The organism is Caulobacter endophyticus, from assembly GCF_003116815.1.
GTDB classification, from domain to species: domain Bacteria; phylum Pseudomonadota; class Alphaproteobacteria; order Caulobacterales; family Caulobacteraceae; genus Caulobacter; species Caulobacter endophyticus.
This window is the reverse complement of record NZ_QDKQ01000007.1, coordinates 1-50127: the sequence shown is the minus strand read 5'-3', so window position 1 is coordinate 50127 and position 50127 is coordinate 1. Positions and strand designations below refer to the sequence as shown.

At 68.9% G+C, this 50127-nt stretch carries 46 protein-coding genes and 1 tRNA gene; 24 read left to right on the top strand and 23 right to left on the bottom strand.

Annotated elements, in window-relative coordinates; all coding sequences use genetic code 11:
- The first annotated feature begins 33 nt into the window (after positions 1-33).
- The 5 genes from DDF67_RS00720 (at position 34) to DDF67_RS00700 (ending at position 4181) form a co-directional block, all read left to right on the top strand.
- A tRNA-Met gene (locus DDF67_RS00720) sits at positions 34-110 on the top strand.
- A gap of 159 nt (positions 111-269) precedes the next feature.
- Positions 270-1583: an L-fucose:H+ symporter permease gene (gene fucP, locus DDF67_RS00715; RefSeq protein ID WP_109099063.1), complete on the top strand. Its 1314-nt coding sequence runs from the start codon at positions 270-272 to the stop codon at positions 1581-1583.
- Between the two features lie 2 nt (positions 1584-1585).
- Complete coding sequence (locus DDF67_RS00710) at positions 1586-2599, top strand: zinc-binding alcohol dehydrogenase family protein (protein ID WP_199229107.1); 1014 nt, start codon at positions 1586-1588, stop codon at positions 2597-2599.
- The gene (locus DDF67_RS00705; protein WP_109099062.1) at positions 2593-3396 is read left to right on the top strand and encodes an amidohydrolase family protein; all 804 of its coding nucleotides are present in this window, start codon (positions 2593-2595) and stop codon (positions 3394-3396) included. Before DDF67_RS00710 ends, DDF67_RS00705 begins: the two co-directional genes overlap by 7 nt.
- A gap of 5 nt (positions 3397-3401) precedes the next feature.
- Positions 3402-4181 (top strand): IclR family transcriptional regulator, encoded by a 780-nt coding sequence (locus tag DDF67_RS00700; protein WP_109099061.1) that lies wholly within the window; start codon positions 3402-3404, stop codon positions 4179-4181.
- Here DDF67_RS00700 and DDF67_RS00695 read toward each other — a convergent pair.
- The 8 genes from DDF67_RS00695 to DDF67_RS00660 all read right to left on the bottom strand — a co-directional run bounded on the left by DDF67_RS00695 (position 4178) and on the right by DDF67_RS00660 (position 14016).
- Entirely contained in the window at positions 4178-5359 is a 1182-nt protein-coding gene (locus DDF67_RS00695; protein ID WP_109099060.1) for a glycoside hydrolase family protein, read from the bottom strand. The two genes, DDF67_RS00700 and DDF67_RS00695, sit on opposite strands and share 4 nt — an antisense overlap.
- A gap of 38 nt (positions 5360-5397) precedes the next feature.
- Positions 5398-7743 carry a glycoside hydrolase family 95 protein gene (locus DDF67_RS00690; RefSeq protein WP_109099059.1) on the bottom strand — a complete coding sequence of 782 codons (2346 nt, stop codon included), beginning with the start codon at positions 7741-7743 and terminating at the stop codon, positions 5398-5400.
- A 64-nt stretch (positions 7744-7807) separates the two neighbouring features.
- A complete protein-coding gene (locus tag DDF67_RS00685) occupies positions 7808-8152 on the bottom strand; it encodes an L-rhamnose mutarotase (protein ID WP_109099058.1) in 345 nt (114 codons plus the stop codon).
- Position 8153: 1 nt separating this feature from the next.
- Entirely contained in the window at positions 8154-8882 is a 729-nt protein-coding gene (locus DDF67_RS00680) for an SDR family oxidoreductase (protein WP_109099057.1), read from the bottom strand.
- A 12-nt stretch (positions 8883-8894) separates the two neighbouring features.
- Positions 8895-10103 (bottom strand): UxaA family hydrolase, encoded by a 1209-nt coding sequence (locus DDF67_RS00675; protein ID WP_109099056.1) that lies wholly within the window; start codon positions 10101-10103, stop codon positions 8895-8897.
- Positions 10100-10393, bottom strand: coding sequence for a UxaA family hydrolase (locus DDF67_RS00670; RefSeq protein ID WP_109099055.1), 294 nt, complete (start codon positions 10391-10393; stop codon positions 10100-10102). Before DDF67_RS00670 ends, DDF67_RS00675 begins: the two co-directional genes overlap by 4 nt.
- A complete protein-coding gene (locus DDF67_RS00665) occupies positions 10390-11409 on the bottom strand; it encodes an aldo/keto reductase (RefSeq protein WP_199229106.1) in 1020 nt (339 codons plus the stop codon). The genes DDF67_RS00670 and DDF67_RS00665 overlap by 4 nt, the downstream gene beginning before the upstream one ends.
- Before the next feature lie 162 nt (positions 11410-11571).
- Positions 11572-14016: a TonB-dependent receptor gene (locus DDF67_RS00660; RefSeq protein WP_199229105.1), complete on the bottom strand. Its 2445-nt coding sequence runs from the start codon at positions 14014-14016 to the stop codon at positions 11572-11574.
- Positions 14017-14241: 225 nt separating this feature from the next.
- Between DDF67_RS00660 and DDF67_RS00655 the strand changes: the two genes are divergently transcribed.
- Positions 14242-16014 (top strand): arylsulfatase, encoded by a 1773-nt coding sequence (locus DDF67_RS00655; RefSeq protein ID WP_109099053.1) that lies wholly within the window; start codon positions 14242-14244, stop codon positions 16012-16014.
- Positions 16014-16976: an SUMF1/EgtB/PvdO family nonheme iron enzyme gene (locus DDF67_RS00650; RefSeq protein ID WP_109099052.1), complete on the top strand. Its 963-nt coding sequence runs from the start codon at positions 16014-16016 to the stop codon at positions 16974-16976. The genes DDF67_RS00655 and DDF67_RS00650 overlap by 1 nt, the downstream gene beginning before the upstream one ends.
- On the opposite strand, the gene DDF67_RS00645 is transcribed toward DDF67_RS00650, so the two are convergent.
- Positions 16927-17958, bottom strand: a complete 1032-nt coding sequence (locus DDF67_RS00645) for a glycoside hydrolase family 43 protein (protein WP_109099051.1) — start codon at positions 17956-17958, stop codon at positions 16927-16929. The genes DDF67_RS00650 and DDF67_RS00645 overlap by 50 nt on opposite strands.
- A 211-nt stretch (positions 17959-18169) precedes the next feature.
- On the opposite strand from DDF67_RS00645, the gene DDF67_RS00640 reads away from it, so the two are divergent.
- Positions 18170-20137, top strand: a complete 1968-nt coding sequence (locus DDF67_RS00640) for an acetyl/propionyl/methylcrotonyl-CoA carboxylase subunit alpha (RefSeq protein ID WP_109099050.1) — start codon at positions 18170-18172, stop codon at positions 20135-20137.
- A gap of 49 nt (positions 20138-20186) precedes the next feature.
- On the opposite strand, the gene DDF67_RS00635 is transcribed toward DDF67_RS00640, so the two are convergent.
- Entirely contained in the window at positions 20187-21488 is a 1302-nt protein-coding gene (locus DDF67_RS00635) for a cation:proton antiporter (RefSeq protein ID WP_109099049.1), read from the bottom strand.
- Between the two features lie 166 nt (positions 21489-21654).
- Between DDF67_RS00635 and DDF67_RS00630 the strand changes: the two genes are divergently transcribed.
- On the top strand, positions 21655-22053 hold the full coding sequence (locus DDF67_RS00630) for a DUF1489 family protein (protein WP_109099048.1): 399 nt from the start codon (positions 21655-21657) through the stop codon (positions 22051-22053).
- A 163-nt stretch (positions 22054-22216) separates the two neighbouring features.
- On the opposite strand, the gene panC is transcribed toward DDF67_RS00630, so the two are convergent.
- Positions 22217-23065, bottom strand: coding sequence for a pantoate--beta-alanine ligase (gene panC / locus DDF67_RS00625; protein ID WP_109099047.1), 849 nt, complete (start codon positions 23063-23065; stop codon positions 22217-22219).
- A gap of 203 nt (positions 23066-23268) precedes the next feature.
- Between panC and mipZ the strand changes: the two genes are divergently transcribed.
- Both mipZ and DDF67_RS00615 read left to right on the top strand, forming a co-directional pair.
- Positions 23269-24105 carry a division plane-positioning ATPase MipZ gene (gene mipZ, locus DDF67_RS00620; protein ID WP_101719620.1) on the top strand — a complete coding sequence of 279 codons (837 nt, stop codon included), beginning with the start codon at positions 23269-23271 and terminating at the stop codon, positions 24103-24105.
- Positions 24106-24132: 27 nt separating this feature from the next.
- Positions 24133-24564: a J domain-containing protein gene (locus tag DDF67_RS00615; protein ID WP_109099046.1), complete on the top strand. Its 432-nt coding sequence runs from the start codon at positions 24133-24135 to the stop codon at positions 24562-24564.
- Positions 24565-24656: 92 nt separating this feature from the next.
- Here DDF67_RS00615 and DDF67_RS00610 read toward each other — a convergent pair whose 3' ends face one another.
- A complete protein-coding gene (locus tag DDF67_RS00610; RefSeq protein ID WP_109099045.1) occupies positions 24657-25979 on the bottom strand; it encodes a D-alanyl-D-alanine carboxypeptidase family protein in 1323 nt (440 codons plus the stop codon).
- A gap of 335 nt (positions 25980-26314) precedes the next feature.
- Here DDF67_RS00610 and DDF67_RS00605 point away from each other — a divergent pair, with 335 nt between their 5' ends.
- The 4 genes from DDF67_RS00605 (at position 26315) to DDF67_RS00590 (ending at position 29276) form a co-directional block, all read left to right on the top strand.
- Positions 26315-26749: a phasin family protein gene (locus DDF67_RS00605; RefSeq protein ID WP_109099044.1), complete on the top strand. Its 435-nt coding sequence runs from the start codon at positions 26315-26317 to the stop codon at positions 26747-26749.
- A 138-nt stretch (positions 26750-26887) separates the two neighbouring features.
- Positions 26888-27346 (top strand): RidA family protein, encoded by a 459-nt coding sequence (locus DDF67_RS00600; protein WP_109099043.1) that lies wholly within the window; start codon positions 26888-26890, stop codon positions 27344-27346.
- Positions 27346-28119 (top strand): glycerophosphodiester phosphodiesterase, encoded by a 774-nt coding sequence (locus DDF67_RS00595; RefSeq protein ID WP_109099042.1) that lies wholly within the window; start codon positions 27346-27348, stop codon positions 28117-28119. The genes DDF67_RS00600 and DDF67_RS00595 overlap by 1 nt, the downstream gene beginning before the upstream one ends.
- Positions 28116-29276 (top strand): GNAT family N-acetyltransferase, encoded by a 1161-nt coding sequence (locus DDF67_RS00590; protein ID WP_109099041.1) that lies wholly within the window; start codon positions 28116-28118, stop codon positions 29274-29276. The genes DDF67_RS00595 and DDF67_RS00590 overlap by 4 nt, the downstream gene beginning before the upstream one ends.
- A gap of 6 nt (positions 29277-29282) precedes the next feature.
- On the opposite strand, the gene DDF67_RS00585 is transcribed toward DDF67_RS00590, so the two are convergent.
- Positions 29283-29765 (bottom strand): pyridoxamine 5'-phosphate oxidase family protein, encoded by a 483-nt coding sequence (locus tag DDF67_RS00585; protein ID WP_109099040.1) that lies wholly within the window; start codon positions 29763-29765, stop codon positions 29283-29285.
- A 52-nt stretch (positions 29766-29817) separates the two neighbouring features.
- Positions 29818-30408 carry a DUF4287 domain-containing protein gene (locus DDF67_RS00580; protein WP_109099039.1) on the bottom strand — a complete coding sequence of 197 codons (591 nt, stop codon included), beginning with the start codon at positions 30406-30408 and terminating at the stop codon, positions 29818-29820.
- 54 nt (positions 30409-30462) lie between these two features.
- Here DDF67_RS00580 and DDF67_RS00575 point away from each other — a divergent pair, with 54 nt between their 5' ends.
- Together DDF67_RS00575 and DDF67_RS00570 are read left to right on the top strand one after the other, a co-directional pair.
- A complete protein-coding gene (locus DDF67_RS00575) occupies positions 30463-30894 on the top strand; it encodes an HIT family protein (protein ID WP_109099065.1) in 432 nt (143 codons plus the stop codon).
- Between the two features lie 156 nt (positions 30895-31050).
- Positions 31051-31488 carry a BLUF domain-containing protein gene (locus DDF67_RS00570; protein WP_109099038.1) on the top strand — a complete coding sequence of 146 codons (438 nt, stop codon included), beginning with the start codon at positions 31051-31053 and terminating at the stop codon, positions 31486-31488.
- Positions 31489-31546: 58 nt separating this feature from the next.
- On the opposite strand, the gene clpA is transcribed toward DDF67_RS00570, so the two are convergent.
- The 5 genes from clpA to DDF67_RS00540 form a co-directional block, all read right to left on the bottom strand.
- Positions 31547-33868 carry an ATP-dependent Clp protease ATP-binding subunit ClpA gene (gene clpA / locus DDF67_RS00565; protein ID WP_109099037.1) on the bottom strand — a complete coding sequence of 774 codons (2322 nt, stop codon included), beginning with the start codon at positions 33866-33868 and terminating at the stop codon, positions 31547-31549.
- Between the two features lie 11 nt (positions 33869-33879).
- A complete protein-coding gene (gene clpS, locus DDF67_RS00560; protein ID WP_058347605.1) occupies positions 33880-34206 on the bottom strand; it encodes an ATP-dependent Clp protease adapter ClpS in 327 nt (108 codons plus the stop codon).
- A 395-nt stretch (positions 34207-34601) separates the two neighbouring features.
- Positions 34602-35393 carry a TrmH family RNA methyltransferase gene (locus tag DDF67_RS00550; RefSeq protein ID WP_109099035.1) on the bottom strand — a complete coding sequence of 264 codons (792 nt, stop codon included), beginning with the start codon at positions 35391-35393 and terminating at the stop codon, positions 34602-34604.
- Positions 35394-35396: 3 nt separating this feature from the next.
- Complete coding sequence (locus DDF67_RS00545; protein WP_109099034.1) at positions 35397-36308, bottom strand: class I SAM-dependent methyltransferase; 912 nt, start codon at positions 36306-36308, stop codon at positions 35397-35399.
- 17 nt (positions 36309-36325) lie between these two features.
- Positions 36326-37738 carry a glycosyltransferase gene (locus tag DDF67_RS00540; RefSeq protein ID WP_109099033.1) on the bottom strand — a complete coding sequence of 471 codons (1413 nt, stop codon included), beginning with the start codon at positions 37736-37738 and terminating at the stop codon, positions 36326-36328.
- Positions 37739-37916: 178 nt separating this feature from the next.
- On the opposite strand from DDF67_RS00540, the gene DDF67_RS00535 reads away from it, so the two are divergent.
- From DDF67_RS00535 to DDF67_RS00525, 3 genes are all read left to right on the top strand, one after another.
- Positions 37917-38555 (top strand): TetR/AcrR family transcriptional regulator, encoded by a 639-nt coding sequence (locus DDF67_RS00535; protein WP_109099032.1) that lies wholly within the window; start codon positions 37917-37919, stop codon positions 38553-38555.
- A 145-nt stretch (positions 38556-38700) separates the two neighbouring features.
- Positions 38701-39984 (top strand): alginate export family protein, encoded by a 1284-nt coding sequence (locus DDF67_RS00530; RefSeq protein ID WP_109099031.1) that lies wholly within the window; start codon positions 38701-38703, stop codon positions 39982-39984.
- Positions 39985-40228: 244 nt separating this feature from the next.
- Complete coding sequence (locus DDF67_RS00525) at positions 40229-41509, top strand: alginate export family protein (protein ID WP_109099030.1); 1281 nt, start codon at positions 40229-40231, stop codon at positions 41507-41509.
- Here DDF67_RS00525 and DDF67_RS00520 read toward each other — a convergent pair.
- The 3 genes from DDF67_RS00520 to DDF67_RS00510 all read right to left on the bottom strand — a co-directional run bounded on the left by DDF67_RS00520 (position 41506) and on the right by DDF67_RS00510 (position 44200).
- Positions 41506-42147, bottom strand: a complete 642-nt coding sequence (locus tag DDF67_RS00520) for a GntR family transcriptional regulator (protein ID WP_109099029.1) — start codon at positions 42145-42147, stop codon at positions 41506-41508. The two genes, DDF67_RS00525 and DDF67_RS00520, sit on opposite strands and share 4 nt — an antisense overlap.
- 92 nt (positions 42148-42239) lie before the next feature.
- Positions 42240-43238, bottom strand: a complete 999-nt coding sequence (locus tag DDF67_RS00515) for a 4-hydroxyproline epimerase (protein ID WP_109099028.1) — start codon at positions 43236-43238, stop codon at positions 42240-42242.
- Between the two features lie 44 nt (positions 43239-43282).
- Positions 43283-44200, bottom strand: coding sequence for a dihydrodipicolinate synthase family protein (locus DDF67_RS00510; RefSeq protein ID WP_199229104.1), 918 nt, complete (start codon positions 44198-44200; stop codon positions 43283-43285).
- 62 nt (positions 44201-44262) lie between these two features.
- Between DDF67_RS00510 and DDF67_RS00505 the strand changes: the two genes are divergently transcribed.
- A complete protein-coding gene (locus tag DDF67_RS00505) occupies positions 44263-45531 on the top strand; it encodes an NAD(P)/FAD-dependent oxidoreductase (protein WP_109099027.1) in 1269 nt (422 codons plus the stop codon).
- Positions 45528-46736 (top strand): M24 family metallopeptidase, encoded by a 1209-nt coding sequence (locus DDF67_RS00500; RefSeq protein ID WP_109099026.1) that lies wholly within the window; start codon positions 45528-45530, stop codon positions 46734-46736. Before DDF67_RS00505 ends, DDF67_RS00500 begins: the two co-directional genes overlap by 4 nt.
- A 36-nt stretch (positions 46737-46772) precedes the next feature.
- Here DDF67_RS00500 and DDF67_RS00495 read toward each other — a convergent pair whose 3' ends face one another.
- Complete coding sequence (locus tag DDF67_RS00495; protein ID WP_109099025.1) at positions 46773-48083, bottom strand: S41 family peptidase; 1311 nt, start codon at positions 48081-48083, stop codon at positions 46773-46775.
- Between the two features lie 210 nt (positions 48084-48293).
- On the opposite strand from DDF67_RS00495, the gene lepB reads away from it, so the two are divergent.
- Together lepB and rnc are read left to right on the top strand one after the other, a co-directional pair.
- On the top strand, positions 48294-49151 hold the full coding sequence (lepB, locus tag DDF67_RS00490) for a signal peptidase I (RefSeq protein ID WP_109099024.1): 858 nt from the start codon (positions 48294-48296) through the stop codon (positions 49149-49151).
- A gap of 4 nt (positions 49152-49155) precedes the next feature.
- Complete coding sequence (gene rnc, locus DDF67_RS00485) at positions 49156-49860, top strand: ribonuclease III (RefSeq protein ID WP_109099023.1); 705 nt, start codon at positions 49156-49158, stop codon at positions 49858-49860.
- The last annotated feature ends 267 nt before the right edge of the window (positions 49861-50127 follow it).

Sequence of the window (50127 nt, the reverse complement as noted above, 5' to 3'; positions counted from 1 at the left end):
GTCCAGAACCCTACCCACGATCAATACCCCTGCCGCGGGGTGGAGCAGCCCGGTAGCTCGTCAGGCTCATAACCTGAAGGTCACAGGTTCAAATCCTGTCCCCGCACCCAAAACTACGAAAGCCCCCAGTTCATCCTGGGGGCTTTTGTCGTTCCCGGCCGCGGCCATTTCGCAGTGCGCCAAGAATTTCATATTTGACGATATAGTTCATATATGATGCCTTGTCGGCAGGCGCTCCGCCAGAGAGCGCGGCCGGGAGGAGACGCCTGATGACCCAAGACTCCAGAGTTCGCGATCGAGGGGTCCGCGCGCGCCTCGCGCCCCTGGTGCTGATCGTCGCGCTGTTCTTCCTGTGGGGCGTGGCCAACAACCTCAACGACGTGCTGATCCCGCACCTGAAGAAGGCCTTCTTCCTCACCGACCTGCAGTCGGGCCTAGTGCAGTCGGCCTTCTATCTCGGCTATTTCTTCCTGGCCTTGCCGGCGGGCCTCCTGATGCGCCGCTACGGCTACAAGGCCGCGGTGATCGTGGGCCTCGTCCTGTTCGGGGCAGGGGCCCTGCTGTTCTGGCCGGCGGCCGAGCTGCGCCGCTACGAGCTGTTCCTGGGCGCGCTCTTCGTCATCGCCTCGGGCCTGGCGTTCCTGGAGACCTCGGCCAACCCGCTGATCACCGTGCTGGGCGACCCGGCTCGGGCCGAGCAGCGGCTGAACCTGGCCCAGGCCTTCAATCCGCTGGGCGCGATCACCGCCGTGGTGGTCGGCCGCCAATTCATCCTGTCGGGCGTCGAACCGACGAAAGCCGAGTTCGCGGCGATGACGCCGGACCAGCTGTCGGCCTTCCAGGCCGCCGAGGCCCAGTCGACCCAGATTCCATACCTGATCATCGCCGCCGTGGTGCTGACCTGGGCGCTGCTGGTGGCCTTCACCCGCTTTCCCGTCCAGGCCAGCCGCCCCGATCCGGAGGCCGCCGAGCACAAGGCCGACAAGCCGATCCTGGGCCTCTTTTCCCGTCCGCGCTTCCTGTTCGGCGTGGCGGCGCAGTTCTTCTATGTCGGCGCCCAGGTGGGCGTGTGGAGCTACATGATCCGCTACGGCCAGGACCAGGCGCCCGGCATGGGCGAGAAGACGGCGGCGGCCTATCTGTCGTGGTCGCTGGTCGGCTTCATGGCCGGACGCTTCGCGGGCACGGCCCTGATGAGCCGCATCGATCCCTCGCGGCTGATGGCGCTGTTCGCCGCCGCCAATGTCGGCCTGACCCTGGTCGCCGTGGCCGTGGGCGGCCATACGGGCCTGCTGGCCCTGGCGGCCACCAGCTTCTTCATGTCGATCATGTTCCCGACCATCTTCGCCAGCTCGCTGAAGGGCCTGGGACCGCTGACCAAGACCGGCTCGTCGTTCCTGGTGATGAGCATCATAGGCGGGGCGGTGCTGACGGCGGCGATGGGCGCGCTGTCGGACGCCAGCTCGATCCGCACCGCCATCCTCGTGCCCTGCGCCTGTTTCGCCGTAGTGGGGCTGTTCGCGGTCACGGCCCGCAGACGCGAGGTGACCGCCCACGACGCCGTGCTGGCCGGGGGTCACTGACGATGATGGACGTTCTGGTCTGCGCCGCGCCTGGCGAACTGGTCCTTGAGCGCAGGCCGACGCCTACGCCGGGGCCGGACGAGGTGCTGCTGCGCGTGCGCCGCGTGGGCGTCTGCGGGACCGACATGCATATCTATCGTGGGACGCAGCCCTACCTGTCCTATCCGCGAGTGATGGGTCACGAGCTGTCGGGCGATGTGGTCACCGCGCCGGCGGAGAGCGATCTGGCGCCCGGCGACCGCGCCTATGTCATGCCCTACCTGTCGTGCGGGGCCTGCCCGGCCTGCGCCAAGGGCAAGACCAACTGCTGCATGAACATCCGCGTGCTGGGCGTGCACATGGACGGGGGGATGGCCGAATACCTGGCCGTGCCCGAAGGCTTCGTGCGCAAGGTCGAGGGCGTGGGGCTGGACGAGGCGGCCATGGTCGAGTTCCTGGCCATCGGCGCCCACGCCGTGCGCCGGGCGAGGATCGAGCCGGGCCAGAGCGCCCTGGTGGTCGGGGCCGGCCCCATCGGCATCGCTGCGGCCCTGTTCGCCAGACTTGCCGGCGCGCGGGTGACGGTGCTGGACGGCCGCGAGGACCGCCTGGCCTTCTGTGCCGAGCACCTGGGCGTGGAACGGACGGTGAGTCTGGGCGGACAGACAGCCCAGGCGTTGTCGCAGGCGACCGACGGCGCCTTCTACGACGTGGTGTTCGACGCCACGGGCAATCCGGCCGCCATGCAGCAGGGCTTCGCCTATGTCGGCCACGGCGGGACCTATGTGCTGATCTCGGTGGTGGCGGCCGACATCACCTTCTCCGATCCCGAGTTCCACAAGCGCGAGATGTCGCTGCTGGGCAGCCGCAACGCCACGATCGAGGACTTCGAGCACGTGCTGGCGACGATCCGCGCGGGCCTCGTGCCGACCGTGGCCCTGGCCAGCCATCGGGCCGACCTGAGCGACCTCGCCGAGATGCTGCCAGGCTGGATGGAGCCGTCGGCCGGGGTGATCAAGGCCATCGTGGCGTGCTGATCGACGCCCACTGCCACGTCTGGCGGATCGGGCGGAACGATCACGAGTGGCCGACGCCGGACCTGCCGGGGATCCATCGCGACTTCAGCCTGGACGACCTGCGCGCGGCGGGCGGTCCGGACGGGGTGGTGCTGGTGCAGTCGCAGCCCAGCGCGCGCGACACCGCCTGGCTGCTCGATCTGGCGGAGAGCGATCCACTGGCGCTGGGCGTCGTCGGCTGGACCGAGCTTTCCGCGCCCGACGCGCCGGCCAGGGTCAGGGCCCTGGCGAAGAACCCGAAGCTGAAGGGCCTGCGGCCGATGCTGCAGGACCTGGCGTCCGACTGGATCCTGGATCCCGCGCTGGAGCCGGCGATCGCGGCGATGGTCGAGGCGGGCCTGGCCTTCGACGCCCTGGTTCGGCCCCGGCATCTGCGCTCGCTGCTGGCGTTGGTGCGCCGCTGGCCGGCGCTGCGGGTGGTGATCGACCATGGCGGCAAGCCGGCGATCGGGGAGGGGGCGCTGGATCCCTGGCGAGAGGGCGTCGCCGCCCTGGCCGCCGAGCCGGGCGTGCATTGCAAGCTGTCGGGCCTGCTGACCGAGGCCGGGGAGACGCCGAGCGCCGAGGTGATCTTTCCCTATGCCGCGCACCTGCTGGCGGTCTTCGGACCCGAGCGGCTGATGTGGGGCAGCGACTGGCCGGTGCTGAACCTGGCTGGCGACTACGCCGGTTGGCGGGCGATGGCCGAGGCCTGGGTCGCGCCGGCCGGGCGAGCGGCGCTATTTGGCGAGACGGCGCGACGATTCTATCGCTTATAGAAGGCATGTCCGACGCGCCCGCCAAGAAGCGAGAATATCGCGCACCCGCCCTGGAAAAGGGTCTCGACGTGCTGGAGCTGCTGGCCGCGCACCGGGGCGGCCTGACCCTGGCGCAGATCTCGGCCGCGCTCGATCGCTCGTCCAGCGAGCTCTTCCGCATGGTCCAGGTGCTGGAGGCGCGGGGCTATGTGGGGCGCGCCGCCGACGAGGACGGCCTGGTGCTGACCAACAAGCTGTTCGCCCTGGGCATGACCCGCGCGCCGGCCAAGGACCTGCTGGAAGCGGCCCTGCCGGAGATGCGGGCCTCGTGCCAGGCCACCGGCCAGTCGTGCCACCTGGCCGTGGCCAGCGGCGACCAGATGGTGGTGGTGGCGCGCATCGAGGCCCCGGGCGACCAGGGCTATTCCGTGCGCGTGGGCTATCGCCGCAAGATCGTCGAGGCGACCTCGGGCCTGGTGCTGTTCGCCTTCCAGCCCGAGCGGGTGCGCGAACGCTGGGGCGCTCAGCTGCGCGACGGCGCGACGACGACGAGCTGGGAGACCTTCCTGGCCGCCGCCGCCCAAGCCCGCAAGGAGGGCCACGTGCAGGCGGCCAGCTACGTGACCTCGGCGGTGATCGACCTGTCGGTGCCGGTGCACGGGGCGGACGGCGTGGTGGCGGCGCTGACCTGCCCCTATGTCGATACGCCCAGCGCGATCTCGATGCCCGACACCATCGCCAACCTGCAGCGCCACGCCGCCGCCATCAGCGCCGAGATCGGCCCGACGGCGAGCAACGGCATCTAGAGCCCCGCCAGGTCGCGATCCATCGCCGCGCCGTCGAAAGGCACGACGATGATCTTGCTGCCGTGGCCGTTGTCGCCGGTCTGATCGTCCTTGGGCGTGTCGACGACGGCGAAGGTCATGGCGACCACGTGGCCGTTCTCGATCACCACGCCGGGGCGTTCGAGCTTGTTCCAGTGGTTCCTGGCGCCGTTCGCATAGCGGATGAAGTCGGCGCCCGGCTCGTAGGCCAGGCCCTGGACGCGCCAGCCCGTGATCCCGTCGCGCGAGATCAGGTGGTAGGCGCGGCGCTCGCGCCACTGGTTGACGACGATGTGGTGCCAGCCGCCGCTGTACCAGACGACCGGGTCCTCGAAGGCGCGCATGTCGCGCTGGGGAATGCCGTCCAGACCCCGATAGACGCTGTCGCCCATCACTGTGTAGGGGCCGAGGATGCCGGTCCTGCTGATCAGGATCTGGCCCGAGCGCGGCACGATCTGATAGGCGCCGTCGGACCGCAGCATGACGCTGAAATTGGCCGGCTTCGCGGGCGTGGCCGTCGGCGTGTCGCGCAGGGCGACGTCGCCGGGGGTCTTCACCAGCTGGAAGCGGCTCTGGTCGAGGCTGATCGTGCCAAGCTGGGTCCAGGGGCCGTCGATGCTGTCCGACACGAAAACGTCGCCGCCGCGCGTTTCGCTGACCACCACGGCGTAGCGGCCGTCGTGCATCTTCAGGGCTGTGACGTTGTGGCCAAGGCCGCCCTGGTTGTCGGGCCAGACGAGGCCAAGGTCGCGATAGGGGCCGTACAGGGTGTCGCTGATCGCGGTGACGCCCAGTGACTGGCCCCAGGCCTTGTGGCCCAGCGCTTGATCCCAGCGGCTGGCGAACATGCGGTACTTGCCGTCGTCGCCCTTCAGGATCTGGCCGTCCCAATAGTTCCAGCGGGCCATGGCCGCGTCTTCGAGCCCGTTGCGTGGATCGCGCGGCCCGACCTCCTTGGCGCCCCAGGCCGTCGTCGACAGCCTAGCGCGCGGCATCGGCTTGAAGTAGCCGATGAAGGGCTTGGGGCCGAGCGTCGGTACGGCCTCGGTCGCGACGGCCGGAGCGGACGCGGATTGCGCCGCCGCCGCGCCGGGCAGGGCGAGCGGCAGGGCCAGGCAGGACAGCGCCGTCGCTAGGGCGAGCTTGCGGGTACGCGACATCGATCTATTCCAGCGGACTGTCTTGATGGGCGGGGGCGTCAAGCGCGCTTCAGCACGCCGTCGCGCGCCACCAGCCGAACCCGTTGGCCCTTCTGGAGATCGAGGTCCAGCGTCGAGCCGGCCAGGACCACGGTGTGCTTACCGTCCTCCTTGGCGGTCAGCACGGCCTCGGTCAGCTTGCCGCCGCTCCAGCGGACGTCGACGCCGACGGCGCCGCGGGCCCTCAGGCCGGTCATGGCGCCGGTCGGCCAGGCCGAGGGCAGGGCGGGCAGCAGGTAGATGCGGTCGTTGCGGCTCTGCAGCACCATCTCGGTCATGCCCGATGCGCCGCCGAAATTGCCGTCGATCTGGAACGGCGGGTGGGCGTCGAACATGTTGGGATAGGTGCGCTCGGGGCCGAGCAGCAGTTTCAGGATGCTGTGGGCGCGATCGCCGTCGCCCAGCCGCGACCACAGGTTCAGGCGCCAGGCGATCGCCCAGCCGGTCGACAGGTCGCCGCGCGTAACCAGCGAGGTTTTGGCCGCCTTGGCGAGATCCGGCGTGGTGTCGACCGAGATCTGGTCGGACGGGAACAGGCCGTAGAGGTGCGAGACGTGGCGGTGATGAATGTCGTTGGCGTCGGCGTCCCAGTCCTCCTGCCACTCCTGCAGCTGGCCGTCCTTGCCGATCCTGTAGGGGGCGAGCTTGTCGCGGGCGGCGCGAACCTCGGCGACGAAGGCGGCGTCGGGACCCAGGATGGCCTCGGCCTTCAGGCAGTTGTCGAACAGGTCGCGGATGATCGCCTGGTCCATGGTGGGGCCAGCCACCAGGGACGAACCGTGGCCGTGGTTGTTCTCGGGCGAGATCGACGGGTTGGTGACCAGCACGCCGAACTTCGGGTCGACCACCAGGGTGTCGAGGAAGAAGCGGGCCGAGCCCTTCATCAGCGGGTAGACGCGGGCCAGGTAGGCCCTGTCGCGGCCGTAGTCGTAGTGGTCCCAGACGTGCTTGCACAGCCAGGCGCCGCCGGTGGGCCAGACGCCGAACTTGGCGCCGTCGATCGGGCCGGTCGCCCGCCAGAGATCAGTGTTGTGGTGGGTGACCCAGCCGCGCGCGCCGTACATGGCCTTGGCCATCCGCTCGCCGGTCTGGGCGATGTCGGAAACGAGAGCGATCAGCGGCTCGACCAGTTCGGGCAGGTCGGTCGGCTCGGCCGGCCAGTAGTTCATCTCGGTGTTGATGTTGATCGTGTACTTGCCGCCCCAGGGGGCGAAGGTCTTGTCGTTCCAGATGCCCTGCAGGTTGGCCGGCTGGCTGCCCGGGCGCGAGCAGGCGATCAAGAGGTAGCGGCCGTACTGGAAATAGAGCGCGGCCAGCGACGGATCGTCGGTGGTCGGCGACTGGCGGATGCGCTCGTCGGTGGGCACGAGGTCGGCGCGGGTGCGGCCGAAGTCGACGCCGACGCGGCGGAAGAGAGCGCGGTGATCGGCCTGGTGTCCGGCCAGGATCTTCGCCCACGGCTTGCCGGAGAGCTTGGCGAGCGTGGCCTTGTTCAGCGCGGCGGGATCTCCCGAGACGTCGTCATAGCGGCGATAGCTGGTGGCGGCCGCGATCAGCAGCAGCACCTCGTCGGCGCCCGTCACCGACAGCTTGCCGGCAGAGCCCGAGATCTGGCCCCCCTTGGCGCGCACCTCGACCCGGGTCTCGAAGGTCAGGCGCGCGTCGATGCCCTGCGAGGCTTCGTTCTTGCCCGCCAGGATCAGGTGCGTCCCCTCGACCGACGAGACGGGCCTGGACTTCAGCGGCGAGGAAAAGGAGAGGTCGACCGAGACCGCGCCCTTGCGGCTGGCGGTCAGGCGCACGGCGATCACGCCGTCGGGATGGCTGGCGATCACCTCGCGCAGGTGGCTGACGCCGCCGGCGGTGAAGCGGGTCGTGGCGATGGCGCCGTCCAGATCGAGGTCGCGGACATAGGCCTGCCCGGCCTCAGGGAGGCCCGGGAAGTCGAGCTTCAGGTCGCCGATGGTCTGGTAGGACATCTGGCGCTTGGGCAGGGCCATGAACTTGGCGTCGGCCAGGTCGGTGGCCTTGGCGTACTCGCCGGCGTCGATCAGGCGGCGGATCTCGGGCAGGGCGCCCCTGGCCTCGGGGTTGATCGGCTCGTAGGGGCCGCCTGCCCAAAGGGTGTCTTCGTTCAGCTGCAGGCGCTCGGCTGCGACGCCGCCGAAGATCATCGCCCCCAGCTTGCCAGAGCCGACGGGCAGGGCCTCGACCCATTCCTTGGCCGGCTGGCGATACCACAGGCGCGGGGCCTTGGACTTGTCCGCGGCGGCGCGCACGGGCGAGGCGGCGACCAGGGAGGCGCCGGCGGTGGCGGCCAGGGCGGTTCTGCGGGTCACATTCATCTTGTCGCCGTGCCTTGTTCTGAACGCGAAAACAATCGTGGTGGTGGGGGGAGCAGCCGGAAGCTCAGGGCTGCTCGGAAAGGGCGAAGATGCGGCGCATGTCGCGCCATTTGCCGGTCGGGGCCGAGCCGGGCAGGGGCTTCTGGAAGGCCGACATCAGCCGTTCCCAGGCCCGGACGTCCCGCGAGGCCATGTCAGCGGCGGCCTTGGCCTGCGGCGAGAAATCGGGTCCCGCCTCAATGACCATGAACAGCCGGTCCTGGACGCGCCAGATCTCCATATCGAGGATGCCCGCCGCGCGGATCGACGCGACCACGGGCTCGGGAACCGCGCCGGGGCGGTGCCAGGCCTCGTAGCGGGCGATCAGCTCGGCGTCGTCCTTGAGGTCGAGGGCGGGGCAGCGGCGCACGTCAGTTGATCCAGCCGCCGTCTATGATGTGGATCTGGCCCGTGGTGAAGGCCGACTCGTCGCTGGCCAGATACAGCGCCAGCTGGGCCAACTCTTCGGGCTTGCCAAGGCGCCCCATCGGCTGGCGGGCGGTGAAGGCCTTGTGGGCGGCCGCGTAGTCGCCGGTGTCGGCCAGGCGCTGGTTCAGCGACGGGGTGTCGACAGTGCCCGGGCAGATGGCGTTGCAGCGGACCCCCTGGCCAACGAAGTCGGCGGCCACGGCCTTGGTCAGGCCGATGACGGCGGCCTTGGTGGCGCCGTAGGCGAAGCGTCCCGGCACGCCTTTGATCGAGCTGGCCACCGAGGCCATGTTGACGATAGAGCCGCCTCCGGCCGCCAGCATGGCCGGCAGGAACGCGCGAATGGCGCGGTATTGGGCCGTGACGTTGAGGTCGCAGGAGAACGCCCAGGCCTGTTCGTCGCAGTCGAGGATGGTCCCCGAATGGACGTAGCCGGCGCAGTTGAACAGCACGTCGATAGCGCCCAGCTCGGCGGCCAGGGCGTTGATGGCGTCGGGATCAAGCACGTCCAGGCGGCGGCCCTCGCAGCCCTCGACGCCGGCGAGCAGGTCTTGGTTGAGATCGGTGGCGATCACGCGCGCGCCCTCGCGGGCGAAGAGTTCTGCGCTGGCCTTGCCGATGCCCTGGGCGGCCGCCGTGACCAGGGCGGTCTTGCCTGAAAGTCTTCCCATCGGTGTCGCCCCTTAACTTACGCGCCGCAGCGGCAGGCAGGCCGGACCGATCGGGTCGAAGGCCTTGTAGGTGAGGATGAATTCCTGGTGGCCCAGCGCCTCGGACACCGTCCGTGCGCCACCGGCCACGGCCAGGACCAGGTCGAATATCTCGTCGCCGACCTCGTCGAGCGTGCCGCGGCCTTCCATGATCCGGCCGGCGTCGACGTCCATGTCGCCGGAGAGCTTGCGGTAGGTCTCCGGGTTGGCGCAGACCTTGATCACCGGCGAGACGGCCGAACCGACCACCGAGCCGCGGCCGGTGGTGAATAGGGTCAGGTGGCAGCCGCAGGCGATCAGCTCGACGATCTCGGCGTTGTCGGAGATGTTGGGAAAACCGAACCGCACCTCGCCGTCGGGGACCACGTCGAGCAGGTAGAGGCCGCCGCTGACCGGCTGGTCGCCGGGCTTGAGAATGCCGACGATCGGGGCCGATCCCGACTTGGAATAGGCCCCCATGGACTTTTCTTCCTGGGTGGTCAGGCCGCCCTCGGCGTTTCCCGGCGCGAAGCTGCCGTAGCCCATGACGGTATAGTAGGCCTCGGCCTTGCGGACGCTGGCTTCCAGCGCCAGGCCCAGTTCCGGCGTGATCGCGCGGTCGGCCATGATCTTCTCGCAGCCGACCAGCTCGCCGGTCTCCTCGAAAACGCAGGCCGCCCCGGCCGCGCCCAGGCGGTCGAAAGCCCGCCCCACGGCGGGATTGGCGGTGATGCCGCTGGTGCCGTCCGAGCCGCCGCAGATAGTTCCGATCACCAGCTCTGAGACGTCCATAGGCGCGCGCGGCGCCTGCTCGGCCACGGACTTGAGGCGGGCCACGGCCTCGACGCCCTTGCGGACGGTCTCGGCGGTGCCGCCGCTTTCCTGGATGACCAGCACTTCCACGGGGCGGCCGCTGGCGGCGATCGCCGCGCGCAGGGCCTCGCGGTTGAAGCTCTCGCAGCCCAGCGAGACCAGCAACACGCCGCCGATATTGGGATGCGTGCCGATCGCCTGCATGACCTTCAGCGCATAGGCGTTGGGATAGCAGCCGGGAAAGCCGATCAGGTGGACGTCGGTGTCGTCGCTCTTCGTCACGATCGCCCGGGCCACGTGGTGGGCGCACTCGACCAGATAGGCCACGGCCACGACGTTGCGGATACCCTTGCGGCCGTCGGCCCGCAGGAAGCCGGTGAGTGCGCTCATGACGCCTCTCCCGTGGCCTGGCGGGTGTGGCTGGCGATGTAGTCGCTCTTCATGTTGTGCATGTGGACATGGGCGCCGGGCGCCGCGGGAGCGGTCATCGAGCCGATCGGCGCGCCGTACTTCAGCACCTTGTCGCCGATGGAGAGGGCGTGGCGGGCGATCTTGTGACCGACGGGGACGTCGTGCGGCGCGGCCAGCACCGCGCCGTCGATCTCGATGGCCTGGCCGGCCTGGATCGCTTGCGCCAGCACGAGAACGTTGTCTCCGGGATGGAGCAGGATCGGCTTCACGCGGCGGCTCGCGCGGACGGGAGGGGGGCGGCGGGATGCAGCAGCCCTTCGGCGCGCAGGTCGTCCCACAGGCTGGCGGGGATCGGCGTCTCAATCCAGGCCAAGGCGTCGGCGACCTGGGCGGGGCTGGCCATGCCGGGGATCACGCTGGCCACGGCCGGGTGGGCGAGGGGGAATTGCAGGGCGGCCGCCGCCAGCGGAACGCCATGGGCGGCGCAGACCCGGCGCAGGCTCTCCACCCGCGCGACGATCTCGGGGCCGGCCGGGGCATAGTTGTAGTGGATCGGCCCGCCGCCGGGCGCCTCGACCAGGGCGCCGGAGTTGAAGGGACCGCCGACGATGATCTTCACACCTCGCTCCACGCAGCGCGGCAGGAAGCCGTCCAGCGCGGTCTGTTCCAGCAGGGTGTAGCGGCCAGCCAGCAGGAAGACGTCGAGATCGACGTGGGCCAGGGCCTCGTCGCAGACGGCCTGCTCGTTGACGCCCAGGCCGATGGCGCCCACGGCTCCGGCGTCCTTCAGTTCGCGCATGGCTCGGTAGCCGCCGTCGAGGAAGTCGCGCATGTGGCCGGCATGGGCCTCGCCGTGGGTGTCGCGGCCCAGGTCGTGGGCCAGCAGCACGTCGACCCGGTCGCGGCGCAGCCGGCGCAGGCTGTCTTCGAACGTACGCATGACGCCGTCGTAGGCATAGTCGAACACCGGCTCAAAGGGGGCGGCGTCGACGAAGCCGTGGCGCTCGCGCTCGTGGGCGTCGATCGGCTCCAGGCGGCGGCCCACCTTGGTGGAGACGACGACGTCGCGGCCGGCCAGGGCGTGGCCCAGGCGGATCTCGCTAAGGCCAAAGCCGTAGTGCGGGGCGGTGTCGAAATAGCCGATGCCGGCGGCGAGGGCCGCATCGATCACCGCGCGGGCCTGGGCGTCAGAAACGGGGGCGTAGAGGTTGCCCACGGCCGCGCCGCCGAAGCCCAGGCGCGGCAGTCGCGCCAGAACCTGCGATCGCTCGTCGGCGACATCCATCCGCGCTTCCATCCCGTTTATTTATAAAATCGATGTTGCTGGTAAAATTCCATTGCTTGTCCCGCAAGTCAATGCGCCAGCCATCAAGCGCAGCTGCGCGGGCAAAGAAAAAGGGGCCCGCCGTGAAGCGGGCCCCGTCGAGGAAGTCGCGGAAGAAAGGCGTTAGCGGCGCACGCGCAGGGTGACGCCGAAGGTGCGCGGGTCGCCAAGCGTGCCGGTGATCGCGCCCGTGTTCGCAGCGCCCAGCGACAGATAGTAGAGCTTGTCGAAGACGTTGCGGCCCCAGACCTGCAGGTCCCAGCTGCCGTCCTCGGCGCCGATCCCGGCCCGCAGGTTCAGCAGGGTGTAGCCCTTGATCTTCGAATATTCGGAGTTCGAGGCGCTGGTGTAGTAGGACGACTTGTAGCTGGCGTCGTAGCCGGCATAGGCCACGAGGCCGTCGCTGCGCCAGGTTCCGGCGGCCTTCCGATATTCGCCGCCGGTCGAGGCGGCCCACAGCGACGCGCCGGGCAGGCGACGGCCGGTAAGGTTGCAGTAGGTCGCCAGCTGGATCTCGATCGGGCAGGCGGCCTGTTCGTAGCTGGTGTAGCTGGCGTCGTTGTAGGTGGTCGAGCCGTAGAGGGTCAGGCCCTGGACCGGGGCTGCCCGCAGGTCCAGCTCGACGCCGCGGCTGCGCACGCTGCCGGCGTTGGTCAGGTAGCTGGCGTTGTTGATCAGGTTGACGGCGGTGGTCTGGTAGCCGTCGTCCTCGGTCCAGAACAGGGCGAGGTTGGCGGTCAGGCGGCGGTCGAACCAGGTGCTCTTCAGCCCGGCCTCATAGGCGTCGATGGTTTCCGGGGCGATGACCGGATCGACGGCGTTGGCGCCGGAGGTGTTGATGTTCGACAGGTTCAGGCCGCCGGCCTTGTAGCCCCGGGCGTAGGTGGCATAGACGAGCGGGCCGTTGTCGAAGGTGTAGGCCAGGGTGATGTTGCCGGTCAGGCTGTCGCCGGAGGTCTTGGAGGCGAACTTGTTGGCCGCGCCGAAGCGGGCGCGCAGGGCCAGGGCCGTGGCCTGGTCGGCGGCGCTGAGGCCCGACAGGTCGGCGCCCCAGGCCGTCTGGTCGAACCAGCCGGTCATCTTCTCGTAGGTGTAGCGCAGGCCGCCGGTGACATCGAAGCGGTCGGTGACGTGCCAGGTGCCTTGCGCGAAGGCCGCCGCGCTGGTGGTTTCCGGGCTGGAGTGGCTGACGATCGAGTAGTTGTTCAGCGCCGCCGCCCGCACCGTGGCCGAGGCCGCCGCCGGGGCCAGCAGCCAGTCGGCCGCTGCCGAGCCGTAATAGTTTACCGCCTCGGCCTCGAGGTCCTGCCAGAAGTAGTAGAGGCCTGCGACGTAATCGAGCTTGCGCTCGCCCTCCGAGCGGATTCGCAATTCCTGGCTGAACTGCTGCTGGTCGTTGTCCTGGTGGGCGTCGATGATCGCCGAGACGGTCGTGCCGTCGGCGTCGTTGTGCGGACGCCAGTGCCAGCCGCGCCAGGCGGTGACCGAGGTGATGGTCGCGTCGGCGAGCTTGTAGTCGACGATGGCCGAGACGCCGCCGTGGGTCTCGAAGTAGCTGTTCTTGGTGTTGACCGAGACGCGGCGCGCCTCCGGATCGATCGGCGGCGGCGTAAAGCCGACGCGCGCGGCGCGGGCCAGATAGCCGTTGGGATAGGCCGCCCCGCTGTCGGCGTAGTTGGTGAAGAGGCCCGTCAACACGGCGGCGGCGGTGTTGGAATACTGCTGGCCGTAGTCGCCCGACAGCTTGATCGACAGGTTCTCGTTCGGCGTCAGCAGGAACTGAACCCGGCCGCCGAAGTCGTGATAATCCTGGGTTTTTGACCCGTCATAGACGTTGGTCATGTAGCCGCCGCGCTGGGTGTTGGCCAGCGAGACGCGGTAGGCCAGCTTGTCCTCGACGATCGGACCCGAGGCGATCAGGTGGGCCTGGAAGTAGTCGTAGTTGCCGCCGGTGACGTCGGCGTTGAATTCCGGCGTGAACTTCGGCTCCTTGGTGGCGATGACGAGGGCGCCGGCCGAGGTGTTCTTGCCGAACAGCGTGCCCTGCGGGCCGCGCAGCACCTGCACCGAGTCGAGGTCGGCCAAGTCGAACACCGCCTGGCCCGGACGGCCCAGATACACCTGGTCCAGATAGACGCCGACCGCCGACTGCAGGCCGTCATTGTAGACCGAGACGTTGTTGCCCAGGCCCCGGATGTTGATGCTGGTGTTGCGCGGGTTGGTGACGCTGACCGACAGGCTGGGCGACAGGGTCTGCAGGTCGCGCACGTTGAAGGCGCGGGCGGCTTCCAGCTGGGCGCCGCCGAAGGCGGACACAGCCACCGGCACGGTCTGGGCGTCCTCGTCGCGGCGGCGGGCGGTGACGACCACGGCGTCCAGGCCCACGGCGTCGTCGGCTGTCGCTAAGGCCGGTTCGGGCGCGGCTGGCGTTTCGGCGGCGAGGACGGGCGCGGCGCCCGCCATCAGCGCGACGCACGAGGCGGCCAAGGTCAGGCGACGCAGCATCACGTTGCGGTTGTGGTCACGGCGAGTATTCGCCTGGCGGATAGAAACGAGTACGCCCGACATCGCGAGGAGCCCCCATAAACGGCAAGAACAACCGCAGAAAACGACGATCAGTGACGCGTCGGCGGGCCCTTCGCCGATGCGTCGTCGTTGCGGTGCGGAGGGAGCTTTAAATCCCAACTACTCCGATCGGCATTACAGAAATTCTCAACAGGGCGTTTCGAAATTGTCGTAAGAGCGCTCGGCCTTGCAGGCCTTAGGGGGAAGGGAGAACACGAGGGAAGCGTCATGAAGACCCATCGAACGACCCTGCGCGCACGGCTGCTGGCCGGCGCCCTGATCGCCGCCGCCAGCCTCGCGGGCGGCCTCGCCCACGCCGCCGAGCCTGCAACTCCGGCCGCGACGCGGGCGGTCGAGAAGCGTCCGAACTTCTTGGTCATTGTCGCCGATGACTTGGGCTATTCTGATCTCGGCGCCTTCGGCGGCGAGATCGAGACGCCGAATCTCGACGCCCTGGCCAAGGCTGGCGTGCGGCTGTCGGGTTTCCACACCGCCCCGACCTGCTCGCCGACCCGCTCGATGCTGATGACAGGCTCGGACAACCACCAGGTGGGCCTGGGCTCGATGGCCGAGGTGCTGACGCCGGGGCAGAAGGGACGGCCGGGCTACGAGGGCTATCTCAACGAGCGCTCGGTGACCGTCGCCGAACTGCTGCGCGACAGCGGCTACCGCACCCTGATGGCCGGCAAGTGGCACCTCGGTTTGGCCGACGACCAGTCGCCGACGGCGCGCGGCTTCGAGCGCTCCTACGCCCTGCTGCAGGGCCTGCAGAACCACTTCGGCGAGGACCAGACCGAGGCCTACAAAGCCGCGGGCGCGGCCTCGACCTTCCGCGAGGACGGCAAGGTGGTGACCTATCCCAAGGGCGTCTATTCGGCCGACTTCTACGGCGACAAGATGGCCCAGTTCATCCGCGAGGGCGCGGGTGATAGCCGGCCGTTCTTCGCCTATCTGACCTTCACCGAGCCGCACTGGCCGCTGCAGGCTCCGCCTGAGACCATCGCCAAGTACAAGGGCCGCTACGACGCCGGCTACGAGGTGCTGCGCGAGCAGCGTCTGGCCAAGCTCAAGGCGCTGGGCCTCGTGCCCAAGGACGTCAAGCCGCACCCGTTCATCGACACTCCGGCCTGGAGCTCGCTGAGCCCCGAGCAGAAAAAGGACCAGTCGCGCCGCATGGAGATCTACGCGGCCATGGTCGACCGCATGGATCAGAACATCGGCAAGGTGGTCGCGGCGCTGAAGGCCTCGGGCCAGTACGACAACACCGTCATCGTCTTCCTGTCGGACAACGGCGCCGAGGGCAGCCGCATCGACACCGTGCGCGGCGTCGCCGACCCTGCCAAGATCGCCACGCTGGGCATCGACAACAGCTTCGACAACCTGGGCGCGGGCTCCTCGCACGTGGGCTACGGCCCCGGCTGGGCGCAGGCGGCCACCGCCCCGACCCGCCAGGTCAAGGGCTACACCACGGAGGGCGGCATCCATACGCCGGCCATCGTCGAGGGCCCCGGCGTAAAGGGCGACGGCCGCATCGTCGACTCCCTGGCCCACGTGTCCGACGTCGAGGCCACGGTGCTGGAACTGGCCGGGGTGAAGCGTCCCGAAACCTATCGCGGCCGCGCCGTCGCCCCGGCCATCGGCCGTTCGTGGGTCGCCGCGCTGGCGAGCCCCGACGCCGTCGTGCGCGGTCCGCAGGACCTGGTGAATTGGGAGCTGTTCTTCCGCCGGGCCGTCCGCCAGGGCGATTGGAAGGCAGTCTACCTGCCCAGCGCGCCGGGCGGGGCGGCCTATTCGCGCGAGGCGGTGCTGCCGGCCAACTGGCAGCTCTTCAACCTCAAGAGCGACCCGGCCGAGGCCCTCGACCTGGCGTCCAGCCAGCCGGCCAAGCTGAAGGAACTGGTCGAGGCCTGGAACCGCTACGCCGAGCAGAACGGCGTGGTCCTGCCGCCGCCGCAGCCGGCCACCGGTGCGGCCGCGCCCGCAAAGGCCGGCGCGCGCTGATGCGGCGCGGCCTTCCTGCGGCGGCGGTGGTCGCGTTGGTCGCGGGCCTTTCGGCCGGCGGCTTCACGACCGCCGATCCGTCCGGCGTCGACGTGGCGGCGATCCGCGCCGCGCCCGCCGGCGCCTGCAAGACCCGGGAAGGTCGCGCCTTCATTCCCGCCGGCGAGGTGTCGCTGGGCGAGGACGGTCCGGGGCGGCCGGGCAGGGTGGTGGCAGTCGAGGGCTTCTGGCTGGATCGCCACGAGGTGACCAACCGCCAGTTCGCCGCCTTCGTCGACGCCACCGGCTACGTAACCCAGGCCGAGCGGGACGGAGCCTCGGCGGCGTTCGTCCAGCCCGAACATCTGGCCTCCGGCCTCGACGACGCGGGCCAGTGGTGGAAGCTGACGCCGCGCGCCAACTGGCGCCGGCCGCACGGCGGCGGGGCCGACGACCTGGCCCATGCCGACGAGCCGGTGGTGCACGTGGCCTATGCCGACGCGGCCGCCTACGCCCGCTGGGCCGGCGGACGCCTGCCGACCGAAGCCGAGTGGGAGCGCGCCGCGCGCGGCGACCAGGCCGGTCCGCGCGCGCCCCAGGCCTGGGCCTATGACGACGACGGCAAACCCACGGCCAACACCTGGCAGGGCGAGTTTCCGCTGGCCCAGGCAGACGAAGACCACTTCACGGGCCTGGCGCCGGTCGGCTGCTTCTCGCCCAACGCCTTCGGCCTCGTCGACATGATCGGCAACGTCTGGGAGTGGACGGCCAGCCCCGCCGGAACCTCGGGCGTCGAGCGCCTGATCAAGGGCGGCTCGTTCCTCTGCGCCTTCAACTACTGCGCCAACTTCCGGCCCGCCGCCTGGCAGGCGCAGGAGGAGGGCATCGGAACATCGCACGTGGGCTTCCGGGTGGCGTACGAAAAAGCCTCTCTCAAAGAGAGAGGGGTTCGGGATCCCCGTCCAGATCTGTCCGCTGCCTGACGATCTCCAGCCGATCGCCCGCGTCGCGCATCTCGTAGAGCTTGCCGCGGGCGTTCTTGAACGGGCGGTGGACCACCATCATCAGCTGGCCGTCGAAGCGGTGGAACAGCATGCCGTGGCCGCTGTCGTGGCGGACCAGCGGCGGCAGCTGTTCCCAAGGACCCTCGATCGTTCCGCTCTTCGAGCGCGCCTGCGACTGGACGTAGCCGTTCTTGTCGTAGCTGGACCACAGCATCAGAAGTTGGCCGGTCTTGCTCGTGAACAGCTGCGGGCCGTCGGTGACGTAGGCCAGATCGCCCTCGGGCTGCTTCTTGCCGTCGGCCCATGGCGCCTGGCTGGCGGTGAACAGCGTGCGGCGCGGTCCGGCGGCCGCCAGGTCGTCGGTCAGGGGCAGGGCCTCGATGGCCCCGTCGCCCACCTGCAGCCACTCGCGCGAATAGACATACCAGGGCCGCCCGTCGGGGGCGACGTAGAGCGTGCCGTCCAGCGTCATCAGTTCTTTCGGCGCGACCGGCTCGCCGTCGCGGACGACGGTAAACGGGCCTTCGGGGCTGTCGGCCACGGCCAGGATCGTGCCGCGCCGGTAGGGTTTGCGCTTGCCGACCGGCGGCAGGAGGGCGGCCTCGTCGTGGAAGGTGGCGAAGATGAGCCAGCGGCCTCGCCACTGGTGGACCTCCGGCGCCCAGGCTCCGCCCTTGAACCAGGCCGTGGTCGGCGCTTGGAACACGCAGCGCGGCTTTTTCCAGTTCAGCAGGTTGCGGCTGACATACATCATCACGCCCAGGCCCGGCGTGCCGCTGAGCCGCGCGATGTTGGAGGTGTAGAGCCGATAGAGCCCGGCCCCGTCGTCGGCGACCATGAACGGGTCGTGCAGCGGCATGTTCGGCAGGCGCAGCGCCGGCTCGGCGCGGACGGTGGTGGGGAGGAGCGCCAGGGCGGCGGTCCCGAGGGCAAGCGCCCGTCGCGAGGTGTCGATGGGCATGCTTCCTCCAGGCGACGCGCTACGAGACGCGATCTAGAAAGACATGGCGGCGCTTTGCAACGGCCAGGGCAGGGGGCAAGCTGGCGGCGTTGTCGCGGCGTGCGGCAAAGGTCGTGCTGGCCTATCGATGTTTTAGGGCATAAACCTCGGCCGATAACGAAGCATGCGACAGAGGCTGGCCCAAAACAGCCTCGCCCCTAGGAGGAACGCGTTGATCGAGTCGGTTCTGATCGCCAATCGCGGCGAGATCGCGCGCCGGATCATCCGCACCGCGCGCGAGATGGGCGTGCGCACCGTCGCCGTCCACTCGGAAGCCGACAGCCACGCCCCCTTCGTGATGGAGGCCGACATGGCCATCCTGATCGGCGGCTCGCCGGCCCGTGAAAGCTACCTCGACCCCGCCAAGATCCTGGCCGCCGCCCGCCAGACCGGCGCCGAGGCGATCCACCCAGGCTATGGCTTCCTCTCCGAGAACGCCGACTTCGCACAGGCGGTGATCGACGCAGGGCTGGTCTGGATCGGCCCGCCGCCGTCGGCGATCCGCGCCATGGGACTGAAGGACGCCGCCAAGAAGCTCATGATCGAGGCTGGCGTGCCCACCACCCCAGGCTATCTGGGCGACGACCAGTCGGTGGAGCGCCTGACCGCCGAAGCCGCCAAGATCGGCTTCCCCGTGCTGATCAAGGCCGTGGCCGGCGGCGGCGGCAAGGGCATGCGCAAGGTCGACCGCGCGGAAGACTTCGTCGAGGCCCTGGGCTCGTGCCGCCGCGAGGCCGCCGCCAGCTTCGGCGATGACCGCGTGCTGCTGGAGAAGTGGGTCACTCGCCCGCGCCACATCGAGGTGCAGGTGTTCGGCGACCAGTTCGGCGACGTCGTCCACCTGTTCGAGCGCGATTGCTCGCTGCAGCGCCGCCACCAGAAGGTTATCGAGGAGGCTCCGGCCCCCGGCATGGACGAGGAGACTCGGGAAGCGGTCTGTGGCGCGGCCGTGCGCGCCGCCCAGGCCGTCGGCTATGTGGGCGCGGGCACGGTGGAGTTCATCGCCGACGCCAGCGAAGGCCTGCGCGCCGACCGCATCTGGTTCATGGAGATGAACACCCGCCTGCAGGTGGAGCATCCGGTCACCGAGATGGTCACCGGTCAGGATCTGGTGGAGTGGCAGCTGCGCGTCGCTTCGGGCGAGCCGCTGCCGCTGGCTCAGGACGAGATCGAGCTGCAGGGCTGGGCCATGGAGGCGCGCCTCTATGCCGAGAACCCCGCCACCGGCTTCCTGCCCTCGACCGGGCCGCTGAAGCACTTCCGCCTGCCGGAGGGTGACGTGCGGGTCGACAGCGCGGTGGAGGAGGGCGGCGAGGTCACGCCTTTCTACGATCCGATGATTGCCAAGCTGATCGCCCACGGCGTCGACCGCGAGGACGCGGCCCATCGCCTGGCCGAGGCCTGCAAGCTGGTCGAGGTCTATCCGGTCAAGACCAACGCCGCCTTCCTGGCCGCCTGCGCCAGTCATCCGGACTTCGTGGAGGGTGCGATCGACACCGGCTTTATCGCCGCGCGCCTGGACGAACTGACCGAGCGCCAGTTCTCGGACGCTCCGACCCTGGCCGCCATCGGCCAGCGGCTCGAGACCTTTATGGCCGCCGACCAGCCCAAGGCCGATCCGTGGGCCAGCGCGCCCTCGCGCCTGCTGGGCTTCCGCATGGGCGCGCCGCGCGCGGCCATGGCTCTGCCGCTCACCGTGGACGGCGCCAGGGTTCCGCTGCGGGTGGGCCTGGTGACCGGCGCTGGCGACGACTGGTCGTGGGACATCACCGTCGAGGACGGCCGGCCGCTCGACGACGTCGACGTGCTGCCCGGCGTCTACGGCCGCGACCCGCTCTATGTGTTCGAGGGCGGCGACGTGCGCGAGTTCGATTTCGCGCCCCAGGTTGGCGGCGGCGCCCATGGCGCCGCGTCGGACGGGGCCATCCTGTCGCCGATGCCGGGCAAGGTGGTGTCGGTGGCGGTTTCGGCCGGCCAGGCCGTGACCAAGGGCCAGACCCTGCTGGTGCTGGAAGCCATGAAGATGGAGCACGCCCTGGCCGCGCCGTTCGACGGCGTGGTCGGCGAACTCACCGCCGTGGCCGGCGGCCAGGTCGCCGAGGGCGTGGTGCTGGCGCGGCTGGAGGCGGCGGAGCGCTAATCTCCGTAAAATCCGCGCGAAGGCGGGAATTTTACGGAGATTGGCTAGCTTACGCCGGCAGTCTCGCCAGCTCGCTGGCCTCGTCCTCGCTCTCGTCCAGCGCCCCGAGTTCGCCTCGGGCCCGCGCGGCCTTGCCGTACAGCAGCTCGAACAGCGGGCTGGCCATCAGGGTGGTGATGATCGCCATCAGCACCAGCATCGAGAATAGCGCCGGGCCGATGATGCCCTTCTGCAGGCCTATGTTGATGATGATTAGCTCCATCAGGCCGCGGGCGTTCATCAGGGCGCCGATGCCGCAGGCGGTGGCGTTGTCCTGGCCGGTCAGGCGCGCGGCGGCCCAGCAGGCGCCGCCCTTGGCCAGGATCGAGCCGGCCAGGATCACCAGGGTCACGGCGACCAGACCGAAGCTGTTGACCATGGTCAGCTGTGTATGCAGCCCCGAGAAGGTGAAGAACATCGGCAGCAGCAGCACGACCGCGAACGGCTCCAGCTGCTTCTTGACCTCGCGGCTGAGCACGCCGCGCGGCAGCACCGTGCCCAGGATGAAGCCGCCGAACACCGCGTGGATGCCCACCGCGTCCATCGCCCAGGCGCACAGCGCGAACAGCATGACCACGACGCCCAGTATGTTGGGCGTGACCTTGCCTTCGCGCTCGGCCCAGCGGCCCAGCGGGGCCAGCAGTTTCGGGCCCAGGGTGACCATGAAGGCGACGAAGACCGCGCCGCCGACGATGGCCTTGATCGCCACGGCCGGGCCGCCGCCGAAGGTGGCAAGGACGACGGCCAGCACCGTCCAGGCGCCGGCGTCGTCGATGGCTCCCGCCGACAGCGACAGCGTACCCAGCGGCGTCTTGGACAGGCCGCGCTCGTGGATGATGCGGGCCAGCATCGGGAAGGCGGTAATCGAGATCGCCGCGCCCATGAACAGCGTGGCCTGGAAGGTGTCGATGCCCTTGCCGAACAGGCCCAGGTGCAGCAGCCACGGCGCGATGGCCACGGCGACCAGGAACGGCGCGGCCATGCCCGACAGCGACACGGCCGCCGCGCTCTTGGCGTTGCTCTTGAAGTGGTCGGCCTGGAAGCCGAGGCCCACCAGGAACATGTAGAGCCCGACGCCCATCTGGGCGCCGACATAGAGGACGCTCTTGGAATCCTTGGGGAACAGCATGTGCTGGATGTCGGGCGCCAGCAGGCCGAACAGCGACGGTCCCAGCAGCACGCCGGCGATCATCTCGCCCACGACCTGAGGCTGGCCCAGATATTTCTTGGCGAGCCAGCCGACCAGCCGGCTGACCGCGATGATCACGAACATCTGCAAAAAGAAGACAACGCTGAGCTCAGCCGCCGTCATGGTCCCGTCCCCCGAAATCGCGCCGTGCTTCGACGGTCGCCGTCTCTTCCCTGAGACTCCGATATCATTGGTCGGGAATGGGACCTAGGGGTTATATGATAGCGTTGTCAGTTCGTTGTGGGCGGCTGGCGCTTGCGCCGTGAACAGAGCGCGCTAAATCGGCTCCATGGCCCTGCACATGATCAAGCTGGTCGTCGGCTGTGACAACATCGACGACCTCGTCGCCTGGCACAAGGAAGGCCATCCGTGGGTGATGCACACCCGGATGACGCCCAAGCGGATCGGCGAAATCCTGGACGGCGGCTCGCTGTACCGGGTGTTCAAGGGCCAGGTGCTGTGCCGCCAGACCATCCTGGCCATCGACACGGTGGGCGAGGGGCAGAACGCGCGCTGCGAGGTGACGGTCGACCCGACCATCGTGCGTGTGGCGCCGCAGCCGCGCCGGGCTTTTCAGGGCTGGCGCTACCTCGCGCCCGAGGATGCTCCGCCGGACCTGACCGAGGGCGAGGCCGCCGACATGCCGCCGGAACTGGCTCGCCAACTCCGGGAGCTTGGCGCCTGGTGATCGCTTAGCGGATCGTCAGCCCAGGCGTGCGACGATCCTGGCTCGACCTTCTTAGGGAGAGCGAAGATGCGACTGGCCCATAGGCGTTCGGCATGGGTCTGCTGTTCCTGGCGATGGTGAGCGCCGTCGGCGTCGCCCTGGTGACCAAGGCCTAGGAGCACCCTCAGGCGGCCATGTTGTCGATCAGGCGGGTCTTGCCCAGCCAGGCGGCCGCCAGCAGGCGCGCCTTGGAGCCGTGCAGGGCGTCCGGGCCCAGACGCGAAAGGTCGTCGGCGTCGCGGAAATCGAAATAGTCCACCTGGCGGAAGCCGGCGGCTTCCAGGGCGGCCTTGCCGGCCGCCTCGGCCATCTCGACGCGCTCGCCCGCCTGGACGGCGGCGATGGCGGCCTTCATGGCGTTGGGCAGGGCCACTGCGGCGGCGCGCTCCTGCGGCGACAGGTAGGCGTTGCGCGAGGAGAGGGCCAGGCCGTCCTCTGCGCGGGCCGTGGGGGCGCCGACGATCTCGACGGGCAGATCAAGATCGCGGGTCACGCGGCGGATGACCTGGAGTTGCTGGTAATCCTTCTCGCCGAAGAGGGCGATGTCCGGCTCCGCCTGGATCAGCAGCTTGGTGACGACGGTGGCCACGCCGCCGAAGAACTGCGGGCGGGCAGCGCCTTCAAGCGGTTCGGAGACGCCCGTCAGGTTGATCGTCGTGGAGAAGCCCTGGGGGTACATCTCGGCCGCGTTCGGGGCGAACAGCAGGTCGCAGCCGGCGCTGTCCAGAAGCTCGGCGTCGCGGGCTTCGCCGCGCGGATAGGCGTCGAAGTCCTCGTGCGGGGCGAACTGCTTGGGATTGACGAAGACGCTGGCCACGGTGCGCTTCACGCGGGTCTGGGCCAGGCGGACCAGCGACAGGTGGCCCTCGTGCAGCGCGCCCATGGTCGGGATCAGGCCCACCTGCTCGCCGGCGGCCTTCCAGGCGCGGACCTGCTCACGCAATTCGGCGACGGTGCGGACGATACGGGTCATTTCGGGGGAACTCTGCTGCGACGCAAAAACGAGCGTTCGGACGGGCGGCTTATGGCCGATATGGGACATCGGGTCCACCTGCGACACCGAGACTGTGGACGCAGGGCGCCATAAGATTGACGCTAGGAGCGCGCAGGGCGTTTCATGCGCGTTAAGATTTTGGTTAGATTCGCCCGAGTCGGGTGGAACGAAGGAAGAAGCCTATGGCCGAAACGCGCGTGATCGTCGTCGGCAACGAAAAGGGCGGGGCCGGCAAGTCCACCATCGCTATGCACCTCATGACGTCGCTGCTGTACGGCGGCGCCCGGGTGGCGATCATGGACCTGGACCTGCGCCAGTGCACCAGCATGCGGTTCTGCGAGAACCGCGCGGCCTGGCTGGCCGGCAACGACGTCAAGCTGCCGATGCCGCAGACCTTCCGTCTCAGCGACGACGACATCGCCCTGGCGGCGGCGTCGGAAGCCGAACAGGTCGCCGCCTTCGAGAAGGCGTTCCTGGCCGCGCGCGAGGTCGCCGACTTCGTGCTGATCGACACCCCCGGGGGCGACACCCAGATCACGCGCATGGCCCATGGCCTGGCCGACCTGATCGTCACGCCGATGAACGACAGCTTCGTCGACTTCGACATGCTGGGCCACGTTGACCCGGTGACCATGGAGCTGCAGAAGCCCAGCCTCTACTCCCAGACGGTTTGGGAGGCCCGCAAGGCCCGCGCCATGGCCGGCCAGCGCCAGCCGCTGGACTGGGTGGTGCTGCGCAACCGCCTGGCCACCACCGAAGCCCGTAACCGCAAGCGCCTGGAAGACCGCCTGACGGCCCTGGCCAAGCGCGTGGGCTTCCGCATGGGTCCGGGCCTGCGCGATCGCGTGATCTATCGCGAGCTGTTCCCGTTCGGCCTGACCATCGCCGACCTGTCGACCCAGGTTCGTCCGGTGCCGGTGTCGCTGCAGCACCTGGCCGCGCGTCAGGAACTGAGGGCCCTGATGCACTCGCTTGGCCTGGCGGCGTTCTCGGGCGAAACTCTGCTCGCCGCCCAGTAAACCGATAGGGCGGCGTCGGATCCGCGCATGCTCTTCTATCTGATCCTCGGCGCGGTGGTCGTCGCCTGGCTGCTGTGGGGCAAGCGCAAGCCGCTCTTCGCTGGCGAGGGCTGGCGCGTCGGCGCCGGCGTGGCCTCGGCCGCGGCCTTCGCCGCCGCCGCCTATGCGGGCGTGCGCAGTCAGTGGCCAGCGACCCTTGCGCTGTGCGTGCTGGGCCTGTGGTGCGCCACCTCGGCCCGCCAGCGTCCGGTGATCCGCAAGGTGTCTGAGCCCAGCAAGCCGCAGCTGTCGGCTGGCGAGGCCCGTTCGATCCTCGGTGTCGACGCAAAGGCCGGCCCCGACGAGATCCAGGCCGCCTATGCCCGCCTGATCCGCCTTGCCCATCCCGACAAGGGCGGCACGGCGGGCCTGGCCGCCCAGCTGAACGCGGCGCGGGACCGGTTGCTCAAGGGGCGGTGAGGGGGCTTTCCCGCCTCCAGCGAAGAAACAGGCAAACGAAAAAGCCGGCGACCGCAAGGCCGCCGGCTTTCTTGTTTCCGGCTCCGCCGAGATCAGCGCGGGGCGATGACCATGCAGGGCTGCCGCTTGGCGGTGATCGCCGAGCAGGCGGCGCGGGCGGCCTCGGCGGTCATGCCCTGGAACTGGGCGCGGAAGGCGCCGCCCGCCGCGCTGACCACGGCGCCTTCGGCGTCGGCCACGGCCTTGGTGAAGCGATCGCGGACGATGCCCAGCTGCTTGTTGGCGAGGCTCTTGGACTGGAAGGCCCCGACCTGGACGCTCCATTCGCCCTTGGCCTTCTTCGGCGTCGCCTTGGGAGCCGGCTTCACGGATTCCTTGGCGGCCTTGAGGGTGGGGGACACCCGCACCGGCGCGGGCTTGGGATTGTCGGTCAGCACGATCTTCAGGCCAGCCTGGTCGCCATCGCCCTCTTCCGACGAGGGGCGCATGATCGGGCCGGTCGGATCTTCTTCGTACAGGTTGGCGGCGATGCTGGTGCGCTCGCCGTGCGAGCGGCGGCGCATCACGTCGAAGCCGGTGGTCAGCAGGTCTTCCATGTTGTTGTCGCGCCATGCGGTCGACGAGCCGCCCAGGACCACGGCGATCAGGCGGCGGCCGTCACGCACGGCCGAGCCGGCGAGGTTGTAGCCCGACGCATTGGTGTAGCCGGTCTTCAGGCCGTCGAAGCCTTCCATGCTGGAGAGAAGGCGGTTGTGGCCGCGGATGTAGCCGCCGCGGAATTCGAAGCCCTTGAGGCTGAAGTAGGAATAGTACTGCGGAAAGTCACGCATCGTGGCGCGCGACAGGATGGCGAGATCGCGCGCGGTGCTGATCTGGCGGCTGTCGGGCAGGCCCGAGGCGTTAACGAAGCGGGTGTTGCGCATGCCCAGCTCCTGGCCCCGCAGGGTCATCAGGGCGGCGAAGCGGCTTTCGCTGCCGCCCAGCTTCTCGGCCATGGCGGTGGCGATGTCGTTGGCCGACTTCACGGCCATGGCGCGAATCGCCTCGTCGACGCTGAGGCTGTCGCCCGGGCGCAGGCCCATCTTGGTCGGGGCCTGGGCGGCGGCGCGCGGCGAGATCGGCACGCGGTCGGTCAGCTTCAGGCGGCCCTCGCTGAGCGCCTCGAAGGTCAGGTACAGCGTCATCACCTTGGTGACCGAGGCCGGATAGCGCGGGCTGTCGGCGCGCTTGTCGTACAGCACCTCGCCCGAGTTGGCGTCGATCACGATGGCCGCGTACTTGGGTTCGGCGGCGTTCAGCTGCAGGTACGGGATCTGAGCCGAAGCGACGGTGGGAGCAGCGACGCCGACCAGCGAAGCCGCGGCGAGGCCGGCGGCGACGAGGAGGCGACGGGCGGAGTTAAGCTTGGCGAACATGCGACAAACGTCCGTCATTTGAACTGAGCGGTTCCGCACCGCCACACGCGTGATAGCTAGCATGCGCGTTGTCGCCTTACGCCAAAGTAAACAACTGGTGAGCGATTTCGCCGCAGATTAAGATAAAACTTAGGCGTTGCGGCAACGCTTCGCTGCCTGGGCGTTCATGGCGCGGGGCAGCTTCACCTAGGGTTATGGTGCGCTGCACAAAATCGTTTGACTGCTGCACTGCAACATGAGAAAACCATGTCGTCCCAACGCATGGCGCGGGATCGCGGCCGAAAACCCAAACAAGGCCGCGCCGTCCCACCATGACCCGCCCAGGAGCCCTCCCCATGGCCGTCACCGAGACCCTGAAGAGCACCGTCGAGCAGTACTCCACCGCCAGCAACCAAGCGTTCAAGGATGGTGTCGACAAGTCCCTCGCCGCCCTGGCCGAAGCCAATGTCCATTCCAAGAAGAACCTCGAAGCCGTCGTCGCTTCGGTGACCGCCGCCACCAAGGGCGCCGAAGCCCTGGGCGCCGAAGCCTTCGCCTACTCGAAGAAGGCGGCCGAGGATCAAGTCGCCGCCGCCAAGGCCCTGGCTGGCGCCAAGAGCGTGCAGGAAGCCGTCGAGCTGCAGACCGCCTGGGCCAAGTCGGCCCTGGAAGCCTACATCGCCCAGGTCAGCAAGGCTTCGGAGATCGTCTCGGCCTCGATCAAGGACTCGGTGAAGCCGCTGAACGAGCGCGTCACCGCTACGGTCGAGAAGTTCCAGGCCGCTCGCTAATCCGAAATTCGGAACGGCCCCGCTTGCGGGCCGTTTCTTGATCTACCCAGCCTTTGGCCCGGACCCGCGTCCGGGCCTTTTTTCTTGTATGCAGGCTCGCCCTTGCTAAGCATGCGCTCTCGGTAAGGGAGCGTTTGAATGTCGAAGGTGGAAGAGCGTCTGGCAGGTCTGGGGATCACGCTGCCGGAGCCGGTCGCCCCGGTGGCCAACTACGTGCCGTTCGTGCGCTCGGGCAACCTCGTCCACATCTCCGGCCAGATCTCGATCGATCCGACCGGCGGCATCAAGGGCACGGTCGGCGTCGATGTCGACCTGGAGACCGCCCAGAAGGCCGCGCGGCTGTGCGGCGTAAACCTGCTGGCCCAGATCAAGGCCGCCGTCGGCGACCTCGACAAGGTGGCCCGGGTGGTCAAGCTCGGCGGCTTCGTACAGGCCGGCCCCGACTTCATCGACATTCCCAAGGTCATCAACGGCTGCTCGGACCTGATGGTCGAGGTGTTTGGCGACGCGGGCCGCCACGCCCGCTCGGCCGTGGGTGTCTACAAGCTGCCGCTGGGCTTCGCCGTCGAGGTCGACGCGGTGGTGGAGGTCTTCTGATGCGCGCGCGTCCGCGGCCCGGTACCGAGGTGTTCGGCGAGGCGTGGGAGCGCCTCTTCGATCCGCCGATCGCGCACCGGGGGCTGTGGACGCCGGGCGGCGCGCCCGAGAATTCGCTGGCCGCCTTCCAGGCCGCCTGCGCGAAGGGCTATTCCATCGAGCTGGACGTCCAGCTTACGGCCGACGGCCAGGCGGTGGTCTTCCACGATGATCGCCTGGAGCGGCTGACGGGCGTCGAAGGGCGCCTGCGCGACCACACCGCCGCCGAGCTCGGCGCGATGAAGCTCTCAGGAACCGACGAGACCATCCCGACCCTGGCCGACGCCCTGGCGGTGATCGGTCACCGCGCCATGGTCCAGATCGAGCTGAAGACCCCGTTCGGCGAGGTCGGCGAGCTGGAGAAGAAGGTCTCGGAGATCCTGATCGACCATAATGGTCCGATCGCGGTGATCGGCTTCAACCCGTATTCCCACGCCTGGTTTGCAGACCACAATCCGCAGGTTCTGCGGGGCCTGGATTCCTACGGCTGGAACGACGAGAACGCCCGCAAGCTGGCGCCGGAACTGCGCAAGTCGCTGGCGGCCCTGGAACAGGTGGAGCTGGCGCGCCCGGACTTCCTGGCCCTGGGCCTGGACATGCTGCCCAGCCCGCGCGCCGACGTCTTCCGCGCCAAGGGCATGCCCATCGTCGCCTGGACGGTGCGCTCGCCCGAGCAGTGGGACGCCGTCTCGGACCATTGCGACAATCTGATCTTCGAGGGCTTCGCTGCGTGAGTTCGCTTAAGGCGGAGGTGCGCGTCCACCGCCGCATCGCCGATATCGGCCGGCAGGCCTGGGACGCCTGCGCCGGGGCGTCCGGCGATCCTTTCGTCAGCTTCGACTTTCTCGACATCCTCGAAGAGAGCGGTTGTGCGGCCGACCGCACAGGCTGGGCGCCGCACCATGTCAGCGTCTCCGACACCGACGGCGCCATAGCCGGAGTGATGCCGCTCTATCTGAAGAGCCACAGCCAGGGCGAATACGTCTTCGATCACGCCTGGGCCGACGCCTACGAGCGGGCGGGGGGCAACTATTATCCCAAGCTCCAGTGCTCGGCGCCGTTCTCGCCGGTGACCGGTCCGCGCCTGATCACCCGGCCGGACGTCGATCCGGACGAGGCGCGTTCGGCCCTGCTGGGCGGGGCCCTGACCCTGTGCGAGCGCATCGGCGCCTCGTCGCTGCACGTGACCTTCCCGACGGAAGGCGAGTGGGACTGGATGGGCGACCGCGGCATGCTGCGCCGGCAGGACCAGCAGTATCACTGGGAGAACGCCGGCTACGCCACGTTCGACGACTTCCTGGCGGCCCTGTCGTCCAATCGCCGCAAGACCATCCGCCGCGAGCGTCGCGACGCCCAGGAAGGTCTGGAGATCGTCGCCCTGACCGGCGGGGAACTTACCGCCGAGCACTGGGACGCCTTCTTCGGCTTTTACATGGACACCGGCGCCCGCAAGTGGGGGCGGCCCTATGTGAACCGGCGGTTCTTTGCGCTGTTGCATGAGCGGATGGCCGACAAGGTGCTGCTGATCCTGGCGCGGCGGCCGGGCGGTCCGTGGATCGCCGGGGCCCTCAACCTGATCGGCCGCGACTGCCTCTATGGCCGCCACTGGGGCTGCACCGAGGACGTGCCGTTCCTGCATTTCGAGCTCTGCTACTACCAGGCCATCGAGCATGCGATCCGGCTTGGCCTGCCGCGCGTCGAGGCCGGCGCCCAAGGCCAGCACAAGATCGCTCGCGGCTATCTGCCCAGCGCCGTCTACTCGGCCCACTGGATCGCCGACCCCGCCCTGCGCGAGGCCGTGGCCCGCTACCTGGAACGCGAGCTCGAGGCCGTGGAAGAGGACATGGTGATGCTCACCGAGGAGTTTTCGCCCTTCAGGCGGGAGGGCTGAACAAGCTCAGAGCCTGACCTCGGCTGTCTTGTCCTCGTAGTCCTTCTTCGGATCGATCCCGAGCAGCAACTTCACGCCGGCGAACAGGCTGTTCTCGTTCAGCCAGATCTGGGCCAGGCCGGGCTCGAAGCGCAACAAGCGTAGCTTGGGGTCGTCTTTACCCTCGTACCAGGCCGCGACGAAGGGGCTCCACAGGCGTTCGACCATCTCGCGATCGGTCTCGATGGCCAGGCGGCCTTCGACGGTGGCGAAAAGGTCGTGGCCCTTGGAGGCGAAATGGACGAGCGCGGGGGCGCCCGGCCCGGCTTCCTTGACGAGATCGACGTCGATGGCGCTGAAGATCCAGGCGGCTTTGGTTTCGTCACCATCGAGGACGAAGGTCATGGGCTGGGCGCGACCGCCCTCGGCGTCACGCAGGCCGATCAGGGCGGTGCGGTCGGATTTCAGGGCCTTCCAGAACTTGGCTTTCAGCTCGGCGTCGTTGGACATCGTCATCTCCCACGTTGGATCTAGCCAACGGAGGATGGAGCCCGTCGTTCCGTCAGGAGCGATCCCGGGCCGCCTTCAGCAGCGCCCTGACCTCGTCGTCGACCTCGGCCGGCGAGGCCAGGGCCAGCTTGGCCTTCAGCCGTTCCGACCAGCTCTCGTTCCTGGGCTCGGACAGGCGAGGAGAGGCGTCCGGGGTCAGCGCCAGGCCAAGCGACACTGTCCCGCCCTTCACCGGTTTGGCGGCGGCGAACTGCACCTTGCCGGACCAGGCCGTGAAGGCCTTGCGTTGGCCGGTGACGAGGCCCGGGAAATCGGCGACGGCCGCCTCGATCGCCGCCAGGATCGCGGTCGAGGCCGGGTCGGTCCACAGCGCCGCGCGCAGGCCCTCGGCGTCGTCCCAGCCCAGTTCCGAGGGGAAGGCCGCGCCCAGTATGTAGGCGGCGCGGTTCACGCCTAGTCCGTGGCTGGCCTTCAACCAGTCGACGCGGGCCTTGGGCCGGGTCTCGTTGCAGTCGCGGCGGACGATCTCGACCCACTGTTCCAGCGTCTTGCCGGTGTCGCGCTCCAGGCTCGCCTGGACCGAGGCGAACCACTTCTTCTGGCGTTCTGTCAGGCCCTGGCCCGTTTCGTCGGTCTTGCCCACGCTTGCGCCGCCTCCCTGGTTTGCTAGAGCCTGTCCCACGCAATGGAGATGGTCATGAGCCTCAACGGAACCTACGACCCGGACAACATCTTCGCCAAGATCGTCCGCGGCGAGATCCCGAGCGTAAAGGTGTTCGAGGACGACGAGGTCTTGGCCTTCATGGACGCCTTCCCGCAGTCGAAGGGGCACCTGCTGGTGATCTCCAAGACCTCCAGGGCGCGCAATGTGCTGGAGGCCGAGCCCAAGACCCTGGGCCGGCTGATCGGCGCGGTGCAGAAGGCGGCCCGGGCGGTGACGCAGGCCCTGAAGCCCGATGGCGTGGTCGTCACCCAGTTCAACGGCGCGCCGGCCGGCCAGACCGTCTTCCACCTGCACTTCCACGTCATCCCCCGCTACGAGGGCGAGGCTCTGGGCCGTCACGGCGGCGACATGGCCGATGCCGAGGATCTGAAGGCCCTGGCCGCCCAGATCAGCGCGGCGCTTTAAAGCACCCATCGTCGAACCTCGCTGAAGCGCGCCAGGCGGCACGGCTGCTCCGCCACGAGCGGCAAGGCGGCATGGCGCTCCGGCCGGTGCGAACCTTTCCCGGCCTGGCGCTTTCCCTCCAAGGGCCAAGCTTCAGCGGCCCGCCAAGGACAGCGAATGACCGATCCCCTGGCCCGGCGCGGCCTCTATCGTCTCGTCTATGCCAGCCGGGCGACCGATCCCGAGGTCATCGACGAGACCCTGCGGGCGGTGGTCGCAAAATCCATCCAGAACAATCGCATCGACGACATCACCGGTTTCCTGGCGGCGGGGGAGGGGCGTTTCCTGCAGGTGCTGGAAGGGCCTGGCCAGACCGTCGCCCAGGCCTATGAGCGGATCGGCGCCGATCCGCGCCACGACGAGATCGTGCTGATTGCCGACGGACCGGCCGAGCGGCGTCTGTTCACCGACTGGAACATGGGCCAGCGCCGGCTGGAGGCGGAAGACGCTTCGGCGCTGTCGGAGGTCGGGCTGGAGCACTTCACGCCTGCCGGCCTGGATGAGGAGCGGGCGATCCGCCTGCTGTCGCTGTTGGGCGCGCGGCACCTGCGCTAGGCAAGAAAAAAGGCCCGGATCGCTCCGGGCCTTCTCCATTTTCAAGCGGCGTTTGGCCTTACTCGGCCAGGGCCGGCTCCTCGGCGTCGTCCGACTTGCCGGACTTGCCTTCCGAGGCGCTCTCTATCTCGAAGCCGATCTTGCCGTTCTCGAGCACCACCTTGACGTGGCCCCCGCGGGTCAGGCGGCCGAACAGGATGTCGTCGGCCAGCGGCTTCTTGATGTGCTCCTGGATGACCCGGGCCAGCGGACGGGCGCCATAGAGCTCGTCGAAGCCGTTCTTGGCCAGCCAGTCGGCCGCGTCGTCGGCCAGCTCGATCGTGATGTTGCGGTCGGCCAGTTGCGCCTCCAGCTGCATGACGAACTTCTGAACGACCTGGCGGATGATCTCCGGCGTCAGCGGCTTGAAGGCCACGACGGCGTCCAGGCGGTTGCGGAATTCCGGCGTGAACAGGCGCTTCAGCGCGGCGTCCTCTTCGCCCTCGACCTTTGAACGGCCGAAGCCGATCGAGTTGCGCTGGGCGTCCGAGGCCCCCGCGTTGGTGGTCATGATCAGGACCACATTGCGGAAGTCGACCTTCTTGCCGTTGCTGTCGGTCAGGGTGCCATTGTCCATCACCTGCAGCAGGATGTTGTAGACATCCCCGTGCGCCTTCTCGATCTCGTCGAGCAGGACGACGGCGTGCGGGTGCTGGTCGACCGCGTCGGTCAGCTGACCGCCCTGGTCGAAGCCGACATAGCCGGGAGGGGCGCCGATCAGGCGGCTCACGGTATGGCGCTCCATGTACTCCGACATGTCGAAGCGAAGCATCTCGATGCCCAGGGTCTGGGCCAGTTGCTTGGCGGCTTCGGTCTTGCCCACGCCCGTCGGGCCGCTGAACAGGTACGAGCCGATCGGCTTGTTCGGTTCGCGCAGGCCGGCGCGGGCCAGCTTCATGGCGGCCGACAGCTGGGTGAGGGCCTCTTCCTGGCCGAACACCGCGCGCTTCAGGTCGTTCTCGAGTTCCTTCAGGGCCTCGGTGTCCGACTTGCTGACCGACTTCGGCGGGATGCGGGCGATCTTGGCGACGACGGCCTCGATCTCCTTGACGCCGATGGTCTTCTTGCGACGGCTTTCCGGCAGCAGCATCTGGCCCGCGCCCGCCTCGTCGATCACGTCGATCGCCTTGTCGGGCAGCTTGCGGTCTGTGATGTACTTGGCCGACAGCTCCACCGCGACCTTCAGGGCCTCGGCGGTGTACTTCAGCTTGTGGAAATCCTCGTAATAGGTCTTCAGGCCCTTGAGGATCTTGATGGTGTCTTCCACCGTCGGCTCGTTCACGTCGATCTTCTGAAAGCGGCGGACGAGCGCCCGGTCTTTCTCGAAGTGCTGGCGGAACTCCTTGTAGGTGGTCGAGCCCATGCAGCGCAGGCTGCCCGAGGCCAGGGCGGGCTTCAGCAGGTTGGAGGCGTCCATCGCCCCGCCGCTGGTCGCGCCGGCGCCGATGACGGTGTGGATCTCGTCGATGAACAGCACCGCGTTCGGGTGGTTCTCGAGTTCCTTGACCACCTGCTTGACGCGTTCCTCGAAGTCGCCGCGATAGCGGGTGCCGGCCAGCAGCGCGCCCATGTCGAGCGAGTAGATGGTGGCTTCCGCCAGGACTTCAGGCACCTGGTGGGTGATGATCTTGCGCGCCAGGCCTTCGGCGATGGCGGTCTTGCCGACGCCGGGATCGCCCACGAGCAGGGGGTTGTTCTTGGTGCGGCGGCACAGGATCTGGATCGCGCGTTCCACTTCGTTCGCGCGGCCGATCAGCGGGTCGACCTTGCCCTGGCGGGCCTTCTCGTTGAGGTCGACGCAATAGGCCTCGAGGGCCTCGCCGCCGGTCTTGGTGTTGGGCTTTTCCTGGTCTTCCTCGACCGCGGTCGCGCCCTTGGCGGCCTTGGGCTCCGAAGCGCCGGCCTTCTTGGCGATGCCGTGGGCGATGAAGTTCACCGCGTCGTACCGCGTCATGTCCTGCTCCTGCAGGAAGTAGGCGGCGTGACTTTCGCGTTCTGAGAAGATGGCGACCAGGACGTTGGCGCCGGTGACTTCCTCGCGGCCGGACGACTGGACGTGGATGACCGCGCGCTGGATCACGCGCTGGAAGCCCGCCGTGGGCTTGGCGTCCTCTTCGTCGTCGACCACCAGGGACGACAATTCGACGTCGAGATAGTTGACCAGGCTCTTCTTAAGGGCGGCCAGGTCCACGTCGCAGGCGCGCATGACGCCAGCGGCGTCGTCGTCGTCGGTCAGCGACAGCAGAAGGTGTTCAAGGGTCGCGTACTCATGCTTTCGCTGATTGGCGTACGCGACGGCGCGGTGCAGGGATTCTTCGAGAGGACGCGAAAAAGAGGGCAAGGGGAGGCTCCTCAATCCTTTTCCATGGTGCACTGCAGCGGGTGCTGATGTCTGCGGGCTGAGTCGATCACCTGGGCGACTTTGGTCTCGGCGACTTCGTAGGTGAAAACCCCGCAGACGCCGACGCCGTTCTGGTGAACGTGCAACATGATCCGGGTCGCGTCTTCGCGCGACTTGTTGAAGAACCGTTCGAGCACGTAAACGACGAACTCCATGGGGGTGTAGTCGTCGTTCAGGATCAGTACGCGATAAAGCGAGGGCTTCTGCGTCTTCGGCTTCACTTCCGTGACGACCGAAGAGCCCGCGCCTGTATTTCCGCCTTGCTTTCGCTCGGCCATCGACCGCTTTCTCCCGGCGGGAAGCAAATCACCCGCCTTCATGAATTAGATATGGAAAAGCGGCGGCTTTGGAAGAGGCCGCCGCCCGACTGCGCCGCTTTAACACAGGGGCGCCGCCGAAATCGGCTTCACGTTTGGGAGAGCGGCGAAGGTGGCCTGTGCGTTCCCGCGGCGAGGCTGCGAAATGGTGTGCGGCCTGGTGTCGCGCAAGGGGGAGGCGGCGCTCGAAAAGCCGTCCGCTATCCAACTGTCGCCTTCCTGGGCCTCATGCCCAGGATCCATGGTTCCGCCGCTCAGGCCGCGAAAGATGCGGTCGAGGTTTGAAGCGGTCGCCGGCATGGGTCCTCGCCACGCGGGCGAGGGAAGCAAGTTTCGGAAGGCGGGAGGAGAAGCGGCTACCCCGTCACCGTATAGATCATGATCCCCGTGGCCACCGACAGGTTCAGGCTGTCGGCGCGGCCGCGCATGGGGATCTTGACGTTGACGTCGCAGGCGGCGGCCAGTTCGGGCGGCAGGCCCTGCTGCTCGTTGCCCATCAGGATCAGCGAGGGCTTCACGTAGTCGGCGCTCTTGTGGTCGACGGTGGCGGTCAGCAGGGTGCCGACCACGCTGCCGGGCCATTCCTCGCGCCAGGCCAGGAACTCCTGCACGGTGGCCTTGGCGATCTTGACGGCGAAGACCGAGCCCATGGTCGCCCGCACCCCTTCGACCGAGTAGGGGTCGACGCAGTCGCCCACCAGGATCACCCCGCCGGCGCCGGCCGCGTCGGCCGTGCGGATGATGGTGCCCAGATTGCCCGGATCACGGACGGCCTGCAGGGCCACCCAGCAGTCGGCGCTCTGCGGCACGATGGCCGACAGAGGCGTGTAGACTTGGCGGAACACGCCAACCACGGCTTGCGGATTGTCGCGGCGCGAGACCTTTTCCAGGATCTCGCGATTGACCTCGATGACCTCGCCGCCGGCGGCGGCGCAGGCCTTGGCGGCCTTCTGCAGCATCGGGTGGTCGGCCGCGTCGGGGCCGTACATCAGGATCTTGGGCGCGTGGCCGCAGTCGATCGCCTCGATGACGATCTTCAGGCCCTCGGCCAGGAACAGGCCGCTGTCCTCGCGCTCCTTGCGCATGTGCAGGGCGCGGACGGCCTTCACCGTGGCGTTGGTCAGGGAGGTGACGGTCTTGACGCTCATCTCTTAAGCCTCCGACGACCAGCGGGCGAAGAACGACAGGCCGATCTGGCGGTCGCCCTTGTCTTCCACGAGGGACAGTTCGCCCCAGTCGATGACGCCGGCGCGGCCGTCCAGCGCCTGGGCCAGCAGGCCCGACATGGCAGCCCCCGAGACGCGGGCGGCATAGGCGTTCATCAGCAGGAAGTCGGCGTCCTCGGCCAGCAATTGGGCGCAGTCGGCCGCCAGGGCCGGCAGGTCCTCGAACAGGCGCCACACCTCGCCGTCGGGACCGCGGCCGAACTTCGGCGGGTCGAGGATGATGCCGTCATAGACGTTGCCGCGCCGAACCTCGCGGGCGACGAAGCGGCGGGCGTCCTCGACGATCCAGCGGATCGGCTTGTCGGCGAGGCCTGCGAAGGCGGCGTTTTCGCGCGCGAAGCCGACCGACTTCTTGGAGGCGTCCACGTGGGTGACATGGGCGCCGGCCGCCGCGCAGACCAGGCTGGCCACGCCGGTATAGCCGAACAGGTTCAGGATCTTGGGCTGGCGGCCGCCGGCCTTGACGAAGGCGCGCACGCGCTCGTCCTGCCAGGCCCAGTTGGCGGCCTGCTCGGGGAAGAAGGCCAGATGCCGGAACGGCGTGAACTGGCCGTGGAACTTCGCCTCGCCCCAGGCCAGGTCGAACTTTTCGATCGGCTTGCCGCGGAAGCGCCAGCGGCCGGCCTCGTCCTCGTCGGAGGGATCGAACACGGCGTCGGCCTCGTCCCAGGCGCTGGCCGGCAGGCGAGGCTCCCAGAAGCACTGCGGCTCGGGGCGCACGACGGTGTAGCGGCCGTAGCGTTCCAGCTTCTTGCCGCGCCCGCTGTCCAGCAGGGCGTAGTCGGCCCAGCCGGTGGTGCGCATGACGAGGGGAGAGGCGGCGATGGTCGGATGCATGGCCACGCCATACGCGCTCAGCCCAAGCGTCGTCCAGCCCGGGGCGCATGCGGGGTCTTGTCCCAGTGGTGCGGACGGCGCACGAACTGCCAAAGTGCGTGGCATCCGGCCCAGCCTTGGAGCAGCCAGATCAAGGGCAGGCCCAGCAGGTCCAGCGCCTTGGCCGAGCCGCCCGCGCGTTGTCGACCGATCGCCGCGGCGATCGCCGAACCGCTCCAGGCATAGGCGAAGAGCGCAAATCCCGCGCCGTCGATCGCGGCGCGCCCGTCGGGGGCGAGATCCAGCGCGATCATCAGCAGGGCGCCGACGAACACTGGCGCATGCAGGTGCGTCGAGGTCAGCGACAGGAACAGCGTGAGAAACAGCGCCAGGGCCACGCGCGGCCGCCGCGCGGCCGGCCCCCTCATGTGCACCAGCAGGGTGGCCAGATGGCCTTTGATCCAACGGGCGCGCTGTGGTCGCCAGGCCTTCCAGGTGGTCGGGGCGGTTTCCAGCGTCGGTCGGTCGATGACGTCCAGGATGTAGCCGGCCGCCGCCAGCCGGAAGCCGACGTCGGCGTCTTCCGTCACGTTGAAGGCGTCCCAGCCGCCCACGGTCCGCAGGGGCGCAACGGCGAAGTGGTTGCTGGTGCCGCCCAGCGGAAAGGCCAGTCGCCAGCGGGCCAGGGCCGGCAGCAGCACCTCGAAGTGGGCGGCGTATTCCTGCTGGAACTGTCGGGGCAGGAGGCCGGCGATGGCCGGGATCTCGATGCGCAGCGGCGCCTGCAGGCAGGCCAGGTGCGCAGGCCCGGCGGCGAAGCGGGCCGCCGCCTCACGCAGTTGTTGCGGATCGGGCGCGTCTTCGGCGTCGTAGATCACCAGCAGTTCGCCCCGCGCCCGCTCCAGCGCGTGGTTGCAGGCTCTGGGCTTGGTCTTTGGGCCGCCTGGCGGCACGACCAGCACCTGGATGAAGGCCGGCAGGTCCAGGGCGTGAAAGGCGGCGATGGTCTCGGCATCGTCGGCCTCCAGAGCCACCAGCACCTGCAGGCGCTCGCGCGGATAGTCCAGCCGCCCGAGATTGGTCACCAGCTCGGCCGCCACCGAGGCTTCCTTGTAGAGCGGCGCCAGCACCGTGTAGGCGGGCAGCGCGGCGTCGGGCAGTAAAGGGGCCTTGGCCTTGAGGCGCGGGGTCAGGGCGGCGACCAGCCGCAGCGTCGCCAGCAGGGCGAACAGCGACAGACCCGTCCATTTCAGGATGGCGAGCGTCGTCCCAGTGGCGAAGGCCAGGCTCGTCGCCAAGCCGAGGAGCATGGCGGCCAGAACCGCGCCCTGACCTGGGCTAAGCCGCCGGTGCGCGCCGTCTATCGCCGGCAGCGGCGTGACCAGCGGCGGATCGGGCAGGATCGCATGATCCAGCCCATCGGCATGCAGCCGCCGTTCCTCGCGCGCCATCGTGTCCCCCACCCTTGGCCTGAACCTGGGCCTTTCGGCGGGAGCGACTCGATAAACTCAACTATAAAGTGTCAAATAGAAAAATACATATTCTACGTGAAACCGGCGTTACGCTTGTCGGCCCTGAGTGATTCCCGTTTAGTGTCAGGTCGGGGAAGAGGGAAGGACATACCGTACCGTGACCGTCGCGTTGAAGAAGCCGCCCAGGTCCGCCCGCAAACCCAAGGGCGACGGGCACATGCGCCGGGGCGAGATCCTGGCCGCCGCCGAGAAGATCTTCATCGCCGAAGGCTATGCCGGGGCGACGATCCGCAAGATTGCCGACGCCGTGGGCGTGTCCTCGACCGCGCTCTACATGCACTTCCGCGACAAGGACCAGATCCTGCTGGAGATCGGCAAGGAAGCCATCGAGCAACTGCTGTCGATCAATGTCGCCCTGTCGCAGGAGCCGATCGACGCGGTCGAGAAGGTGCGGCGGATGCTCGACGCCTACATGCGCTTCGCCTTCGACAATCCCAACACCTACCAGCTGGTGTTTTGCGGCTCGAACGAGGCGATCTCGGTGGAGAAGCAGCAGGCCGTGTCCGACCTCGGCGACCGCTGCTTCGACGAGTTCAGCGGCCCGATCCGCGAGATCGCCGCCGCCGGTCGCCTGAAGACCGGCACCGCCGAAAGCGCCGCCCAGGTGCTGTGGGCCGCCTGTCACGGCATCGTCTCTCTGGTCATCACCAAGCCCAGCCGCAGCTGGGCTCCGCCCGAGGAGCTGATGCAGGTCACGCTGGACGGGGTGATGCACGGCCTGATCGCCGACAGGTAGTGGGCCGCGCGGGCGAGTGACAAACGGTCGCACCCGCGAAATTCTCGCCCGCTGCCAAAGGCTTAGCCAGTGCGTGGAAAAACAACGCTGTTCGATGGCGCGGCGGTGGTAGCGGGTTAACTCTTGGCACCTACAGCCCCGCCGCATGAACAGACTTCATGTTGTGTGTGCGGGCCTCGCGGCCCTGGCCTGGTCGAGCGGCGCGAGCGCGCAGGAGGCCTCGCTGCTGGATGCGGTGAAGGCCGGCAAGCCGCTGCTGGAGATCCGCGCCCGCTACGAGCGGTACGACCAGACCAAGACCGCCACCTTGCGCAACAACGCCGAGGGCACGACGGTGCGCACGCGCTTTGGCTGGGAGACCGGCGCCTGGCATGACGTGAAGGCCCTGATCGAGTTCGACGATGTCCGCCGCATCGGTCCCGAACACTTCGCCATCACCACCCCGGGCGTTTCCACCCCGCTGAACGGCGCCGACAAGGCCCGCTTCCCGGCGATCAACGATCCCAACGTCACCGAGGTGAACCGCGCCCAGCTGCAATGGACGCCCAGCAAGGCGCTGCAACTGACCGCCGGTCGCCAGAAGATCCAGTTCGACGATCAGCGCTTCGTCGCCGCCGCCGCCTGGCGCCAGGACGAGCAGACCTATGACGGCTTGCGCGCCGACCTGTCGCTGAGCCGGTTCAAGGGGACCTACGTCTACGTCACCCGCGTGAACCGGGCGCTGGGCGAACGCCGCGACTGGGACAGCGACAGCCATTTCGTCAACGCCAGCTGGACCTTCTCGGAGGCTCTGAAGGCCACGGGCTTCGTCTATGCCCTCGACTTCTCGGATTCGCCGCTGAACACCTCGATCACCAAGGGCGTGCGAGCTGTCGGCAAGGCCAGGGCCGGCGCCTACACCCTCAACTACTCGGCCGGTTTCGCCCGCCAGAGCGACTATCACCGCGCCACCGCCGACTACGAACTCGACTATCTGGGCGGCGAGTTCGCGGCCACGCGCGGAATCTACACGGCCCAGATCGGCTACCACACGCTCGAGGGGGACGGCACGCGCGGCTTCGGCGCGCCGCTGGGCGCCGCGCACGGCTTCTACGGCTGGGCCGACGCCTGGTCGTCGCTGGGCGGCAACAAGAGCTTCGCCGACGGCCTAGACGACCTCAACTTCACCGTCACGCTCAAGCCCAAGATCAAGATGCGTAACTTCTCCAGTCCCGAACTGCTGGTCCGCTATCACGACTTCGACGACGACCGCACGGGCGCCGATCTCGGCCACGAGTGGAACGCCCAACTGACCGCGACGATCGCCCCCAAGCTGTCGGCCCAGCTGAAATACGCGGGTTTCGACCGCGTGAACTCGGTCCCGGCGGGAACCCTTGCTCCGCCCGCCTCACGCAAGAAGGTGTGGTTCACCCTCGAATACAAGCTCTGAAACCGTCCGTGCGGGGAGGGGCGGCGCCCGGTTCGTGGGCGCCTGGCCCATAACGCTCCGATAGCGCCGGTTTGCCGATTGCCGGCCCGCGCAGCCGGCCTCTTGCTGGTCGCGACACGCGGGACAACGGCGTTCCGCGAGGGCCGAGAGGCTCGACGCCGCCACGACGCGGCGACTGGTTTGGACAACGACGTCCGGAGGGGGCTTGCCGCCCCCGCCGGGCGTTTTTTTATGGGGAAGAGGCATGAGGGGAACCAAGGCGGCGCTGGCGCTCGGAACGGGCCTGGTCGCGGCGCTATGGGGCGCGGGGGCGAACGCCCAGGCGGCCGGTGCGAAGACCTCGGCGGGCAAGCCGATCCTGGAGCTGCGCCTACGCTATGAGGGCGTCGACCAGGCCAATTTCGCCAAGGACGCCAGGGCGATCACGCTGCGCACGCGCCTGGGCTGGGAGACAGGGGCCTGGAAGGGTCTAAAGGGCCTGGTCGAGCTGGAGGACGTCCGCGCCCTGGGCGGCGAGCGCTACGCCGTCAACGTGCCCGGCGCGACCACCCCGCCGCTGAACGGCGCCGACAAGGCCCGCTATCCGGTGGTCAACGATCCCGAGGTCACCGAATTGAACCGCGCCCAGGTCAGCTGGACGCCAAGCAAGGCCGTGCAGGTGGTCGTCGGCCGCCAGCGGATCCTGCTGGACGACCAGCGCTTCGTCGGCGCCGTCGCCTGGCGCCAGGACGAGCAGACCTTCGACGCGGTGCGGATCGACGGCCGCCATGGCCAGTGGTCGGGAACCTACGCGTACGTCACGCGGGTCAACCGCATCCTGGGCGACCTGCGCGACTGGAACAGCGACAGCCATCTGGCGAACGTGGCCTGGACGCCGTCCGAGACCTTGAAGCTGCAGGGCTTCGTCTACGCTCTGGATTTCCAGAATTCGCCGGTCAATTCGTCGATCACCAGGGGTCTCAAGGCGACCGGCAAGGCCCAGGCCGGACCCTACAGGCTGGCCTATAGCGCGACCTTCGCCCGCCAGAGCGACTGGCATGGCAATACGGCGAGCTACGACCTCGACTACCTGGCCGGCGAGGCGGCCGCGACTTTCGACATCTACACCGCCCGCCTGGGCTACGAGCGGCTGGAGGGCGACGGAACGCGCGGCTTCACAACCCCTCTGGGGACGGTGCATGCCTTCAACGGCTGGTCGGACTCCTGGGTCTCGCCCGGCGGCAACAAGAGCTTCGCCGACGGTCTGCGCGACCTGAACCTTGGTCTGTCGGTCAAGCCGCGTCTCAAGGCCCGCTATTTCTCCAACGCCGATCTCCTGGTGCGTTGGCATGACTTCGACGACCAGCGCACGGGCGCGGATCTCGGCCAGGAGTGGGAGGCGCAGCTGACCGCGGCGATCACCCCCAGGCTGGCCCTGCTGGTGAAGTACGCCGACTTTCGCCGCGAGGCCTTCGTGCCAGCCGGAACCCTGGCCCCGCCGCCCTCGCGGACCAAGGCCTGGCTGTCGCTGGAATATAAACTCTAGGCCGCCAGCTGCTGGCGAAGGTCGGCCAGCGTGGCCTCGATGTGCTCGGCGACCAGGGTCTCGACCCTGGCCGCGTCGCCGGCCTTCCAGGCGTCGAGGATGGCCCGGTGCTCGCGGCTGGCGCGCTCGTCGCGACCTAGCGGCTCCAGGTGGATGCGCACATAGCGTTCCGACAGGATCTGCAGCCGCTCGACCAGTTGGCCGGTGACGTGCCCGCCGGGGCGGACCAGGGCCATGTGGAAGGCGCGGTTGCAGGTCACGTGGTCGCCGTGCGGCTTGCCGAGCTCGGCCTCCAGGGCCGCCAGCGCGGTCTCGGCCCGCGCGTGGTCGTCGGGACCGGCCCGCAGGGCCGCCTGCGCCACCGCGCCGGGCTCCAGCTTCAGGCGCAGGGCGAAGACCTCGCCGGCCTCTTCGCTCGAGGCCTGGCGCACCACATAGCCCTTGTTGGGATAGGAGCTCAGCAGGCCGTCCTGCTCCAGTCGGCTCAGCGCCTCGCGCAGCGGGATCTTCGACACCCCCAGCTCGGCGGCGATGGTGTCCTGCCGTACGGCCGTGCCCGGCGGCATGTCGCCCGTGAGGATTCTCCGTCGCACGATCTCATAGGTCTGATCGGAGAGGGTGCGGACGACGATACTCATGCGCTGCGAACTTGGCCCCTGGTCGGCGCCCCCGCGCCGAGATCGCCCGTATACCAGATTATCGGACGTTTCGGATTTAAACCTTGGGTGTCTCAGACGACCTGGAATCCCGTCGCGAACGGATCGGCCCGGTCGATCCAGATCGTGTTGAATCCGGTGGCGATCGCCGAGCCTTCTACCGATGGAATGATCGCCGGCCGTCCGCCCAGCGAGGTCTCGGCCTCCACCCGGCCGGTGAAGCGGCTCTTGATGTAGCTCTCGTGTACGAAGGCCTCGCCGACCTTCAGCCGGCCGGTGGCGAACAGGTGGGCCAGCCGCGCCGAGGTGCCGGTGCCGCACGGGCTGCGGTCGATGGCCCGATCGCCGTAGAACACCGCGTTGCGGCCGTCGGCGCCGTCGCTGGCGGGCGCGTCGGCCCACAGCACGTGGCTCACGCCACGGATGGTGGGGTCCAGGGGATGCGCCGGCTCGACCTTTTCTCGCACGAGGTTACGGACGATGGGGCTGAGGCGCAGGATTTCGGCGGCGCCCAGGGCGTCGACCCCGCGATAGGCGCCCTGCGGCTCGACGATGGCGTAGAAGTTGCCGCCATACGAGACGTCGATCGTCAGCGGTCCGAAGCCCGGAACCTCGATCTGGATCCCGGTCTCGGCCAGATAGCTGGCGACGTTGCGGATCTTCACCGACGTTACCTTGTCGCCGGCCGTCTCGTAGGCGATTTCGATGACGCCCGCCGGAACCTCCAGCCGCAGCCGCCCCGGCTGGCGCGCAATGAGCAGGCCGTGCTCCAGGGCGAAGGTGACGATGCCGATCGTGCCGTGGCCGCACATCGGCAGGCAGCCGCTGGTCTCGACGAACAGTATGCCCGCGTCGCAGTCGGGCAGCGTCGGTGGATAGAGAAAACCGCCCGACATCATGTCGTGCCCGCGCGGCTCGAACATCAGGCCGGTGCGGATCCAATCGAACCGCGCCAGGAAATCCTGCCGCCGCTCGCTCATGCTGGCCCCGGCCAGCAGCGGCGCGCCGCCGGCGATTAGCCGCACGGGGTTTCCGGCGGTGTGGCCGTCGATGCAGAAGAAGGTGTGGCGCATGAGGCCTCCGGGAACCGGGCGAGGGGCTGTCGAAGTCAGGTGTGTCAGGCCGCCCGGGCCTTGGCCAGCGCCGGCCGGGTCGCCGCGGCTTCCTCGACCATGGCCGCCACCTGCGCCCGCCGGGGTCCGGCCAGCGGCAGGCGGGGCATGCGCACGCGCTCGGAGCCCCGGCCCATCATCTCCTCGGCCAGCTTGATCGACTGGACGAGGTCGTGCTCGGCGTCGAGGTGCAGCAGCGGCATGAACCAGCGATATATGCGCCGCGCGGTCTCCAGGTCGCCGGCCTCGACCGCCTCCACCAGCGCCACGGACTCCTGGGGGAAGGCGCTGGTCAGGCCCGACACCCAGCCCTTGGCGCCCAGCAGCAGGCCCTCCAGCGCCACGTCGTCCAGGCCCGCCATCAGCACGAAGCGCTCGCCAAAGGCGCGGGAAAGATCGGTGAAGCGGCGGGTGTCCGGCGCGCTCTCCTTCACCGCGACGATGGTCGGCTCGTCGGCCAGGCGCGACAGCACTTCAAGGCCGATCGACACGCGATAGGCCGGCGGGTTGTTGTAGAGCATGATCGGCAGGCTGGAAGCCTGCGCCACGGTGCGGAAGTGGGCTTCCAGCTCGGCCTCCGTGGGCACGTAGACCATGGCCGGCAAGGCCATCAGGGCGTTCGCGCCGATCGCCTCGGCGTCGCGGGCGAAGGCGGCGGCGCGCGGCGTGGTCAGTTCCGAGCAGCCGACGATGATCGGCACGCGCCCGGCCACCACCTCTACGGCCGCCTTCAACAGGCCGCGCTTTTCGTCCGGCTCCAGGGAATTGTTCTCGCCGCAGGTGCCCAGCACCACCAAGCCATGCACCCCGTCGCGCACCAGATTGTCGAGCACCTGCTGGCTGGCGTCGTAGTCGACCGACAGGTCAGGCTTGAACTGGGTGGTGGCGGCGGGGAAAACCCCGGTCCAGCGCATGGGGCTCATTGCTTTACGGCTCCTGTTTGGTCATATCGTATACGATATTAAGCGCGAGGGCGTGGCAAGGGATGAAGGCGGCTGGAACGGCGGTGATCGGCGGCGGGATCGTCGGAACGGCCTGTGCGCTGGCCTTGCGGCGCGCCGGCGAGGACGTGCTGCTGATCGATCCGCGCCGTGACCCGCCGCCGGCTTCGTTCGGCAACGCCGGCCATATCGCCGTCGAGCAGGTCGAGCCGCTGGCCTCGCCCGCCGCCCTGGCCTCGGCGCCGCTCCGGCTGTTCGGCCTGGGCGGGGCGCTGGATTTCCGTCTGGCCGACGCGGCGGCCTGGGCGCCCTGGGTTTCCCGCTACGTCGCCGCCAGCACGGCGCAGCGCGCCGCCAAGGGCAGGGCGGCGCTCGGCGGCCTGTTGTCGGGCGCCCTGCCGGCCTGGCGACGTCTTGCCGCCTCCATCGACCGTCCCGACGTCCTGATGGAGCAGGGCCATCTGGTGGTCTGGGAAACCAGCGACGCGGCCCGCAGGGGCCTGGCCGCCTGGCGCGCGGCCGATATCGGCTCGGCGCGCCTTGCCAACCTCGACGACGCGGGCCTGCGCCGCGTCGCCCGCCAGGTGAAGACCCCGCTGGTCGGCGGGGTGCGCTTCGAGGGCACGGCCCAGGTCACCGCTCCCGGCGAGGTCCTGCGGTTGCTGGGCGAAGCGTTCGAGGCCGAGGGCGGCCGTCGCCTGGTCGCCGGCGTCGAGCGCCTCGCCTCCACCGGGCGCGGCGTCCAGGCCGTGCTGGACGGGGGCGAGCGCGTGGCCGCCGGTCGGATCCTGGTCGCCAGCGGCGTCGGCTCCGGCGCCTTGATGCGAAGCCTTGGCCATGTCGCTCCGGTGATCGCCGAGCGCGGCTATCATCTGGAAGGCGACGCGGGCGGCTGGAGCGACCTGCCGCCGGTGGTGTTCGAGGACCGTTCGCTGATCCTCACTCGCTTCGGCGAGCGGCTGCGGGCGGCCAGCTTCGTCGAGTTTTGCCGCGAGGCCTCGCCGCCCGATCCGATGAAGTGGGCCCGCCTGCGCCGGCATCTCGACGACCTGGGAATCGTCCTGCACGGCGAGGTGCGCCAATGGTCCGGGGCGCGGCCCACCTTGCCCGACTATCTGCCGGCCATCGGCAGGAGCCGCAGGGCTGACAACCTCTACTACGCTTTCGGCCACCAGCATCTGGGGCTGACCCTGGCGGCGACCACCGGCGAGATCACGGCCCGGCTGATGGCCGGCGAGCCCGTGGATCTGGCCCCCTTCGACATCGACCGGTTCGCGTCCGGTCGCGACAGGACGACGAGGATACGAGCATGACCCTGGGCGTTGGCGGATCGACCATGGCCGCCGAGCTGGCCGGCCTGACCCCGAGGGCCGGACGGCCGCCGGCCATCGCCGCGGCCGAGTACGAGGCGCGACTGGAGAAGGCGAGGGGGCTTACCCGCGCCCTGGGCGCCGACGCCCTGCTGATCGGCGCGGGCGCGTCGCTGCGCTACTTCACCGGCGTGCCTTGGGGCGCGACCGAGCGGCTGGTCGCCCTGCTGCTGCCCGTGACCGGCGCGCCGGTGATGATCTGCCCCGGCTTCGAGCTGGGCTCGCTGCAGGCCGACCTCAAGATCGAGGTCGAGATCCGCCTGTGGCAGGAGCACGAAAGTCCCGCCGCCCTGGTCGGACGATCGCTGGCGGAACTGGGCGCCGACGTCCTGGCCCTGGACCCGGCTGCGCCGTTCTCGCTGTTCGCCGCGCTGCGTGAAGCCGCGCCGTCGCTGTCAGTGAAGGACGCGGGCGCGGTGGTCGACGGCTGCCGGGGCGTGAAGTCGACGGCCGAGCTGGCACTGATGCGCTACGCCAAGGCCATCACCCTTGACGTGCACCGCCGCGCCGGCGCGGTGCTGGCGCCGGGCGTGCGGGCCAGCGAGGTCAAGCGCTTCATCGACGAGGCCCATCGCGCGGCCGGCACGACCGGCTCGACCTTCTGCGCGGTGCAGTTCGGCGAGGCCACGGCCTATCCGCATGGTCTGCCGGGCGACCAGGAACTGGCCGAGGGCGACCTCGTGCTGATCGACACCGGCTGCCAGGTCGAGGGCTACCAGGCCGACATCACCCGCACCTACGTCTTCGGAACGCCTTTGGCCGAGCACCGCCGGATCTGGGAGATCGAGCATGAGGCGCAGGCGGCCGCCTTCGCCGCCGTGCGTCCGGGCCTGCCGTGCGAGACCATCGACGCCGTCGCCCGCCAGGTGCTCGAACGCCACGGCCTGGGCCCCGACTACGCCCTGCCGGGCCTGCCGCACCGCACCGGCCACGGCATCGGCCTCGCCATCCACGAGGGCCCTTACCTGGTGCGCGGCGACGCCACCCCGCTGGCGCCGGGCATGTGCTTCTCGAACGAGCCGATGATCGTCATCCCCGGCCGCTTCGGCGTGCGCCTGGAAGACCACTTCCATGTGACTGAAACCGGCGCGGCCTGGTTCACCCCGCCATCGCCCACTATCGACGACCCGTTCGGCCTGAGGATCTGAGGAAAGTTCCCGTTCGCACGTTGCGCGCTTGAGGCGCTAGGCGCCCGGCGCCGCTTCGCGCCGGTACCGCGAGCCGCCGCCCTCGTAGCCGATCGCCTCGAAGGCCGTGACAGCGCCCTTGGCGTCGCGTTCGAACACCACGCGGCGGGCGGTCTCGCCCAAGATCGTGAAGGTTTCCCCGCCCAGCGGCAGCAGCACGCTCAGCGGCCGGCGGCCGCGCTTCATGGCCAGGCGCCCCTCGACCTCCACGATCTCGACCGCGCCATAGGCCCCGACATAGTCGCCCAGCGGCTTGGTCGCCGGCGGGGCGGTCTCGGCGCGGATCGCTTCCAGGGCCCAGCGGGCGTCCTGGGCGGCGGGGCCGGTCGCGGTCTTCAGCACCGTCTCCAGCGCCAGGGCGCGGGCCGCATCCAGGGCCTTGGCGGCCGGAATCTGTACGTCGGGCTGCACGCCGCCGCCCTCCCAGTTGGTCCCCGTGATCGGGCTGACTGGCGAGCCGTTGGAGACGAAGATCGAGAAGCCGCCCGCCACCGGCACGGGGCCGCCGGGATTGGCCGCGCCGCCGCTGGCCTCGCCGACGATCACCGCCCGCCTGGCGTTCTTCAGGGTGTAGGCCAGGGCCTCGGCCGCCGAGCCGGTGCGGCCGCTGGTAAGCACGTAGAGCGGGATTGCCAGGCGAGGCGCCGGATACCAGTCCTTGGGGGCCTCGCTCTCGGTTCCCTCGCGGTACCTGAAGGTGTTGTAGATGTTCGCGCCCCTGGGCGTGAAGGCGCTGGCCAGGTAGCCGACCATGGCCGGCGAGCCGCCGCCGTTGTCGCGCAGGTCGATGATCACCGCGTCGGTGTTCGCCACCATCTGCAGCGCCGCCTCGATGGCCTTGCGGGCCGGGGCGTCGGGCTGGTCAAATTCGAAGTCGGCGAACATCCGCATGTCGATATAGCCGAGATTGCCGCCCAGGATCTCGACCCGGCGGATGCCGTAGTTGGCGCGCCTGACTGCATCGACGCGCGACGGCCCAGGACCGGCAGCCGGACCCTGCGAGGAGCGGGGGGCAGCGGCGGCCTCGGCCGACCAGGAGACATTGAAGTGATGGTCCAGCGGCCGCAGGCGCTCGCTCAGCTTGGTGGCCAGATCGCGCGGATCGGTCAGGCGGTCGTAGGTTCCCCTTGCGGCCTCGGCCCGCAGCTGCGAGGCGACGGCCGCGCCCTTTGCGGCGTCGTAATAGTTGTCGGCGATCGCCTGGGCCACGCCTTCGACCACCGGGCGGGGAGAAATCTCGGCTGCGCGGGCCTGCCAGGCGGCGGCGACGCCGACGGCTAGCATGAACAGCGGGGTGAACGAGCGCATCGGCAAGGCCCTGAGGAAAACGTCGCCGGGAGAACATCATTCGCCAAACCGCGCGGCCAATGAATAATCTTTAAGGTGAGCTCGCGGCGCGGCGCCAAACGGGCGCCATGAAGCGTCACTATCGCCGGCGGTGCTTGCCCGCGACGACAACCGCGTCTAGCAAGACCTGTCGGGCTCGCCCGACCCTCAATCGCAAAGAGCCCCGCGCGCATGACCGAAGCCGTCGAGACCTCGCCTCCCGAAGAAGAAAAGGGCGGCGCCGTCAACGAATTCATCGAGATCGTAAAGACCGTGGCCTATGCGCTGGCCATCGCGCTGGTGCTGCGGGTGCTGCTGTTCCAGCCGTTCACGATCCCGTCGGCCTCGATGGAGCCCAACCTCTATCAAGGCGACTACATCATCGTCTCGAAGTTCTCGTACGGCTATTCGAAGCACTCGATCCCGTTCAGCCCGCCGCTGTTCAAGGGCCGCATCCTGGGCTCGGCGCCCAAGCGGGGCGACATCATCGTCTTCAAGCTGCCGCGCGATGGCCACGTCGACTACATCAAGCGCCTGGTCGGCCTGCCCGGCGACAAGATCCAGGTCCGCGGCGGCGCGCTCTACATCAACGGCCAGGCCGTCAAGCGCCAGGAACAGGCCGACGTGCTGGTCGACAGCGGCTACGGCTTCACCCAGCCGATGAAGCGCATCCAGGAAACCACCCCTGAAGGCCGCACCTACCTGACCCAGGCCGACGCCGGCCCGGACACGCAGGGCGACAACACCGGCGTCTATGAAGTGCCGCAGGGCTGCTACTTCTTCATGGGCGACAACCGCGACAACTCGGCCGACAGCCGCTTCAACCCGGGCATCTCGCCGTTCAAGACGGACTCGGGAACCTGCAAGTGGAACTACGAGAACGACCAGTACACCGGCGACGCCATCGGCGTGGGCTTCGTCCCGGCCGAGAACCTGGTCGGCAAGGCGCAGATCATCCTGCTGTCGTGGAACGCCGACGCTCACCTGTTCAAGCCCTGGACCTGGTTCATGGACGCGCGTCCGAGCCGCTTCTTCCGCGTGCTGAAGTAAGATCATGGCCGTGAAGGACAGACGGGTCGCCGCCGTCGGCGACCTGGAGCGCCGGATCGGTCATCGGTTCGAGGATCGCGAACTGCTCGAGCGGGCGCTGACCCACGCCAGCGTCGGCGACGGGGCCAAGGCCAAGGTGCGCGACAACGAGGTGCTGGAGTTCATCGGCGACCGGGTGCTCGGGCTCCTGGCCGCCGAGGCGCTTTCCGAGCGCTTCCCCAAGGCCAAGGAGGGCGAACTCGCCCCGCGCCTGAACGCCCTGGTCAGCCGCGAGACCTGCGCTCGCGTCGCCAAGGGCGCCGAGCTTGGCCCGGCGCTGCGCCTGTCGGCCTCGTCGAGCAAGATCGGCGGCCGCGAGACGGAGTCGATCCTGGCCGGCGCCTGCGAGGCGCTGATGGCGGCCCTCTACCAGGACGGCGGGCTGGAGCTGGCCCGCAAGGTCTTCCTCGACCTGTGGGCCGAAGAGTTCGATCGGGCCGGGCAGGAGCGTCCGCGCGATCCCAAGACCGCGCTTCAGGAATGGGCGCAGAGCAAGGCCCGCCCGCTGCCGACCTACCGCGTGCTCGACCGCACCGGCCCCGACCACGCCCCGGTGTTCACCGTCGAGGTCAGCGTCAAGGACGTCGATCCAGCCATCGCCAAGGGCAAGTCGCGGCAGGAGGCCGAGAAGGCCGCCGCCAAGGCGCTGCTGGAGCGGGAGGCGGGCTGACCTCAAACCCTCTCCCCCGAAGGGCGTGTTGCTTAAAACGGCGGATCGTCGAGGTTGAGGTGGCGGACGGGCGGCCGAGAGGCTGATGAGCCACTCTGGAGGCTCTTTGGCCGGGCGGAGGGGGCTTTTTTCCAGACTGCAGACGCAGTGAGCCCCTGGAAGCCTCCGCTCAGGTCGCGGTGAGTGCGGTCCAGCGGCGCAGGTTGAAGGCGATGGCGGCCATCAGGACTTGGGCGCGGGCCTTTGTCAGGCCGACATAGCGGATGA

Coding starts and splice junctions, on each gene's coding strand:
- DDF67_RS00525 (WP_109099030.1), top strand. CDS start 40,229: ATGAGGGGAACCAAGGCGGCGCTGGCGCTCGGAACGGGCCTGGTCGCG.
- DDF67_RS00605 (WP_109099044.1), top strand. CDS start 26,315: ATGGCCGTCACCGAGACCCTGAAGAGCACCGTCGAGCAGTACTCCACC.
- DDF67_RS00585 (WP_109099040.1), bottom strand. CDS start 29,765: ATGTCCAACGACGCCGAGCTGAAAGCCAAGTTCTGGAAGGCCCTGAAA.
- DDF67_RS00650 (WP_109099052.1), top strand. CDS start 16,014: ATGCGGCGCGGCCTTCCTGCGGCGGCGGTGGTCGCGTTGGTCGCGGGC.
- lepB (WP_109099024.1), top strand. CDS start 48,294: ATGACCGAAGCCGTCGAGACCTCGCCTCCCGAAGAAGAAAAGGGCGGC.
- DDF67_RS00505 (WP_109099027.1), top strand. CDS start 44,263: ATGAAGGCGGCTGGAACGGCGGTGATCGGCGGCGGGATCGTCGGAACG.
- DDF67_RS00610 (WP_109099045.1), bottom strand. CDS start 25,979: ATGTTCGCCAAGCTTAACTCCGCCCGTCGCCTCCTCGTCGCCGCCGGC.
- mipZ (WP_101719620.1), top strand. CDS start 23,269: ATGGCCGAAACGCGCGTGATCGTCGTCGGCAACGAAAAGGGCGGGGCC.
- DDF67_RS00665 (WP_199229106.1), bottom strand. CDS start 11,409: ATGGATGTCGCCGACGAGCGATCGCAGGTTCTGGCGCGACTGCCGCGC.
- panC (WP_109099047.1), bottom strand. CDS start 23,065: ATGACCCGTATCGTCCGCACCGTCGCCGAATTGCGTGAGCAGGTCCGC.
- DDF67_RS00710 (WP_199229107.1), top strand. CDS start 1,586: ATGATGGACGTTCTGGTCTGCGCCGCGCCTGGCGAACTGGTCCTTGAG.
- DDF67_RS00570 (WP_109099038.1), top strand. CDS start 31,051: ATGACCGATCCCCTGGCCCGGCGCGGCCTCTATCGTCTCGTCTATGCC.
- DDF67_RS00675 (WP_109099056.1), bottom strand. CDS start 10,103: ATGAGCGCACTCACCGGCTTCCTGCGGGCCGACGGCCGCAAGGGTATC.
- fucP (WP_109099063.1), top strand. CDS start 270: ATGACCCAAGACTCCAGAGTTCGCGATCGAGGGGTCCGCGCGCGCCTC.
- DDF67_RS00600 (WP_109099043.1), top strand. CDS start 26,888: ATGTCGAAGGTGGAAGAGCGTCTGGCAGGTCTGGGGATCACGCTGCCG.
- DDF67_RS00575 (WP_109099065.1), top strand. CDS start 30,463: ATGAGCCTCAACGGAACCTACGACCCGGACAACATCTTCGCCAAGATC.
- DDF67_RS00550 (WP_109099035.1), bottom strand. CDS start 35,393: ATGAGCGTCAAGACCGTCACCTCCCTGACCAACGCCACGGTGAAGGCC.
- DDF67_RS00635 (WP_109099049.1), bottom strand. CDS start 21,488: ATGACGGCGGCTGAGCTCAGCGTTGTCTTCTTTTTGCAGATGTTCGTG.
- DDF67_RS00520 (WP_109099029.1), bottom strand. CDS start 42,147: ATGAGTATCGTCGTCCGCACCCTCTCCGATCAGACCTATGAGATCGTG.
- DDF67_RS00495 (WP_109099025.1), bottom strand. CDS start 48,083: ATGCGCTCGTTCACCCCGCTGTTCATGCTAGCCGTCGGCGTCGCCGCC.
- DDF67_RS00690 (WP_109099059.1), bottom strand. CDS start 7,743: ATGAATGTGACCCGCAGAACCGCCCTGGCCGCCACCGCCGGCGCCTCC.
- DDF67_RS00515 (WP_109099028.1), bottom strand. CDS start 43,238: ATGCGCCACACCTTCTTCTGCATCGACGGCCACACCGCCGGAAACCCC.
- DDF67_RS00615 (WP_109099046.1), top strand. CDS start 24,133: ATGCTCTTCTATCTGATCCTCGGCGCGGTGGTCGTCGCCTGGCTGCTG.
- DDF67_RS00630 (WP_109099048.1), top strand. CDS start 21,655: ATGGCCCTGCACATGATCAAGCTGGTCGTCGGCTGTGACAACATCGAC.
- DDF67_RS00660 (WP_199229105.1), bottom strand. CDS start 14,016: ATGTCGGGCGTACTCGTTTCTATCCGCCAGGCGAATACTCGCCGTGAC.
- DDF67_RS00540 (WP_109099033.1), bottom strand. CDS start 37,738: ATGGCGCGCGAGGAACGGCGGCTGCATGCCGATGGGCTGGATCATGCG.
- clpS (WP_058347605.1), bottom strand. CDS start 34,206: ATGGCCGAGCGAAAGCAAGGCGGAAATACAGGCGCGGGCTCTTCGGTC.
- DDF67_RS00530 (WP_109099031.1), top strand. CDS start 38,701: ATGAACAGACTTCATGTTGTGTGTGCGGGCCTCGCGGCCCTGGCCTGG.
- DDF67_RS00695 (WP_109099060.1), bottom strand. CDS start 5,359: ATGTCGCGTACCCGCAAGCTCGCCCTAGCGACGGCGCTGTCCTGCCTG.
- DDF67_RS00595 (WP_109099042.1), top strand. CDS start 27,346: ATGCGCGCGCGTCCGCGGCCCGGTACCGAGGTGTTCGGCGAGGCGTGG.
- rnc (WP_109099023.1), top strand. CDS start 49,156: ATGGCCGTGAAGGACAGACGGGTCGCCGCCGTCGGCGACCTGGAGCGC.
- DDF67_RS00645 (WP_109099051.1), bottom strand. CDS start 17,958: ATGCCCATCGACACCTCGCGACGGGCGCTTGCCCTCGGGACCGCCGCC.
- DDF67_RS00655 (WP_109099053.1), top strand. CDS start 14,242: ATGAAGACCCATCGAACGACCCTGCGCGCACGGCTGCTGGCCGGCGCC.
- DDF67_RS00500 (WP_109099026.1), top strand. CDS start 45,528: ATGACCCTGGGCGTTGGCGGATCGACCATGGCCGCCGAGCTGGCCGGC.
- DDF67_RS00545 (WP_109099034.1), bottom strand. CDS start 36,308: ATGCATCCGACCATCGCCGCCTCTCCCCTCGTCATGCGCACCACCGGC.
- DDF67_RS00700 (WP_109099061.1), top strand. CDS start 3,402: ATGTCCGACGCGCCCGCCAAGAAGCGAGAATATCGCGCACCCGCCCTG.
- DDF67_RS00680 (WP_109099057.1), bottom strand. CDS start 8,882: ATGGGAAGACTTTCAGGCAAGACCGCCCTGGTCACGGCGGCCGCCCAG.
- DDF67_RS00510 (WP_199229104.1), bottom strand. CDS start 44,200: ATGAGCCCCATGCGCTGGACCGGGGTTTTCCCCGCCGCCACCACCCAG.